Consider the following 55099-nt stretch of genomic DNA (forward strand, 5'->3'; position numbering starts at 1 on the left):
GAGCGCACGGGCATTGCACTCCGCCAGTCGCAAGCGCAACGCGCGTGACACACTGCGCTGTCAATCTCTTCTGATTTCCACTGTCCCATGACCCTCCGCATCGAAGGCCGCGCACGCTGGCCCGCACTCATCCTGCTGTGCCTGGGCGAGCTGATGATCGTGCTCGACACCACCATCGTGAATGTCGCTTTGCCCAGCATCAAAGCCGACCTGGGCTTTACCGAAACCTCGCTGGTGTGGGTGGTCAACGCCTACATGCTCACCTTTGGCGGCTGCCTGCTGCTGGGCGGGCGGCTGGGCGATCTGTATGGCCACCGGCGGTTGTTTCTGGCGGGCATCACGCTGTTCACCATCGCATCGCTGGCCTGCGGGCTGGCCAATACGCAGGGGCTGCTGGTGGCGGCGCGCGCGGTGCAGGGCGTGGGCGGCGCGGTGGTGTCGGCCGTGGCGTTGTCGCTCATCATGAATCTGTTCACCGAGCCCGGCGAGCGTGCGCGCGCCATGGGTGTCTATGGTTTTGTGTGCGCCGGTGGCGGCAGCATTGGGGTGCTGCTGGGCGGGGTGCTCACCAGCGTGTTGAGCTGGCACTGGATCTTTCTGGTCAACATCCCCGTGGGCGTAGCCATCTACCTGGCCTGCCTGGCGCTGCTGCCGGGCGGCAAGGGGCAGGCCCACGGGCAGCGGCTGGATGTGGCGGGCGCCGTCACCATCACCACGTCGCTGATGCTGGCGGTGTACGCCATCGTCAACGGCAACGCGGCGGGGTGGACCTCGTTGCAGTCGCTGGGGCTGCTGGGGGCTGCTGCAGCGCTGCTGGCGGCGTTTTTGTTCATCGAGTCGCATGTGGCTGCGCCACTGGTGCCCCTGTCGCTGCTGCGCCTGCGCAACCTGGCCATCTCCAATGTGGTGGGCGTGCTGTGGGCGGCGTCGATGTTTGCGTGGTTCTTTCTGTCGGCGCTGTACATGCAGCTGGTGCTGGGCTACGACGCCATGCAGGTGGGCCTGGCGTTTTTGCCGTCCAACCTCATCATGGCGGGCTGCTCGCTGGGGCTGTCGGCCTGGGTGGTGATGCGTTTTGGCATTTGCCGCACGCTGGGCTGGGGGTTGCTGCTGGCGGCGGTGGGCCTGGCCTTGTTTGCGCTGGCGCCCACCGAGGGGCGGTTTGTCATCCATGTGCTGCCCGGCATGCTGCTGCTGGGCGTGGGGGCTGGCATTGCGCTCAACCCGCTGCTGCTGGCCGCCATGGGCGACGTGAAGCCCGAAGACTCGGGGCTGGCCTCGGGGGTAGTCAACACGGCGTTCATGATGGGCGGCGCGCTGGGCCTGGCCATTCTGGCCAGCCTGGCCGATGCGCGCACCGACCACCTGCGCCAAGCCGGGTCCAGCGTGCAGCAGGCGCTCAATGCGGGCTACCAGCTGGCGTTCTGGGTGTCGGCTCTGTGTTCGCTGGTGGCCGCCGCGCTGGGCGGCTTCGTTTTGCGGCCGGCATCGCCGCCGTCCGCCGCCGCGCCTTCCCACGCGGGTGCTGCGTGAGGAGATGGTTTGCTATCTAGTTGATAGCTGCTCAGGCATATTGCACTAGAGCATGCGGCTATTTTGGCTTGAAATGATGGCAAGCCTGTGTGCGTACGCTGTGCTGCACTGTCCTGCACGTCGCACCGCACTGTTCCACCCAGCGCACTTCTGAAAGCGGCCTCTGGCCTTATCTTTGGAGGGCGTGCTGCCCGATAGCCGGTGGCGCAAACCCAAGGAGTCCTTGATGTCGTCCTCCCCCACCGTGTCTTCGTCTGCCGCCAGCCTGCCCGTCGTGCAGGCCCAGGCGCTGGGTCCGCTGTGGCCCACGATGGACCCGTTCCTGTTCTGCGCCCACCATGACGACGCCTACCCCGCAGGCAATGGCGCGTTTGCGCCCGCCGTGTCGCTGGAGGGCCGCCAGATCGGCAGCGACTTCAGCCGCAAGGACGGCTGGAGCATGTACCACGGCGACACCGTGCCCGGTTTTCCCGGCCACCCGCACCGAGGCTTTGAAACCGTGACCCTGGTGCGCAAGGGTCTCATCGACCATGCCGACTCGCTGGGCGCCGCCGCGCGTTTTGGAGGGGGCGATGTGCAGTGGGTCACGGCGGGCAAGGGCATCCAGCACTCCGAGATGTTCCCGCTGCTCAACGCCGCCGAGCCCAATCCGCTGGAGCTCTTCCAGATCTGGCTGAACCTGCCCGCGCGCAACAAGATGGTGGCGCCGCACTTCACCATGCTGTGGAACGAGCGCATTCCGCGTCTGGTGCACCACGACGACGCAGGCCGTGCCACCACGGTGACGGTGGTGGCAGGTGCCTTGCCCGGCGCGCCCGCGCCGCTGGCGCCACCGCCCGAGTCCTGGGCCTCCCAGTCCGAGGGCGATGTGGCTATCTGGACGCTGCACATGGACCCCGGTGCGCAGTGGACGTTGCCCGCCGCGCAGGGCCAGGGCACGCGCCGCATGCTGTACTTCTTTGTGGGCGATAGCCTGCGCGTGGGACCGCAGGACGTAGGCCAACACGCCGCGCTGGAGCTGGTGGCCGGCCAGGACTGGCTGCTGACCAACACCGGCGCCACGCCGCTGGAATGCCTGCTGCTGCAAGGCCAGCCCATCGCCGAGCCCGTGGCGCAGTACGGCCCGTTTGTGATGAACACGCAGGCCGAGATCATGCAGGCCATGAACGACTACCGCCGCACCCAGTTCGGCGGCTGGCCCTGGCCCGACCAGGACCCGGTGCATGGCACCGAGGCGCGGCGTTTTGCGCGCTACCCCGGCCAGGCGCAGGAAGAGCGCCCGGCCGAGGCCCCGGCAGGCGCGTAAGTTTGCCCACAAAGCCCCCAGCGAGGCGCCCGGCAGTCATCGGGCGCCTCGTGGACAATCCGGGGTTTTGTTCTGACCCGCGCGGCGGCTGGCGGCCACCCCTGCCAGCCCCGCGCCGATTTTTCACCGCCTGAAAGCGCAAGCACCACCATGGCCACCACCATCATCAAAGACTCCGCCGTCACCATCACCTACAAGGTCACCACCCCCCAGGGAAAACCGCTGGATGCGGGCAACCTGTCGTACCTGCATGGCGGCTACGAGAACATCTTCCCCAAAGTCGAGGCCGCGCTCGAAGGCCAGGCCGTGGGCTTCAGCACCACGCTGCAGCTGGCGGTAGAAGACGCTTTTGGCGCACGCGATGAAAGCCTGGTGCGCACCATCCCCAAAAGCGAGTTCCCGCCCGGCGTGAAGGTCGGCGGCCAGCTGCAGGGCGTGGGCAACGACGGCCAACCCGCCGTGTTCAACGTGGTCAAGATCAAGGGCCCAGAGGTGCACCTGGATGGCAACCACCCGCTGGCAGGCCAGGCGTTGACCTTCAGCTGCAAGGTCACCGAAGTGCGCGCCGCCAGCCCCGAAGAAATTGCGCACCGCCATGTGCATGGTGCGCACGGTCATCACCATTGATGCCCAGGCCCGAGGCCGCTGAGGCCCCGGGTGGCGGGTGTTCCCCCGCCGGTTACAGCGCCTCCAGCACCGTGGCGATGCCCTGGCCACCACCAATACATTGGGTGGCCAGCGCATAGCGGCCCTTCTCGCGCTGCAGCAGCGCCGCAGCCTTGCCCGTGATGCGTGCGCCCGTGGCGCCCAGCGGGTGGCCAATGGCCAGGCCGCCTCCGTCAAGGTTCAGTGCCTCCTCGCGCAGGCCCAGTTCGCGGATACAGGCCAGGGCCTGCGATCCAAACGCTTCGTTGATTTCCACCACATCCAGATCGCTGGCCGACAACCCAGCGCGGGCCAGGGCCTTGCGTGTGGCGGGCACGGGGCCCATGCCCATGTACGCCGGGTCCACGCCCGCAGTGGCCATGGCGCGGATGCGCGCCAGCGGGGCAAGGCCGTGTCGCGCGGCATATGCGTCGGTGGTCACCAGCACGGCCACTGCGCCGTCGGTCAGGGGCGACGAGGTGCCTGCGGTCACCAACCCGTCTTCGCGGAAGGCGGGCCGCAGTGCGGCCAGTGCCTCCAGGGTGGTACCGGGGCGGATGCAGCCGTCCTGAACCACCTGGTCGCCCGACGCCAGGGTGATGGGCACGATCTCGTCCCGCAGCAACCCGGCCTCGCGCGCGGCCGCAGCCTTGTGGTGTGAAGACACGGCCAGGGCTTCCTGGTCCGTGCGGGTCACCCCGTATCGGTGGGCGACGTTCTCGGCCGTCTCACCCATGCTGATGTAGGCATCACTGTGCTCGTACAGCGTGGGGTGGGCCGAGAAGTTGAAACCGCCCTGCGGCACCATGGTCATGGACTCGACGCCGATGCACAGATACGCCTCGCCCAGGCCTGCCTCAATCTGCGCGGCAGCAATGTGGATGGCTGACATGGACGATCCGCAAAAGCGGTTCACCGTCATGCCACCTACTTCGTGTGGCAGACCCGCGAGCAGTGACACGATGCGTGCAATGTTGTTGCCCTGTGCCGCTTCAGGGTAGGCGCAACCGGCAATCACGTCTTCGAGCGTGGCGGGATCGATGCCAGTGCGCTGCAGCAGGCCCGTGACCACCTGTGCGGCCAGGGTGTCGGGCCGTACCTCGGCGAGCGCTCCCTTGCGAGCGAAGTGAAACGGAGATCGGGCGTAGGCAGAAATCAGTGCTTGCATGGTCAAACCTCGGGTGTGCGGTGGAAAGGGTCAGGCGTTGGGGGTGGCCGCGTAGCGCGGGGCCGGTTGACGCAGCGACAGGAAAGGCCCGAGCGCGCGGCGCGCGTCATCCAGCGCATGCCACTCGTGCACGGCTTCGAGCGATGGGATGGTCACGGCTTCGCCACGGTCCAGGCCAACGAGCGCAGCGTCCACCATGGCGTCCACGTCCATCAGCATGTCCTGCGGCAGGTGGCTGATGGGTGTGCCCGCGCGGTCCCAGATCTCGGTGCGTGTCGCACCCGGCATCACGGCCTGCACCCTGACGCCCATCGGGCCCAGCTCCTGCTGCAGCGACCGGGTGAGATTCAGCACATAGGCCTTGGTGCCGCTGTACGTGCCGCTGAACATCTCTGGCAGCAATGCCAAGACCGAGGCGATGTTGATCAGCGTGCCTGCCTTGCGCGCCGCAAAACCCTTGGCTGCCGCCGCAGCGAGCCGGGTGGGCGCCAGCACGTTGAGTGCCACCATGCGCTCTACGGCATCGATATCTGCGTCCAGCAGCGTCCCCGTCACCGCAATGCCCGCATTGTTGAGCAGCAGTGTGATGCTGGCGTCGCTGTGCAGGCGCTGCTCCACGCGGGCCAGGTCGCTGCGGTCGATCAGGTCGGCCTGCAGCACCTCGGTGCGTACCCCGGTCTCTTGCGTCAGGCGGTAGGCGAGTGCAGCCAGGCGCGTCGCGTCGCGGGCCACCAGGATCAAGTCGTAGCCACGCCGTGCCAGCCGATCGGCATACATGGCACCGATGCCAGACGAAGCGCCGGTGATGAGGGCGGTGCCCAGCGAGGGGCGCGAAGAATGGGTGGCTGCTGAGGCGGTCATGGAGTGGTCCCGAAAAGGTTTTTAGATGATGATCGTCACGTTTAAATTATATGACGATCATCATTTAAAATGTCAAGACAGTGTTTCAGGGCGGGCAGCCCTGGGGAGAAATCGGCAATGAAAGTCAGCAAGGAGCAGATGGCGGAAAACCGTGAGCGCATCCTCGATGCGGCTGCGCAGTTGTTCCGCGAAAAGGGTTTTGACGGTATTGGCGTGGCCGACCTCATGAAGAGTGCGGGGCTCACGCATGGCGGGTTTTATGGGCACTTTGCGTCCAAGGACGAGCTCATGGCGCAGGCCAGTGGACGGGCCCTGGAGCGGTTGCAGAGCGCGTGGGCGGCCATTGCGCGCGAGGCCACGGAGCGGGGGCAGGATCCGTTGGCCGCCATCGAGACCGCCTATCTTTCGCCCCGCCACCGTGATGCACCCGGGCAAGGCTGCCTGCTGGCCGCGCTGGGCGGCGATGCCGCGCGCCAGGGTACGGCCGTGCGCCAGGCCGTGACCGAGGGAGTGCGTGCCCAGGTGGAAGGACTGGCTACCCTGGCACCCGTCCGCACCAAGGCCGCGAGGCGCCAGCGCGCGCTGGCCGACTATGCCAGCCTGGTGGGCGCCATGGTGCTGGCGCGCGCGGTGGACGATGAAGCACTGTCGAACGAAATCCTGCACGCAACCGCAGTCTCGCTGCGCTTGCCGGAGCCGGCCTCGCGCTGAGGGCTCACGGCGTTTGCAACCCAGCGCGCGCGCTGCACCTTGCTCTGTTTATCAGCGTATCTCTGGGGTTGCCGCGCGGTGGCGTTACGTGCCATGGAGTGGAAAGTAAAAAAGCCCGCACTGCGGGCTTTTTGTTGTGGTTGTCTGGTGAATTATTTGGCCGCTTCAGGCTTGGCAGCGTCGGCTTTTTTCTCTGCCGTTGCCTTGGTCTTCTTGGCCTTTGCCTTCTTCTCTGCCTTCTTTTCTGCAGGGGCCGACGCGGTGGCGGTTGGCGTTACTGCGGGCTTGGCCTCGGCTTTGGCCGCAGGTGTGGCGGGCGCGGCCGGTGTGGCAGGGGTGGCGGGCATGGCCGATGTGGCAGGGGTCGCAGGCGTCGCGGCCTTCGCGGGAGTTGCTGGCGTTGCGGGGGCCGCAGGGGCTTGGGCAAACGATGCGGTCACAAAGAAACCGGCGAGCAGGGCAGCGAGGAGCTTGTTCATGAGAAATCCTTTCAGATCGGATACCCGCCCGACACAGCGTCGGACTTAGCTATGCAACGGCGCACGGATGCAGTGCGATGACAGCTTACGAAGTCATTGGCAACAAGGCGTTACCGCGCCCCAGTCCTCGGCCGTTCAACACCGGCTCCCTGGCCAGGTGCTCGCGTGCCCATTCCACAAAGGCGCGCACCTTTGCCGGAGCCCGCCGCCCTGCTGGGTACACGATGTGCACGGGCACGGGTGGCAGCTCGTGCTCGGCCAGCACGATGCGCAGCCGCCCGGCGCGCAGGCTGGCAGCTGCCTGGTAGGCGAGGCAACGGGTCAGGCCAATGCCGGCCTCTGCGGCGGCAATGTCTACCTCATTGCTGTTGCTGATCCATGTGAACTGCGGCTGGCCTGTGGCGCCGTCACGAAACTTCCAGGGTGCTGGAGCGCGTGCGTCGAAGGCGAAGCCGATGGCCCGGTGGCTGCTCAGGTCGGCCGGGTGGCGTGGCTTGCCGTGTTGCGTCAGGTACGCGGGTGACGCCACCACCAGGCGGCGCAGCGCGCCCACCTGCACGGCGGTGAGGCCCGAGTCGGGCAGTTGCGCGATGCGGATGGCCACGTCCATGCCTTCGTCCAGCAAGTGCACCAGCCGGTTGACGAACAGCGTGCGCACCTGCACGCGCGGTTGCACCTGCAGAAAGCCCTGCACGATGGGCGCCACATGCTGGATGCCGAACATCTGCGGCGCGGTGATGGACAGCAGGCCCTGCGCCTCGGCCTGTGCCCCGCTGGCGGCCTGCTCGGCCTCGTGCAGGTCGTTCAGGATGGGGCGGCAGTCTTGCAAAAAGCGCTCGCCAGCCTCGGTCAGCCGCACCATGCGCGTGCTGCGCTGGAACAGCAACACACCCAACCTGGCCTCCAGCGCCGCAATGGCGCGCGTGACGGCCGTGGCCGAGCAGCCCAGCCGCCGCCCCGCCACGGCAAAGCCGCCAGCATCGGCCACGGTCACAAAACAGCGCAGGGTGTCGAGATAGTCCATGCGCCAATTATTGCGAATGGCGCAATTATGAAAAGCGGTTGTTGGCTATTCACGGCGCAATTCGCAATAGCTATCGTTGAGCCATCTTTCACCCCCAACCACAGACGAGGTTTCTCGATGCTCCCCTCCACCCCGCTGCAGCTGTACCGCATGCCCATTTCGGGCCATTGCCATCGCGTTGAACTGATGTTGTCCCTGCTCGGTCTGCCCTGTGTGCTGATCGATGTGAACCTGCTGCGCGGCGAACACCAGCGCGCGGAGTTCCTGGCACTCAACCCGCTGGGCCAGGTGCCCGTGCTGGTGGACGCTGGCCAGGTGCTGAGCGACAGCAATGGCATTCTGGTTTACCTGGTGCAGCGCTATGCCCCCGGCAGTGCCTGGCTGCCGCAGGACGCCGTGGGGCAGGCGCAGTTGCAGCGCTGGTTCAGCCTGGCGGCGGGCTTTCTGGCGCCTGGTATCGGGGGGCCGCGCTTTGCGACGTTGACCGGCCGCGCCGTGAACGAGGTGGCGCAGGCCACCGGCAAGCGACTGCTTGCCTTCATGGAGGACGAGCTGCAGGGGCGGGCCTGGCTGCTCGGGGGCTCGGCGCCGAGCCTGGCCGATGTGGCCATGGTCAGCTACACCTCGCAGGCCCACCTGGCGGGGCTGCCGTTGGATGCGTACCCGCGCATTGCCGCCTGGGTGGCCCGCATGCAGGCCTTGCCGGGCTACCCGCTGCTGGCCGACCATCTGCCCACAGACGAGCAGGTGGAGGCGTGACAGCCACGGTACCCACTGCATCGATAACTGCGCCGGTGCCGCCAGAGGCTTTCCACCCCGGTGAGCAGGCCCTGCAGGCGCGCGTGGGCGTGCGCGAGCGGATGGCGGCGGTGGGTGCCATGGTGCTGCGCGACCACATGCCCGACCAGCACCGAGAGCTGTTTGAAAAGCTGCCCACCTTGCTGCTGGGTGCGCTGGATGAACAAGGCCAGCCGTGGGCCACGATGCTCGCGGGACCGCCCGGTTTTGTGCACACCCCCGATGGGCAGCACATGCAGATCGCCACGGCGCCGAGCCCTGCGGACCCGGTGCTGACGCAACTGACTCCCGGTGCGGCCGTGGGCGTGTTGGGGCTGGAACCCCACACGCGGCGGCGCAACCGCATGAACGGGCGGGTGACAGTGTTTGGCGGCCACGGCCTGGGCGTTCAGGTGGTGCAGAGCTTTGGCAACTGTCCCAAGTACATCCAGGCGCGCGAACCGGGCTTGCGCGCCGCGTTGGTCGCTCCAGGCCCGGTGCAGTGGCTGGGTGCCGAACTGGATGCCGCCGCCTTGGCGCGCGTGCAGCGCGCCGACACGCTGTTTATCGCCAGTGCCTCGGCGCCGCAACCCGGCGCCGGGCACAGCGAAGGCGTGGATGTGTCGCACCGGGGCGGAGAGCCGGGCTTTGTGCATGTGGCGCACACGGCTGGGGGTGTGGTGCTGAGCCTGCCGGATTACCCCGGCAACCAGTTCTTCAACACCCTGGGCAACCTCACCTTGCACCCGCTGGCCGGCTTGCTGGTGGTGGACTATGACGAGGGCGGTTTGCTCCACATCGCGGCGCAGGCGGAGGTGTTGTGGGACGACGTAGCGCGTGCGCCCTGGCCCGGTGCGCAGCGGGTGCTGCGCCTCACGGTGTTGCGTGCCCTGTGGCGGCCGCAGGTGCTGCCCTGGCGCTGGACACCGCCGGTGTCGGCCCCTCAGTTCAAGGTGATGCGCGAGGCGCCTTTGTGAGACGGATTTCCAACTTGGGACACTAGGGGCCGCACCACCGATGGGCAGCGAGCGAGGCGGTGGTGCCGCCCGACGCACATGAGGCGTCGTACTTGGCGGCGTCGGTCAGGATGGCGGTTTGGCCTGCAAATTCACCGGGTGAATTTGCAGTTTTTTTTGGGCGCCAGACATCAGCCTGGGCCCAAAAGGCATCCATGAAATGCTTCCAATTTGATAGCTGCTAGCGCATGATTCATATGCGCTAGAGGCCAAAAATGCTAAAAATCCCGACGTCTCGGCTCGAATTTACACAGTTTCCAGCGCCATGACAGCGGTCGCCGTGTTCGAGATCGGGATGTGATAGTTGCTGTGCACCCGACGCACGCCCGCGCTGGCAGTGGCCAAGGCGCCCCGCATGGCCACCCACATCAGCAGCTCCACGCCCTGGGTGCCGGTCTTTTCCACCAGCTCGTGCACGCTGAACTGCGTGATCCACTCAGGGTTGGTGCTCAGGCTCTCGATGAACTGCAGGTCAAACGCTTTGTTGATGAAGCCCGCGCGCTCGCCGTCGAGCTGGTGGCTGAGGCCGCCCGAGGCAATCACCGCCACCTTCTTGTCGCTGTTCCAGCTCTGGATCGCCTGGCCCACGGCCTTGCCCAGCGCATAACAGCGCTTGGCCGATGGCAGCGGAAACTGCACGGTGTTGATGCACACCGGCACCACCGTCACGGGGCAATCGCCCTCGGGCCAGAAGAGCTTGAGCGGCAGCGTGCAGGCGTGGTCCACCAGCATCTCCTGGCAGGTGGTCACGTCAAATTCCTGATCGATCAGCGTGTTGATGAGGTGCCACGACAAGTCCACCTCGCCTGGGAACGGTGGCAGCGTGGGGATGCCCCAGCCTTCATCGGCGTTGTTGTATTGGGCGGCAGCACCCACCGCAAAGGTGGGCATCTTGTCGAGGAAGAAGTTCAGGCCGTGGTCGTTGTAGAACATCACCACCACGTCGGGCTTTTTCTCGCCCAGCCATTGGCGGATGGGCGGAAAGCCGTCGAAGAAGGGCTTCCAGTAAGGCTCGTTCTGCAGGCCCTTGTGGATGGCGTTGCCAATGGCCGGAATGTGCGAAGTGCCGAGGCCGCCGATGAGTTGTGCCATGTGATGTCTCCTTATTTGCCCGCTGCGACCAGCATGGCCTTGAATTCGTCCTTGCTCATGCCCGTCTGCTGCGCGCCGATGTCCTGCATGTCCAGCTTGAAGATGCCCGCGAACTTGGCCAGGTAGTAGGCGTTGCCACCCGCAGCGATGAGCTGCAGCACGTTCTTGGCGCGGATGGCGGCGGCCTGCTGCTCGTTCAGGCCGTACTTGCGCATGTACGCCTCTTCGTCGGCCACAAAGGCCTTGCGGTTGGCCTCGTCGTTGAACGAAAAGCACATCTTGTTCAGGGCATAGCCCTTGCGGGCCTGGTCGCCATCGAACGGCGTGGTGCCGGGGATCGGGGGGTGTTTGGAAGGCATGGAAGTCTCCGGGTCTTGATCTGAGTCAGTCCGCAGTGTCGTGATGCCATTGCCAAAGATGAAGGGGGCAAAGATCATCGAATGCATGAGCAAATTCGATGGATCGGGCCTGGACGGCCACCTGCTGAAGCTGCTGCTGGCCGTGCTGGAGACGGGCAGCATCACGGCGGCGGCCGAGCGCCTGGGCGTCACCCAGTCGGCGGTGAGCCACCTGCTCGACAAGCTGCGCGCCATCACGGGCGACCCGCTGTTTGTGAAGCGCGGGCGCGGCATCGTGCCCACTGCGCGGGCCGAGGCGCTGGCCCAGCCCGCGCGCGACATGCTGCACCAGATGCAGTTGTTTGCCCAAGGGGCGGAGTTTGATCCAGCAGCGTGGCAGACCGAGCTGACCATTGCCGCCAACGACTTCCAGCGCGATTTGCTGCTGCCCGCCCTGGCTGCACGCCTGCGCAGCGCCGCACCGGGTGTCACGCTGCGCATCGTGCCCAGCGGCGCGCCCAGCGCCGAGCTGCTGCGCTCGGACGCCTGCCAGCTCGTCATCAGCCCCCGCCCGCCGGACGGCACCGACATCGTGCAAAAGCGTTTGTTTGAAGACCAGTACCGCGTGTTCTACGACGCCAGCGTGCGCAGCGCCCCCGCCACCGAGGCCGACTACCTGGCTGCCGACCATGCCACCGTGGCGTATGAGGCGCACCGGGGGCTGGACCTGGACCGCCAGCTGCTGGCCCGTGGCGTGCGCCGCCGCTTTGCCGTGCGTGTGCCGGGCTTTGCTGCGCTACCGGCGTTTGTGCGTGGCACGGCGCTGCTTACCACCGCCCCATCGCTACTGGCCCGCACGGCCCTGGCAAGCCTTGCCAGCGCGCCCGTACCGGTGGTGTGCCCGGCCATGCCGATGTACTTGATCTGGCATGCGCGGTATCAGCAGGACGCGGCGCATAGGTGGTTGAGGGGGGAGGTCGAAGGGGTGGTGGGGCCGGTGTTGTTGGAGGCCGCCTAGTGAGACTGGCAGGTGCTGCTTGAACCCGGTACCCAGGCGATTGCAAGTGGCTTGAGTACGATAGCGTCGGCTCCTCCAGAGCCCGTCACATCAAATTGGTCATGTACCTACTCAAATTTCTTTTCACTGCATTGGCGTGCCTGTCATTCACCTTGGCCGCTTATTGCTTTGCCCATATTCCCCTTATTAAAAAATCCACGGAGGGTGCCGTTGAGTTTCTGGAGCAACGTCAAATAGATACAACGCGTTTGGGTGAGCTGGACAAAGAGATGGTGAATGAAGCCTTGCGAACCATTCGGTACAACAGCCGCGTTTTGAGCAACGCTCACGCGAAAATTTGGTGGGCCAGCGTGTGTGGTTTCCTGATGATTGGCTTCATAAGCCTTGCCATGGTGTGGACTGCGGTCAAGAAAGGCCGAGTCGCTGACGCATTGGCGATGGCAGTTCCAGTGCCGCACACACATTCCGATATCCGCGAATGAGCCAACCGGCTGGCGGCGCTGCAGCCACCGCTCTCACTTTTCCTGGGGCCGGTCTCTTAGCAACGCCCCCCGCAACAGTCGCGTCGCCCGGTCCCGCAACCCCACCGGCGTGCCAGGCCGCACCGGGTGCTTGCGTGCTTCCACACAGGCCGCCAAAAAGTCATGGAGGATGGCCGTGTCGTCCAGCGTATTCGAGCCCTGCTTGTGGAACTCCGGGTGCCATTGCGTGGCCGCGATGTAGCCGCGCCCCGGTGCGGGTTTCAGGCGAATCGCCTCGGGCACGCCATCGGGTTCACTCAGTGCCTCGACCTCGAACTCGGGGGCCAGCCGTTTGATGCCCTGGTGGTGAATGCTGTTGACTCGCGCACGTGGCATGCTGGGGTACAGCTTGGCCAGGTGCGAGTCGGGCACGATCTGGATGTCGTGGAAATGCTGGTCGTAGGTGGTGGCGTTGCGGTGCTGCTGGGCACCGGGGTGCTGGGTCTCGATGTCCTGGTACAGCGCACCGCCAAAGGCCACGTTGATGAGTTGCAGGCCCCGGCACACACCAAAGATGGGCTTGCCCACCTGGGCAAAGGCCTTGACCACGGCCAGGTCGTACAGATCACGCACGCGGTCGCCCACCCACTCCTCGCGCAGGGGCTCCTCGCCGTAGTTGCCCGGCCACACGTCGGCGCCGCCGTGCATCACGATGCCGTCCAGCCACTCGGCGTAGTGGTCCAGCGTCACGTCGCCGCGCGCCGTCTCGCCCGTGGGGCACGGCACCATCACCACCATGGCACCGGCCGACATCAGCCAGTGGGCGATGGACTGCTCGACGTACTGCAGCGTCTTGCCGGTGAACAGGGGGCGCGCAGCGTCGGCATGTTGAAAGCAGGCGGACAGGCCGATCTTGAGGCGGGGGGTAGCGGGCATGTGGGAAAGCTCCAGGCAGCGCTTGGTGCGCGTGATCAGTGCAGTCGTGGAATGGAGGACTGACGCAGTTGTAGCACCGCGCCCCCATGGCGTCTGTAGGAAAGGGCCGTGCAGAGCGGCGCAGCACCGCCATGGTTGGCGGGCGCGCGCCATCTGTCACAACGTGCTACGAAATGTGGCTTTCTTCATGAAATGTGTCTGTATGCCCCTGGGGATCGGGCGAATTTTGTGGAGGTGCTCGCCATAATTTCGGCTCACCCGGCGCCAGGGAGGGGCGCCCGGTGGCGCGATGCCCCCTTCCCGGAAAGCAAAAAAATGTCCCATCCAAGATTCCGTTTGTCCGTGCTGGCCGCACTGGTTGCAGCGGCCTGCCCGCTGATGGCCCAGGCCACCGTGCCGGCCGGTGCTGCTGCCGAGATCATCAGCCTGCAAGGCACAGGCGACCAGCGCGCTGCTGCGGCAGCCGACTGGGGGCCTGCCCGCCTGGCCCAGGCCCTGGCCCAGGGCGACTTTGTGCGCACGCGCCAGGCCGCCAAGATGGCGCTGCTGTTTGCGGATGACACCCAGTTGCGCCTGCACCAGAACACGGTGCTGCAGGTCAAGGGCGTGGCCACTCCGGCGCAGCCGGTGACCACCTTGCTGCTCAATGCCGGCCGTGCGTGGACCCAGACCAAGCGCGCCGATGGCAGCCGCCTGAACCTGGAGACACCGGCCGCCACGGCGGCCATCCGGGGCACCGACTGGGACATCAGTGTGGAGGACGATGGCCGCACGCTGATCACCGTGTTGTCGGGCACGGTGGAGTTTTCCAACGCGCAGGGCTCGGTGTCGGTGGGCGCCAACGAAGCGGCGCTGGCCGAAGTGGGCAAGGCCCCGGTCAAGCTGGTGTTGAGCCAGCCGCGCGACCGCATTCAGTGGGTCAATGCATTGCGGGCCGACCCGGTGCATCACCTGTCTGCCGAGCCCGTGCCTGCGGCGCTGGCGCCCGTGCGGGATGCCCTGGCGGCGCGCGACCTGGCGGCGGCCCGCGCTGCGCTGGCGCAAGCGCGTACCACCGCAGCGCCTGCATGGGTGGAGGTGTTCGATGCGGCCGTGGCGCTGCAGGCGGGCGACCTGCTGGCCGCGCGCGGGTCGCTGGCGCGGCAGGTGGCTGGCGCTGACGCCGCGCCGCTGCCCGCGTGGCTCATGCAGTCCGACGTACAGCTCATGGAGGGCGAAGGGGCTGCGGCGGCCACCACGCTGCGCACTGCGCTGCAGCGCTGGCCTGCCCACCCGGCACTGGTGGCACAACTGGCGCGGGTGCAGATATTGAGCGACCGTGTGGACGAAGCCGTCGCCACCCTGGCCCCGGCGCAAGGCACGGCCCATGCCGACCTGGCGCTGGTGCGCGCCGAGCTGGCCCGGCGCCGGGGCGATGCGCCCGGCACGCTGGCCGCCTATGCCGAGGCCCAGACGCTGGCACCTGGCGATGCGCGCGCTTGGCAAGGCCTGGGCAGTGCACACGCCGAACGCGAAGACCCGCGCCCCGCCCGCGAGAACCTGCGACGCGCCCTGCAACTATCGCCGCAGTCGCCTGGCGCCTGGGGCGAGCTGGGCACGTTGGAGACCTTTGTGAACGAGTTCACCGAGGCGGGCCAGGCCTTTGCCACCGCGCTGGGCGACAACCCGGCGGACTATGTCGCACTCACCGGTCAGGGGCTGCTGCACCTCAAGCAGGGGCAGCCGGACGCCGCGCTGGATGCGTTCTTGCGGGCGGGCGTGATGGAGCCGCGTTATGCCCGCGCCAAGACCTGGACCGCCGTGGCCTACTACCAGCTGGGCCGCCACCAGGATGCGCTGACCACTTTGCAACAAGCCATCGTGCTGGACGACAAGGACCCGGTGCCCCACATGCTGCTCGCGCAGATCCACACCGATCTGTTCCAGCCCGGCGAAGCGGTGGAGGCCGCGCGCGCCGCCGTGGCGCGCATGCCTTACCTCAAGTCGCTCAACCAGGTGGCCAATGACCAGAAGGGCAGCGCCAACCTGGGCGCATCGCTGGCGTTCTTTGGCATGGAGGACTGGGCGCTGGAGATGGCGCAGCAGAGCTTCTATCCCTACTGGGGCGGCAGCCACCTGTTCATGGCCGACCGCTATGCGGGCGAGTTCAACAAGAACTCGGCGCTGTTCCAGGGCTTTCTGACCGACCCCATGGCCTTTGGCGCCAGCCAGCGGTATTCGTCACTGCTGCAGCAGCCGGGGGCGCACGGCGCGGTGGGCGTGACGCTGGACCGGGATCTTTACCGCATGCGCGCACCGGCGGTCACGCTCAACGGCATGGACAACACCCACGTGCCCGTGTCGTGGTTCTTCAAGGCGCAGTCGGCCCATGCGGCCGAATTTCCGTTCGACCTGCAAGTCAACAACTCGCCCGCCGTGCGCGGTGGCTATGGTGATGTACGTGCGCACGCTGTGACGGTGGGCGCCGGCATGCAGCCGACCGAACGCATCAACCTGTTTGCCTATGCGAACCACTTCGACATGCGCCTGGGCAGCCAGAACCTGTTCGAGACGGCCATGGACAACCAAAGCACCCAGGGCGCGCTGGGCATGTCCTACCGCTGGGGCCCCACCGAGCAGACCTGGATCAAGATCGGTCGCAGCGTGGAGCGCATCCTGCTGCAGCGCTATCCCACGTTGTACCTGGAGCCCCCGTTCATCAGCCTCATGGGAGTGAGCAGTCTGCCGAAGAAGCAGTTCAACGACCTGCAGCTGCGCCACACGGTAGACACCGCACCGGGAAGCCGCTGGAGCGTGGCGCTGGAGCATGTGCGTGAGCGCCAGAACAACCTGATCGCCGGGCAGGCGGCCGTGGCGGCGGAGATCCCCGGTGTGGGCACCTACCGGGACGATCTCTATGTGGCGGGCTACAACCATGTGGACCGGCGTTATACCGGCCTGACCCTGGCCACCACCCAGCGCCTGGACCCGGCACTGAGCCTGGACGCCACCCTGGGCCTGCAACAGATCCGCCACCGTGTGGACGGCCTGACCCAGAGCTATCTCGTGAACCTGGACCATCTCAGCGAAGTACAGGCACGCCGTGCTGACATGGAGCGGGTAGTCACGCCACGCGTGGGCCTGGTGTGGCAGCCCGCGTCGGGCACGACGGTGCGCATGGCTTACCAGGACTGGTTGCGGCCCTTGAGTGTCTCCACGCTCACCAGCGTGGAGACTGCAGGCATCCCCGTCGAGGACCGGCTTGTCGAAGCGGGCGGGCGCCACAAGCGCACCGTGGCCCAGGTGGGCATGGAAATCGGCGCCAACACCTTCGTGAGCCTGCGCGCCGACCACCTGCGGGTGCGCAACCCGGGCACCGTAGGTGTGGACCTGCGCACGCCCAGCCTGCCGTTCCTGGAGGAAATGCGCAACACCCAGATGGTGAACCTCTCCAACACCGACCTGCTGGAAGACACACCAACTTTTGACACGGGCACGCTCAAGACCCTGGGCGCAGGCGTCAACCACATGTTCAGCCGACGCTGGTCGGGCTATGCCAAATACCTCTACCAGGGCAGTGAAAGTCGCAGCTTCGATGCCGATGTCGCCCTGGGCCGTATCCCCTACATCCCGCGCCACACGGCCGTGCTGGGCGCCACCTGGGCCAGCCCGCACCGTCTGTACCTGAGCGGCCGGGCCGTGTACCGGTCCGAGCGTTTTGAAGACAAGGAAAACCTCACGCGCCTGGCGTCGGGCTGGGGTGTGGACCTGATGGGGTTCTGGGAATCGCAGGACAAGCGCTGGGTGGTCGGCGCAGCCGCGCTGAACCTGTGGGCGCCAAAGTCGGACCGCCGCAAGACCCGCTATGTCCTGGACGCCCGCTACCGGTTCTGACATGGCATCGTCCGCCGCTTGGCGTCGGCAGCAGTTCTATGCGCTGGCAGCCGGTGCGTTGGCGCTGCTGCTGGTTGGGGCCGCCACCTTCAGCCGTACCTGGCATGCCCTGGAGTACAAGACCTTCGATGTACTCACGGCTTGGACTGCGCCGCAGCGCTCTGCACTGCCCGTGGTGATTCTGGCGATTGACGAACCCACGTTCCAGGAGCTGCAACAGACCTGGCCGTTTCCGCGCAGCGTGCATGCGGCCCTGCTGGAGCGGCTGCGCGCAGACGGCGCCCTGGCCGTGGGGCTGGACATTGTTTTTGCCGACCCCACCACCGAGGCCGAAGACGCCGCGCTGGACCGCGCCATTGCCCATGCGGGGCAGGGCTTGCCCGTGGTGCTGGCCTCCACCCGCGAGAAGATCGACAGCGCCAACGCCGCGCTGTGGATGGACATCCAGCCGCTGCAGCGGTTTCTGGACGCTGGTGCCGATGCGGGTGATGCCGGGGTGGAGCCGGACGACGACTTCGTGGTGCGCCGCGCGCCCGTTGCGCGCGAGGGCTTTGCGCTGCGGCTGGCCCAGCGTGCGGCCGAGGCGCGGGGGCTGGCACCGGCGCTGCACCACTTCGACTGGATCGGCTACCGGGGCCCGCGCGGCACGTTGGACACCCGGTCTTACTACCAGGCGCTGGAGCCGGGCCTGCTGCCTGCGGGTTTCTTCAAAGGCAAGATCGTTCTGGTGGGGCGCTCGGCGCGCACCGCCACCGAGCTTTCGCACTCGCAGGCCGACCTGTTCAACTCGCCGTTTGGCACAGCAGGCGGTGAGCGGCTTTTTCCGGGGGTGGAGCTTCAAGCCACGCTGCTGGACAACTATCTCACCGGCGGCGGGCTGCGCAGCGTGTCGGACGCATGGACCCTGGCGATCACCGCGCTGCTGCTGCCGGTGCTGCTGTGGGCCAGCCGACGGCTGCACCCGGCGGGCGCGGCGGCGCTGACAGCGGGGCTGGTGGTGGCCATGGGGGCCGTGTCGTGGGGGTTGTTTGCCAGCCTTCGCCTGTGGTGGCCGCCGCTGTTGCCTGCGGTGGCTGCGGTGGCCATCTATGGGGCGGCCGCGTTGGTGGGCTATGCGGTGGCGCGGCAGCGTGCGCGGCAGACGCGGGCGATGTTTGCGCAGTACGTGCCACCCGCTGTGGTTGCGCGCCTCATTGCACAGCCCGAGCTGATGCGCCTGGGTGGCGAGGCACGCGAGGTCACGCTCATGTTCACCGACCTGGCCAACTTCACCACCTTGTCTGAACAGCTGAGTGCCGAGCAGACCGTGGACGTGCTCACCGGCTACTTCAACGCCATGACGCCCATCGTGCACGCCACGGGCGGCACGGTGGACAAGTTCATCGGCGACGCGGTGATGGCCTTTTGGGGCGCGCCGCTTTCCGACCCGCAACACGCCGAACACGCTGTGGCCGCTGCCATCGCCATGCAGCAGGCCATGCAGGCGCTGGTGGCCGACCTGCGTGCGCGCGGGCTGCCGCCCATCCACATGCGCATTGGTCTGCACACGGGGCGCGTGGTGGTGGGCAACGTGGGCTCGGACCAGCGCTTTTCGTACACCGCCATTGGCGACGCGGTGAACCTGGCTGCGCGGCTGGAGGGTGCCAACAAGGCGTTTGGCACCGGCATCCTGCTGTCGGCTGCCACCGCAGCGCAACTGCCGCCCACGGTGGCGTTGCGCGCGCTGGACGATGTGATCGTCAAAGGCAAGACCGAGCCCGTGCGCGTGTTCACACCCTGCGACGATGCGGTGGTGTGTGATGCCAGCCTGGCAGCGCTGACCGCCTTCCATGCGCGCGACTGGGCTGGGGCCGAGGCGCAGTTGACTACGGTGCTGCAGCTGCTGCCCAGGGACTTGGCTGCCACGCGCCTTCTGGCGCGTGTGATCGAAGCGCGGGCTCTTCCCACCGATGCGCCCTGGCAGCCCGCCGTGGCGCTAGACAAGCTGTGAACATCCTTTGACATGTATTTACCGGGGGTATGGACGCCGGTGCCATGATGGGGGCTTCGCAACTTCATCAGGAAGGACCCTCCCCATGCAAGTACAAGTCAACACAGACGACCACATCCACGGCGGCGAGTCACTGGCCCGCTGGATCACGGACGAGTGCAAGGGCCGGCTGTCCCGCTTTCAGGACCATGTGACGCGGCTGGAGGTGTTTCTCTCCGACCTGGATGCAGGCAAGTCCGGCGCCAATGACAAACGCTGCCGCATCGAGGCACGCGTCACGGGCCGCCAACCCATCACCGTGACTGATGAGGCCGACAAGATGGCCAACGCCTTCATCGGCGCGGCCGACAAGCTGGCCCGCGCCCTCGACGCCGACCTGGGCCGCGCCAAGGACCGCAACGGCCGCGACACCATCCGAGCGGCGGAGGCAGAAGAGTAGTTGGGGTGAAATTGGCTGCTGGCGCCCTATTTATATGCGTTAGTAGCTATTAATTCAGGAGTATTCAGAGGCGCTGCAGCCCAAAGGTTGCAGCGCCTCTTTAGCGCCTCTTGGTTTTGGGGCGTTTACAGATCCAGCACAAGCAGCTTGCTGCGCGCGCGCGAGCAGCAGGGCATGAACTGCTCATTGGCCGCCTTTTCCTCATCGGTCAGATACATGTCGCGGTGGTCCACCTCGCCCTCCAGCACGCGTGTGAGGCAAGTGCCACACACGCCCTGCTCGCACGAGGTCAGGATGTCGATGCCCTCCTTGCGCAGCGCCTCCACCACCGACACATCGGGCGCAATGGTGTAGACCTTGCCCGTGCTGGCAATGCGCACGTCAAAGCCCTGGTCGCCCGAGGTGTCCTGTGCGGGCGCGCCAAAGTATTCGAGGTGGATGTGGTCCTGCGCCCAGCCCAGGGCCTTGGCGGTGGTCACCACATGGTCGATGAAGCCTGCCGGTCCGCACACATACAGGCGCTTGTCGGGGCCAGGGTTGGCCAGCACGGCGGCGGCGTCCAGCTTCTGCTCGGGGGCGCCTGCATCAAAGTGAAAGTGGGCGTGGGGCGCAATGGCCGATGCGGCAATGTCGGCAGCAAACGCCGTGCGTTCGGCAGAGCGGGTGCAGTAGTGCAGTGCAAAGTCAGCGCCCGTGCGCGCCAGCCGGTCGGCCATACACAAGAGCGGCGTCACACCAATGCCGCCCGCCAGCAGCAGCGTGCGCTGTGCGGGGTGCAGCGCAAAGTGGTTGCGCGGGGTGCTGATGGTGATCACATCGCCCTCGTGCACGCTGTCATGCATGGCGACCGAGCCGCCGCGCGATGCCGCGTCGCGCAACACGGCGATGCGATAGCGGTGCGACTCGTGCGAGGCATTGCACAGCGAGTATTGGCGCACCAGGCCGTTGGGAAGGTGCACATCGATGTGCGAGCCAGCGCTGAACGGAGGCAATGCGGCACCGTCCAGCCGCGCCAGCTCATAGCTGGCGATGCCCTCGGCTTCGGTCTGCTTCTTGACGACGCGGACTTGCAGGGTTTCCTGCGCGGTCATGCGCTCACCGCCTGTGCTGCGGCAGGCGCGCGCTCGGCGGCCAGCAGGCGGTCCAGGATCTTGCGCGACTGCACGCCGCCCGCGTCGATGTTGAGCATGAGCAGCTTGCGGTCGGGGTAGCGTGTCAGGTTCTCTTGCTGCAGCTCCAGCATCTGCTGGTCTTCGGCAAAGATCTTGCCCTGGCCGTCACGGATCTGGGTGGTGAGCGACGGGTCCTGCGGCTTGAAGTTGCGCGCCATGCCCCAGAAGTAGTGGATCGACGTTTCCGTCTCGGGCGTGATGAAGTCCACCACGATGCTCGACGCTTTTTTGTCCGCTGGCGCGTCATAGCCGCCGTTGCCCGCCAGCGCCACGCCCACCTCGATCAGCACATGGCTGGGGGGGGCGAAGTGGCAGATCTGCCAGCGGTCCACCACCTGGTCGTCGGGCAGGCCGTTCATGCGCAGCGCCATCTTCCAGAACGGCGGGGCTTCAATGCCTTCCATGAAGCGGCTGGTGATCACCTCGTCGCCCTCCACGCGGGTCTTGCAGGGCACCTCGTCAATTTCCTTCTGGCCGATGCTGGTGGAGTGCACATAGGTCTCGTGCGTCAGGTCCATCAGGTTGTCGATCATCAGGCGGTAGTCACAGGCAATGTGGTACAGCCCGCCGCCGTAAGCCCATTCGGGGTTGTTGGCCCAGGGCAGGTGGTGGATGGTGGCGGGGTCGGCCTGTGCGGCGTCGCCGGGCCACACCCAGATGAAGCCATAGCGCTCCACCACCGGAAAGCTGCGTGCCTTGGGGAAGCCCTGCACGCGCTGGCCCGGCATGGACACCGACTTGCCCGTGCATTCCACGCGCAGGCCGTGGTAGCCGCACTGCAGCTGGCCCTCGCAAACGCTGCCCAGCGACAGCGGTGCGCCCCGGTGGGGGCAGAAGTCGTCCAGCGCGGCGACCTGGTCGGGGGCGGGGCGGTAGAACACGATCTTCTCGCCGCAGATGGTGCGGCCCAGGGGCTTGTCCGCGATCTCGTCGGGGGTGCAGGCTACGTACCAGGCGTTCTTGGGATACATGGTTGTCTCTCTCCGTGGGTGGATGGTGTCGTTGCAGGCTTGGTATACAGCCCGCTCGCAGATCTCAGGTGTGGTGCCGCAATTGTGTGAAAAAGACGGGTTTATGTATACATAAAAAAGGTATAAAACAGATATTTCACTCTGGCATATCTGGTAAGTTGTTGTTTTGTAAGTGGTTGGTATATTTTTGAGTGGATGCTATTTTGATTTGTGTATACATTGCGTTGACTGACTTGCACCCCATCGATTGCCGCACCGACCACCGCCGCCATGAACCCTCCCGAACCCCTGACCATTGCCCTGCCGGCCGAGGCTTTCGAAGCAGGAGCCTCGCAGGCCGTCAAGGCGCAGTTGCGCCTGCGCGAGATGATCCTGGCGGGTGAGTTGCCCGGCGGTGCCCGCATTGCCGAGCTGACCCTCGTCGAGAAGCTGGGGGTGTCGCGCACGCCCATCCGTGCCGCGCTGATGCGGCTGGAGCAGGAGGGCCTGCTGCACCGGCTGCCCGGCGGCGGTTACGCCGTGCGCACGTTTTCTGAAACCGATGTGGCCGATGCCATTGAGCTGCGCGGCACCATGGAAGGGCTGGCCGCCCGGCTGGCTGCCGAGCGTGGCGTGGCCCCTGCCCTGCTGGCCGAGGCCCATGCCTGCCTGGATGCCATCGATGCCACGCTGGCCCCGTCCATGCTGGATGACGAGGGGTTTTCGCGCTATGTGGAACTGAATGCGCGGTTTCACCTGCTGCTCAGTCGCATGGTGGGCAGCGATGTGGTGGCGCGCGAGCTGGACCGCGTCAAGGGCCTGCCGTTTGCGTCGCCCTCGGCGTTTGTGGTGGTGCAGACGCACTCTGCCCAGGCGCGCGACATGCTGGTGGTGGCACAAGACCAGCACCGCCAGGCGCTGGACGCCATCGAGCGGCGCGAAGGCGCGCGGGCCGAAGCCATCCTGCGGGAGCACTCGCGCATCACCCGGCGCAACCTACTGGCGGCTGTGCAGGCGTCGCAGGTGCAGGGCTTGCCCGGTGTACAGCTGATCCGCGAGCGGGCATAACGGCTGGCGCTTGGGCGTCGGTATCCTCGCCAGTTATTTCATTTGGCGATACCTGAATGCTTGAATTTGCGCTTGTGAAATAACCCAGCCCACGCCAAACTCCCGCCAGCATTTTCTGTATACAACGACTTTCCACAGGAGACAACGATGCAAAAACGCCACCTTCTTCGTGCCTCGGCTGCTGCCGCCATCGTGCTGTCCACCGGCCTGGCAGCTGTGCCCGCCGCCGCTCAGGACAACGTGTTCAAGATCGGCCTGATCCTGCCCATGACCGGCCAGCAAGCCACTACGGGCCGCCAGATCGAGGCCGCCGCGCGGCTCTACATGGCCCAGAACGGCGACATGGTGGGTGGCAAGAAGGTGCAGCTCATCATCAAGGACGACACCAGCCTGCCCGACGTGACCCGCCGCCTGGCCCAGGAACTGGTCGTCAACGAAAAGGTCAACGTGCTCGCGGGCATGGGCATCACTCCCTCGGCCATGGCCACCGCCCCGCTGGCCACGCAGTCCAAGACCCCCCTGGTGGTGATGGCCGCCGCCACCTCCAGCATCACCGAGGCATCGCCCTATGTGGTACGCACCAGCTTCACCTTGCCCCAGGTGTCGGTGGCCCTGGCCGATTGGGCGCCCAAGAATGGCATCAAGAAGGTCGTGACCCTGGTGAGCGACTACGGCCCAGGCATCGATGCGGAAAAGTATTTCAACCAGCGCCTCACGTTCAATGGCGGCCAGGTGACCGAAGCCCTGCGCGTGCCCCTGCGCAACCCTGACTTCGCCCCCTTCCTGCAGAAGGTGCGCGACGCCAAGCCCGACGCGCTGTTTGTCTTCGTGCCCTCGGGCGCGGGCGCTGCGGTGATGAAGCAGTTCCTGGAGCGTGGCATGGACAAGGCCGGCATCAAGCTCATCGGCACTGGCGACGTGACGGACGACGATCAACTCAACGACATGGGCGACGGCGCCCTGGGTGTGGTCACCTCGCACCACTACTCTGCCGCACACCCCTCGCCCATGAACAAGAAGTTTGTGGAAGCGTTCGAGAAGGCCAACAAGGGTCTGCGCCCCAACTTCATGGCCGTGGGTGGCTATGACGGCATGCGCGTGATCTACGAAGCGCTCAAGACAACCAAGGGTGCGGGCGGCGGTGACGCCCTGCTGGCCGCCATGAAGGGCCAGATCTTTGAAAGCCCGCGCGGCAAGGTGTTCATCGATGCGCAGACCCGCGACATCGTGCAGGACGTGTACCTGCGCAAGGTGGAGCGTGTGAACGGCCAGCTGTACAACGTGGAGTTCGACGTGATCAAGGACGTCAAGGACCCCGGCAAGACTAAATAAGCCCCCCTGAGCCGCTGCGCGGCGGGGCGGCCCTTGCGCGGCGGCCGCTGGTCTGGGCCGCGCCAGTATTTACGGGCAGGCTCCCTCTCGGTCCGTTCGGGCTGGGCCTGTCGAAACCGGGGGCCGCAGGTTGAACGTCCGGCTTTGGTGATTCGTCGCACTTCCACAGCCCTGAGCAGGGTGGTGCACTTTTGTCTTCAATGAAGTGATTTCATGCTGACCATTCTTTTCGACGGCGTTGCCTACGGCATGCTGCTGTTCATCCTGGCAGTCGGCCTGGCCGTGACCATGGGGCTGATGAACTTCATCAACCTGGCGCACGGGGCCTTTGCCATGGCGGGGGGCTACATCACCGTGCTGCTCATGCAGCGGCTGGATGTGCCCTTCCTCGTTTGCCTGCCCATTGCCTTTGTGGGCACGGCCCTGCTGGGTGGTGCGCTGGAGCGCACGCTGTACCGGCCGCTGTACCACAAGGCCCACCTGGACCAGGTGCTGTTCTCCATCGGCCTGGTGTTCATGGCCGTGGCCAGCGTGGACTATTTCGTGGGCTCCACGCAGCAGATCATGCAGCTGCCTGAATGGCTCAAGGGTCGCACCGAAATCGGCAGCGGTGCCCTCATGCTGGGCATGGGGCACTACCGGTTGTTCATCATCGCGGTGTGCGCTGCGCTCACCGTGGGCCTGCAGTATGTGCTCACCAAAACCCGCTTCGGCAGCCGCCTGCGCGCCAGTGTGGATGACCAGCGCGTGGCCGCTGGCATGGGCATCAACGTGAACATCGTGTTTTTGTCCACCTTCGCTTTCGGGTCCGGCCTCGCTGGCCTGGGCGGTGCGCTGGGCGCGGAGGTGCTGGGTCTCGACCCGAGCTTTCCGCTCAAGTTCATGATCTACTTTTTGATCGTGGTGGCGGTGGGCGGCACCTCGTCCATCACCGGCCCGCTGCTGGCCGCGCTGCTGCTCGGCATTGCCGACGTGGCAGGCAAGTACTACATCCCCAAGCTGGGCGCCTTCATTGTGTACAGCCTCATGATCCTGATCCTCATCTGGCGCCCCCAGGGCCTCTTTGTGCGCAAGGGGGGCAAGTGATGTCAAACCTGCAAAACACCTTGCTGCAGGCCCGGCGCTTTCGCTGGTGGGAGCCCGTGCTGTGGCTGCTGGCCTTTGCCGCGCCGCTGGCGCTGCCGAGCCACGCACTCATCATCAACGAGATCGCCATCGTGGCGCTGTTCGCGATTTCGCTGGACCTCATCCTGGGCTACACCGGCATCGTCTCGCTGGGCCATGCGGCTTTCTTCGGGCTGGGCGGCTATGCCGCCGCGCTGTTTGCCAAGCATGTGATGCCCGACCCGCTGGTGGGCCTGGCGGTGGGCATGGGCGCGGCCACGGTGCTGGGGGCTGTGGCCTCGCTCACCATCATGCGCGGCACCGACCTCACCCGCCTCATGGTCACGCTGGGCGTGGGCCTGGTGATGCTGGAGCTGGCCAACAAGCTCGACTGGCTGACCGGCGGCGCAGACGGCCTGCAGGGCGTAGTGCTGGGCCCCGTGCTCGGCCAGTTTGAATTCGACCTGTATGGCCGCACGGCCGCGTGGTATTCGCTCACGGTGCTGCTGGTGTTGTTTCTGCTGGCGCGCCGCATCGTGCAGTCGCCCTTTGGTGCCACGCTCAAGGCCATCCGCGACAACCGGCTGCGCGCCATGGCCATCGGCATCCCGGTCACGGCCAAGCTCGCGCAGGTGTACACCCTGGCAGCTGCGCTGGCCGGGGCTGCGGGCGCGCTGCTCACGCAGACCACGGGTTTTGCTTCGCTCGACCTGTTCGAGTTCCACCGCTCGGCCGACGTGATGCTGATCCTCGTGATCGGCGGCGTGGGCTGGCTGTACGGCGGCATCCTGGGGGCCATTGGCTTCAAGCTGCTGCAGGACGTGATCTCGTCTATCACGCCGCAGTACTGGACGTTCTGGGTCGGCCTGTTCCTCGTTGTACTGGTGCTGGTGGGGCGCGACCGCCTGTTCCGCCCCTGGAGCTGGTTTGGCACCGGCCGCAAGGCCGGTGCTGCCTCCAACACGGGAGGCCACTGACATGAACACCACCTCCTCCAACACGTCCAACACCGTGCTCTCGGCCCAAGGACTGGTCAAGCGTTTTGGCGGCATCACGGCCACCAACAACGTCACGCTCAACTTGCAAAAGGGCGCACGCCATGCGCTCATCGGCCCCAACGGCGCGGGCAAGACCACGCTCATCAACCTGTTGACCGGTGTGCTGGAGCCCACTGAAGGCTCCATCACGCTCGAAGGCCAGGACATCACGCGCCTGGCGCCGCACCAGCGTGTGCAGCGCGGCATGGTGCGCACGTTCCAGATCAACCAGCTGTTCGACACCCTCACGCCGCTGGAGACACTGGCGCTCACCGTGTCGCAGCAGCAGGGCCTGGGTGGCAAATGGTGGCAGCCGCTGGGTGCACGCAAGGCCGTCAACGAGCGCTGCGAGCAACTGCTGGAGCAGTTCCACCTGACCTCGGTGATGGCCGAGGAAACGCGCGTGCTGGCTTATGGCAAACGCCGCCTGCTGGAGATAGCCATTGCGCTGGCCTGCGAGCCACGCGTGTTGCTGCTCGACGAGCCCGTGGCCGGCGTGCCTGCTGGCGAGCGTGAGGAACTGCTGCAGACCGTGGCAGCCTTGCCCGCCGATGTGTCGGTGCTTTTGATCGAACACGATATGGACCTGGTTTTCAGCTTTGCCAACCGCATGACGGTGCTGGTCAACGGCACCGTGCTCACCGAGGGCGACCCGGACACCATTGCCAACGATGCGCAGGTGAAGGCGGTGTATCTGGGGCATGGGGAGGACGCCCATGTCTAAGACAGAACTCCTGCGCATCGAAGGCCTGAGCGCAGGCTACGGCGAAGCCGTGGTGCTGCAAGGCATCTCACTGGCCCTGCCCGAAGGTGACACGCTGGCCCTGCTGGGCCGCAACGGAACCGGCAAGACCACGCTCATCAACACGCTGGCCGGTGCCACACGCCAGCATGCGGGCACGGTGACCCTGGGTGGCGTGGCGCTGCACAAGCTGCCTCCGCATGAGCGTGCTGCGGCGGGCATCGGCTGGGTGCCGCAAGAGCGCAACATCTTCAAGTCGCTCACCGTGCACGAGAACCTCACGGCCGTGGCGCGCCCGGGCCGTAAAGGCTCGACCGCGCGGCAGTGGACGCCTGAGCGCGTGTATGAGATGTTCCCGCGCCTGGCCGAGCGCAAGACCAACCTGGGCACGCAGCTCTCCGGTGGCGAGCAGCAGATGCTGGCCGTGGGCCGCGCGCTGGTGCTCAATCCGCGCCTGCTGCTGCTCGACGAGCCGCTCGAAGGCCTGGCGCCCATCATTGTGGAAGAGCTGCTGCGCGCCATCCGCCGCATCACCCGCGAAGAGGGCCTCTCGGCCATCATCGTGGAGCAACACCCGCAGGCCATCCTGGCCATCTCGGACCGCGCTGCGGTGCTGGATCGGGGCACGGTGGTGCACACCGGCACCGCTGCCGAGCTGAGCGCGCAGCCCGAGCTGCTGGACCGCCTGCTGGGCGTGGCGCGGTAAACACGGGCGCTACTGCCATGCACACCGTGCACCGCAGAACCCTCCTGGCCTGGCTGGCGGCGCCCCTGGGCGGTGCGGCCAGCGCGCAGGCGGCTTTTCCATCACGCCCGCTGCGCATCGTTGTGCCCAATGCGGCGGGCGGAGCGGCCGACATCACGGCGCGTACGGTGGGCCAGAAGATTGCCGGCCCGCTGGGGCAAAGCGTGGTCATTGAAAACAAGCCCAGCGCCGGCGGTGTGGTGGCGGGTGACCTGGTGGCACGCGCCGAGCCTGACGGCCACACGCTGCTGTTGGTGAGCAGCGGCACGGCGGTGAGCGCGGCGCTGTTCCAGTCGCTGCCGTTCGACACGCTCAAGGACTTTGCGCCCGTCTCGCTGCTGGCCACGTTCGACCTGGCCGTGGTGGTGAAGGAGGGCGGGCGCTTTGCCACCCTGGCCGAGCTGCTGGCTTACGGCCGCGCTCACCCAGGCAAGCTCAACATCGGCACGCCGCAGATCGGCACCACACAGAACTTGGCGGCCGAGCTGTTCAAGGTGACGGCGGGCATCGACGCACAGGTCGTTCCTTTCAACGGCACGCCGCCCGTCATCACGGCGCTGCGGGGCGGCGAGATCGATGTGATGATCGACATCCTCGGAGGCCTCATGCCGCAGATCGGCGCCAAGGCCTTGCGGCCGCTGGCCGTGATGGGCGCGCAGCGGGCACCGCAGCTGCCCGATGTGCCCACGGTGCGCGAAAGCGGGGGCTCGCTGTCGGGCTTTAACGTCACGTCGTGGAACGGCCTGGCCGTGCCCGCCAAGACACCCGCTGCCGTGGTGGAGCGCCTCTCGCGCGAGGTGCAGGCCGCGTTGGCCCAGCCTGATGTGAAAAAGCGCCTGCTGGAGCTGAACCTCAATGCCCAGGGCAGCACCCCCGCCCAGCTGGGCGAGCACCTGGCGGCCGATGTACGCCGCTGGAGCGATGTGATCGCCCGGGCCAAGATCGCGCGGCAGTGACGGGCGCCGCGCGGCGGCTTCTTTGACCGAAAGGCAAACCGAATGAACATCACACACATCGGCCTCGTCGGCTACGGCGAGGTGGGCAAGATCTTCAGTGCGGGCTTGCGGGTTCAACCCGGCGTGGCTTCTGTCGCTGCCTGGGACCTGAAGCTGGCCGACACCGCGCAACGCGACGCCATCCAGAAGCATGCCGCGCAAGCGGGTGTGGTGGCGGTGGATTCGATGCGGGCACTGTGCGCGCGCTGCGATTGCGTCATCTCGGCCGTCACCGCGTCCAACACGCTCGCCGTGGCGCAGGAGGCTGCGCTGCACATCCGTCCCGGCACCGTGTTCCTGGACCTGAACTCCGCATCGCCCGGCACCAAGCAACAGGCCGCTGCGCTCGTCGAGGCGCGCGGCGCGCACTATGTCGAGGCGGGCGTGATGACCTCGGTGCCTCCCTACGGTATCCGCGTGCCCATGCTGCTGGGCGGCGCGCAGGCCACCGCGCTGGCCGCTGTGCTGACCGGCTGGGGCATGGATGCCAAACCCGTGAGCGAGCAACTGGGCGTGGCCAGTGCCATCAAGATGTGCCGCAGCATCATGATCAAGGGCCTGGAGGCTCTGGTGATTGAGAGCTACGCCACCGCCCGCCACTATGGCGTGGAAGACCATGTGCTGCCCACACTGGCCGAGACCTTCCCGTCCATCGACTGGCACGAACAGGGCCGTTACTTCTTCAGCCGTGTGGTGCAACACGGCCAGCGCCGCGCCGAGGAAATGCGCGAGTCGGCCCGCACCGTGAGCGAAGCAGATATGGAGCCTGTGATGACATCGGCCATCGCTGCCAAGCAGCAGTGGGTGGCCGACCTGGCGCGCGAAGGCGCCTTTCAAGGGCTGCCCAAGGACGCACGCTGGCAGGACTATGCGGACCGGCTGCTGGGCAGTTTGCCCTCCCCACCCGCGAAGGACTAAGCCCTGCGAATCGCTGTGAGCCCATGAAACTGGCGCGGCGCAATGCCAGTGGCGCCGAGCAAGGGCCGCCCCGCAGCGAGGGCGCCGTCCCCCTTCGGGGGGATGCCGCGCAGCGGCTCAGGGGGGGGACTTGTAAAGCGCTTGCAGGGTGCTGCGAATCAGCTCCGCCATCGCCTGCTGCGTGAGCGTGGCCGGGCGCTGCGAGCTCACGGCCATGAACAGCTTGCTGCGCAGACGGGTGCTGCCGCCTTCCTCCTCACCATCCCCATCGCTGCCTGCACCGTGGATGGGCCGGGTGCTGAACACCTCGGATTTGCCCGAGGTGGTGACCGCATTCATGGGCAGCACGGCACACCCCGCGCCATCGGCCACCAGGTCCAGGATGGCGGCCACACCGTCGATCTCCAGGCTGATCTGCGGGCGCTTGCCGCGTGCGGCCAGTTCAGACTCCACCAGCATGCGGATCGAGTTGGGGCGCGTGGGGATCACCAGCGGAAAGCGCGGCAGCTCATCCAGCGGCAGGGGCGTGCGGGCCAGGGCATCGGCCTCTGCCTCACTCTGGCCCACGGTGCGGCGCTGCACCAGAAACAGGTCTTCCTCCAGCAGCGCCGTGGTCTCGATGCCCGGCGCGGGCGTGGTGTTGTAGAGCAGCGCAATGTCGAGCAGGCCGGTGGTCAGCGACTCGCGCATGGCCACCGACAGCCCTTCGCTGATGGCCAGCGCCGCGTCAGGCATCTTCACGCGGAAGGCGCGGGTCAGCGGCACCGTCAGCACTTTGGCAATGCTGGGCGGCAGGCCGATGGCCACACGCCCGGCGAGGGCGCCGCGCACGCGGCCCAGCTCCTCACGCGCGCGTTCCACCTGGTGCAGGATGCCGCGCCCGTGCTCCAGCAGCAGCTTGCCCGCCTCGGTGGGCGTGGCGCCCCGGCCATTGCGCACCAGCAGGTTCTGGCGCAGCTCCACCTCCAGCAGGCGCACCTGGCGGCTCAGCGCGGGCTGGGCAATGTCCAGCACCACCGAGGCGCGGGTAAAGCTGCCCAGCTCGGCCACCCGCACAAAGTATTCGATCTGCTTCAGGTCCATGGGCAAGGCTCTCTGCTATAGCTGTGGGTCAACGATCACGGAATGATATATCTGGTAGTGCCGGTGCCGCCTTCATGTTTGGGCCGCCGCTGCCCACAATCGGCGGCATGTATACAACTGCACGCACCGCCTGGGCCATCCGCAGCCCGGCAGGAGACAACGCATGACGGCGCCTGTGATCCGAGGCATTTCTTCCATGGCTACGCGCCAGGTGTTGGCCGACCTAGTGGCCGGTTTTGCGCAGCAGTCGGGCACGCAGGCCGCCATCGAATCGGTGGGCGGTGTGGACGCCGCCAAGCGCGTGGCCACCGGTGAGGCGTTCGACGTGGTCATCCTTGCGTCCGACGCCATCGACAAGCTTTTGGCTGCGGGCCACCTGCTGCCTGGCAGCAAGGTGGACTGGGTGCACTCCGGCGTGGCCGTGGCCGTGCCTGCAAGCGCTCCGCTGCCGGACATCAGCACCGAAGACGCCGTGCGCCAAGCCGTGCTGGCCGCGTCCAGTATCAGCCTGTCCACCGGCCCCAGCGGCGTGGCGCTGGCCAAACTGTTCGAGCGCTGGGGCATTGCCGACCAGATCGCCCCCCGCATGGTGCAGGCGCCCCCCGGCGTGCCCGTGGGCTCGCTGGTGGCCAAGGGCGAGGTGGCGCTGGGCTTTCAGCAATTGAGCGAGCTGCTGCATGTGCAGGGCATCGCCATCGTGGGCCCGCTGCCACCGGCCATCCAGATCACCACCACGTTTTCAGCAGGCATCAGCACGTTGTCGCAGCAGGTGGATGCAGCGCGTGCGCTGCTGGCCTACCTGGCCTCCCCCGCCGCAGAAGACGCCAAACGCAAGCAAGGCATGGAGCCTGCCTGACCGATCACAAGAACACCTTCCAGGAGCACCAACACATGAGCCTCATCATCGACTGCCACGGCCACTACACCACGGCCCCCAAGGCGCTGGAGAACTGGCGCAATGCGCAGATCGCCGGTATCAAAGACCCGGCGGCCATGCCCAAAGTGGCAGACCTGCACATCAGCGACGACGAACTGCGCGAGTCCATCGAGACCAACCAGCTCAAGCTGATGAAAGAGCGCGGCAGCGACATCACGCTGTTCAGCCCGCGCGCGAGTTTCATGGCCCACCACATTGGCGACTTCAACGTGTCCAGCACCTGGGCCGCCATCTGCAACGAGCTGTGCTACCGCGTCTCCACCCTGTTCCCTGACCACTTCGTGCCCGTGGCCATGCTGCCGCAGTCGCCCGGTGTCGATCCCGCCACCTGCATCCCCGAGCTGGAAAAGTGCGTGAAGGAATACGGCGCCGTGGGCATCAACCTCAACCCAGACCCCTCTGGCGGCCACTGGACCAGCCCCCCGCTAACCGACAAACACTGGTACCCCATCTACGAAAAGATGGTGGAGTACGACCTGCCCGCCATGATCCACGTGAGCACCAGCTGCAACGCGTGCTTTCACACCACCGGCGCGCATTACCTGAACGCCGACACCACGGCCTTCATGCAGCTCATCCAGGGCGATCTGTTCAAGGACTTCCCCACGCTCAAGTTCCTGATTCCGCACGGTGGCGGTGCGGTGCCCTACCACTGGGGCCGCTTCCGCGGCCTGGCGCAGGAGATGAAAAAGCCTCTGCTGGACGAGCATGTGATGAACAACGTGTTCTTCGACACCTGCGTGTACCACCAGCCCGGCATCGACCTGCTCAACACCGTGATCCCGGTGAAGAACGTGCTGTTTGCCAGCGAAATGATCGGCGCGGTGCGCGGTATCGACCCCACCACCGGCAACTACTACGACGACACCAAGCGCTACATCGAGGCCTCCACCATCCTGAGTGCGCAAGACAAGCACCAGATCTACGAAGCCAACACGCGCCGTGTGTTTTCTCGACTCGATTCACGCCTGAAGGCAAAGGGGCTCTGACATGTTTGAACTTGGCGTTGTCTACCGCAACATCACCCGCGCCGACCGCGCAGCTGCCGACGGTCTGGCCGCCCTCGGCTCGGCCACTGTGCACGAGGCCATGGGCCGCGTGGGCCTGCTCAAGCCCTATATGCGCCCCATCTACGGCGGCCAGCAGGTCAGTGGCACGGCGGTTACCGTGCTGCTGCAGCCGGGCGACAACTGGATGATGCATGTGGCGGCCGAGCAGATTCAGCCCGGCGACATCGTGGTGGCAGCCGTCACTTCGGAGTGCACCGACGGCTACTTTGGCGACCTGCTGGCCACGTCCTTCCAGGCGCGTGGCGCCCGTGCGCTCATCATCGACGCCGGTGTGCGCGACGTGAAGACGCTGCAGGAGATGAACTTCCCCGTGTGGAGCCGCGCCATCAGCAGCAAGGGCACCATCAAGGCCACGCTGGGCTCGGTCAACATCCCCGTGGTGTGCGCCGGTGCACTCGTCACGCCGGGCGACGTGATCGTGGCCGACGACGACGGTGTGGTGTGCGTGCCCGCCGCCCGCGCGGTGGAGACCCTGGCTGCCGCCCAAAAGCGCGAGAGCTTTGAAGGCGAAAAACGCGCCAAGCTGGCCAGCGGCGTGCTGGGCCTGGATATGTACAACATGCGCCCCGGCCTGGAGAAGGCGGGCCTCAAGTACATCGATTGAACACAAGTTTCAAGTGTTTTTGGCCTCTGGCGCATATCTATAAAGCGCTGGTAGCTATTATTTGCATAGCAAGGTAGTCGCCCATGTCTGAGTTCACTAAAACCCCCGGCTGGCTGGACTGGTACACCGGCCCCAGCAAGCCCCGCTTTCAGGTGCCCGCAGGCGCTGTCGATGCCCACTGTCACGTGTTTGGCCCCGGTGCCGAGTTCCCCTACGCCCCCGAGCGCAAGTACACGCCCTGCGACGCCAGCAAGGCGCAGCTGTACGCGCTGCGCGACCACCTGGGCTTTGCGCGCAATGTGGTGGTGCAGGCCACCTGCCACGGTGCGGACAACCGCGCCATGGTCGATGCGCTGGTGCACTCCGGCGGCAAGGCGCGCGGCGTGGCCACCGTCAAGCGCTCGGTCACCGATGAAGAGCTGCAGGCCATGCACGACGCTGGTGTGCGCGGCGTACGCTTCAACTTCGTCAAGCGCCTGGTGGACTTCACGCCCAAGGACGAGCTGATGGAGATTGCCGCGCGCATCCACAAGCTGGGCTGGCATGTGGTCATCTACTTCGAGGCGGTAGACCTGCCCGAGCTGTGGGACTTCTTCACCGCACTGCCCACCACCGTGGTGGTGGACCACATGGGCCGCCCCGATGTGAACAAGCCCGTGGACGGACCAGAGTTTGAGCTGTTCCTCAAGTTCATGCGCCAGCACCCCAACGTGTGGAGCAAGGTGAGCTGCCCAGAGCGCCTCTCTGTGACCGGCCCCAAGGCGCTGAACGGTGAGCAGAACGCCTACACCGACGTGATCCCGTTCGCCCGCCGGGTGGTGCAAGAGTTCCCCGACCGCGTGCTGTGGGGCACCGACTGGCCGCACCCCAACCTCAAGGACCACATGCCTGACGATGGCCTGCTGGTGGACTTCATCCCGCACATTGCAACGACACCGGAGCTGCAAAAGAAACTGCTGGTGGACAACCCCATGCGCCTGTACTGGCCCGAAGAAGTCACCGTGGAGGACTGACACCATGTCTCTCGATAAACCCTACCTCGACGTGCCCGGCACGACCATCTTCGACGCCGAGCAAAGCCGCAAGGGCTACTGGCTCAACCAGTTCTGCATGAGCCTGATGAAGGCCGAGAACCGCGTCCGCTTCAAGGCCAACGAACGCGCCTATCTGGACGAGTGGGCGATGACCGAAGAGCAGAAACAGGCCGTGCTGGCGCGCGACCTGAACTGGTGCATTCGCCTGGGCGGCAACATCTACTTTCTGGCCAAGATCGGCTCCACCGACGGCAAGAGCTTTCAGCAGATGGCGGGCAGCATGACCGGCATGACCGAAGAGGAATACCGCAACATGATGATCAACGGCGGCCGCTCGGCCAACGGCAATCGCGTGATTGGTGAAGACGGCGACGCGCAGGCGCACCGCCAACCGCAAGGTAGCGCGGGCAAGAAAGGAATTTGACAATGGCCAAAATCACCGCCTCCGTGTTCACCTCGCACGTGCCTGCCATTGGCGCGGCCATGGACTTGGGCAAGACCCACGAAGACTATTGGAAGCCCGTGTTCGCGGGCTACGATTTTGGCAAGCAGTGGATCAAGGACCACAAGCCTGACGTGATCTTCCTGGTCTACAACGACCACGCCACGGCCTTCAGCCTGGACCTGATCCCCACGTTCGCCATCGGCACCGCCGCCGACTACGAAGTGGCCGACGAGGGCTTTGGCCCGCGCCCCGTGCCCAAGGTCATCGGCCACCCCGACCTGGCCGCACACATTGCGCAGTCGGTCATCCAGCAGGACTTTGACCTCACCATCGTCAACAAGATGGCGGTGGACCACGGTCTTACCGTACCCCTGTCGCTGATGTTTGGCGAGCAAGACCCCGTCAAGGGCGCATGGCCCTGCCCGGTGATCCCGTTTGCCGTGAACGTGGTGCAGTACCCCGTGCCCAGTGGCCGCCGCTGCTACAACCTGGGCCAGGCCATCCGCAAGGCGGTAGAGAGCTACGACGAAGACCTGAACGTGCACATCTGGGGCACGGGCGGCATGAGCCACCAGCTGCAGGGCCCGCGCGCTGGCCTTATCAACAAAGAGTTTGACAACGCTTTCCTCGACAAGCTCATCAATGACCCCGAGGCCGCCGCCAGCATCCCGCACATCGACTACGTGCGCGAAGCGGGCAGCGAGGGCATCGAGCTGGTGATGTGGCTCATCGCGCGCGGCGCAATGGCCGATGTGGCCGGAGGCAAGCCGCCGAAACTGGCGCACCGCTTCTACCATGTGCCCGCGTCCAACACCGCCGTGGGCCACCTGATTCTCGAGAACACGTAAAAGGACACACACCATGACCATCAAAGTCGCACTCGCAGGCGCTGGCGCCTTCGGCATCAAGCACCTGGACGGCATCCAAAACATCGACGGCGTCGAGGTCGTCTCCCTCATCAGCCGCGACCTGGCCAAGACCCAGGAAGTGGCCGACAAGTACGGCATCAAGCACGTCACCACCGAGCTGAAGGACAGCCTGGCCATCAAAGAAGTGGACGCTGTCATCCTGTGCACACCCACGCAGATGCACGCCAGCCAGACCATCGCCTGCCTGGAGGCTGGCAAGCATGTGCAGGTCGAGATCCCGCTGTGCGACATCCTGGCCGATGGCGAGAAGGTCGTCGCCCTGCAAAAGCAGACGGGCCTGGTGGCCATGTGTGGCCACACGCGCCGCTTCAACCCCAGCCACCAGTACGTGCACAAGAAAATCACGGCGGGCGAGTTCAACATCCAGCAGATGGATGTGCAGACCTACTTCTTCCGCCGCACCAACATGAACGCGCTGGGCCAGGCCCGTAGCTGGACGGACCACCTGCTGTGGCACCACGCTGCCCACACCGTGGACCTGTTCGCCTACCAGGCGGGCAGCCCCATCGTCAAAGCCAATGCCATCCAGGGCCCCATCCACAAGGACCTGGGCATCGCCATGGACATGAGCATCCAGCTCCAGGCCGCCAATGGTGCGATCTGCACGCTGAGCTTGAGCTTCAACAACGACGGCCCGTTGGGCACCTTCTTCCGCTACATCGGCGACACGGCGACCTACATCGCGCGCTATGACGACCTGTTCAATGGCAAGGAAGAAAAGATCGATGTGAGCAAGGTCGATGTGAGCATGAACGGCATTGAGCTGCAGGACCGCGAGTTCTTCGCCGCCATCCAGGAAGGCCGCGAGCCCAACGCCAGCGTGGCGCAGGTGCTGCCGTGCTACCAGGTGCTGCACGACCTGGAGCAGCAGCTCAACGCGGGCTGATTTCAAGCCAAATTGGCCGGTGGCGCCGATAAATAAAGCGCAGACAGCTATTAATATGATAGCTATCTGCGCTGACGGGCTGGCGCACTACAATGCGCGCCACAGGTGCTGAGGGGCGCCTGCCCGCACAAGAGGCTCTCACCCTCACGTCACTGTCTTGCAGACCCTGACAGACCTTTGCCTTCATCGGCCCTTTGCGGGAAGGGCCGGTTATGCAAACCAGGAACCTGTCATGGAAGCTCCCTCCTCCCGTCCCGAATCGTCCCCCCACGTCCCGCCAGCCTCGCAGGACGGCGCAGCGCCGCTTGTGCCCCGTGGCGAACGCAAGCGCGAGCTGCTGCGCCACTACAAGGACAACCCGCCCGATGCGGGTGTGTACGCCATCCGCTGCACCGCCAGCGGCCACGCCGGGGTGCAGGTGCATGCGTCCATGAATGTCGCTGGCGCCATCAACCGCGCCCGGTTTCAGTTGCGCATGCGCAGCCACACCGACAAGCGCCTGCAGCAGCAGTGGCAGCAGCACGGCGAGGCCGCGTTCAGCTTTGAGGTGCTGGACGTGCTCAAACGCCGCGAAGACGCCACCGAGGCCGAGCGGCGCGACGACCTGGCCGCGCTGCTGGCACTGTGGCGCGAAGAGCTGGGAGTGGATGCTGCATGAGCACCACCTCCACACCGCTCGATGAACTCAAGACCCGCGCGCGCATTGCGCTCAATGCGGCACGGCGCGCTGGCGACCATGACGCCAAACTGCGCCATTGCCTGAACGATGCGGCGCGCCAGGTGGGGTTTGTGCACTGGGACCATGCGCGCACCGTGCTGGGCGGCTTTGCGCGGCCGGGGGACGACTTTGGCACCTTCTGGCACGCCCCGCGCACGGGCATCCTGCTCAACCAGTGGTTTGCCAGCCATGCCGAGGCCCGCGCGGTGCACGCGCAAGACCCCGGCGCCTTCGTGTTGCCCTACCGGCGGCAGTGCATGCTGGTGCAGGCGGAGTTTGTGGCAGAGCTGGGCCTGAACCCGCAGGACCCCGCATGGGCCGCTCTGGGCCGCGACCTGGTGGCCGGGTATGGCTGCCCGGCCTGGGGGCGGCTGGTGGGGCTGCGTCTGGCGCAGATGCGGGCGTGGGCGTAGCGCGCATCCGCTGCCGACTGCTGTGTGGCCTCTGTGTGGCCTTACTGCGGGCGCAACGCGGTCTTGTGCTCAATGATGCGCGACACCAGGCCGTAGTCCACCGCCTCCTCGGCCGACAGCCAGTGGTCGCGCTCAATGTCGGCCAGCACCACGTCCAGCGGCTTGCCGGTCTGCTGGGCGATGGTGTGTGCAATGCGCTCGCGCGCCTTCACGATCTCCCGCGCCTGGATGGCGATGTCGCTGGCCGGGCCCCCGGCGCCCCCGCTGGGCTGGTGGATCAGAAAGCGCGTGTTCGGCAGGCAAAACCGCCGCTCGCGCGGCGCGGCCAGGTACAGGTGCGTGGCCGCGCTGCCCACCCAGCCGGTGCCGATCATGTTCACCGGCGCGGTGATAAAGCGCACCAGGTCGTGCAAGGTGTCGCCCGACTCCAGGTGCCCGCCGGGCGAACTCACCAGCATGTCGATGGGCTCGGCGCTGTCGGCATCCAGCGCAATCAGCCGCCGCGCCACATCGGCGGCCAGGGTGTCGGTGATGGTGCCGAAGACCAGCAGGGTGCGGGCCTTGAAGGCTTTTTCTTCCAGGTAAGACGTGCGCGGCTCGGTGCCGTAGGTGGGGGCAGAAGGGGGTGCGGTGGTGTCCAGCGTGTCTAGCGTATCCATAGGGCCAAGTCCTTGAAAAGAGTGAGAGGACTGCCTTGACGAACGAGACGCGCCGGGCGTGACACTCCTTAGACCGCAGCCACGCGCTGACCCGCCGCAATGGTGGGCGGCGCCGCATTCAGCGTTTCGATCGCAAACCCAGCCGCCGCCTTGTACCGGGCCATGAAGCCCTCGCGTTCCTCGCGCGGCAGCACATCGTCAATGTGGTCGAACACACCGCCGCAGCGCTCGTCCACCATCCCCAGCAGGCCAAAGGGGCCAGAGCCCCGGTTGCGCAGCACCAGCGCCGAGATGTCCTTGCACAGCTTGTCGTCGTAGGCGCACAGCGCCTGCGGGCCCACGCCATGCGCAATCAACTGCGCCCCCAGCACGCGCGCATCCACGATGGCCTGGCTGGCACCGTTGGAGCCCACGGGGTACATCACATGCGCCGCATCGCCCAGCAGCGCCACGCGGCCGTCTACCCAGGTGGGCACGGGGTCGCGGTCGATCATGGGGTACTCAAAAATGTCCTTGGCGCCGCGCAACATGGCGGGCACGTCCAGCCAGCTGTAGTTCCAGCCTTCAAAGTGGTGAGCGAATTCCTCCAGCGCCACACGCCGGTTCCAGTCGCCCTGCTGCCAGCCGCCCTGGTTGTCCACCGTGATCTCGGCGATCCAGTTGATGGTGGCCAGGCCCGTGACCGGGTCTGGCGGCGTGATGGGGTAGCACACCACGCGGTGCCGCAGCGAGCCCACGCCCACAAACGAAGCACCCGTGCGCACCGGCACCCCCGGCGTGGTGCCTCGCCACATGATGGCGCCGCCCCACTGGATGGGCGGCTGCGTGGGGTGCATTTGCGCCCGCACGGCAGAGTGCAGGCCATCGGCGGCAATCAGCAGCGAGCCTGCCACCTCCCGCCGCTCTCCGTCGCGGGTCTCGATGAGTGCGGTCACGCCCTCCGCATCCTGCCGGTAGCCCACCACACGCTGCCCCAGCTGCACGGCATCGTCGCCCAGGCGCTCTTTCACGGCGTTGAACAGCATCATCTGCAACTGCCCCCGGTGCACCGAATACTGCGGCCAGTGGTAGCCCGCCTGCAGGCCACGTGGCTCGGCGTACACCTCGTTCCCGTTGCGCCCCACCAGCGCCCATTCGCGCGCCTGCAGGCCAATGGTGTCCAGCACCTCGTTGCCAAACCCCAGGTCGTGCAGCTCACGCACGGCGTTGGGCTGCAGGTTGATGCCCACGCCCAGCGGCTGCAGCTCTGGCACCGATTCAAAGACGATGCAGGGCACACCGATCTGGTGCAGGGTGAGGGCAGTGGCCATGCCACCGATGCCGCCACCGGCGATCAGCACAGGGCGGGGCGAAGAGGGGTGTGAAGGAGTAGGTGCGCCAGACATGCGGAGATTGTCCATGCAATGGTCTGCGGGACTTGTCACGGATGGCGCTGCTGTGGATGGCGGGTGGCTTTTGCTGCGGGCTGTGCCGGTTCAGCCAGCTCTGTCAGGCGTAGGTATCGACGTTGCTTCCCAGGCCAGAGGTTCGGTCTTCAGCGGATGCAGCCTTTTGCTTGTGCGCAGCCCCGGCTGCGCCCTCAGCTTTCGCCACCTGGGCCTTCTGCTGCTCTTGCTGCTGCGCACGCTGTATTGCCGCAATCTGGGCTTGCACCATCTGGATCTTGGCCTGCAGCAACTTGGACTTCTCCTGCTTCGCCTTCGCGTCCAGGTTGGAGCTGGCTACGCCCTTGAGCTCATCCGTCAGCTCGCGCAACTGTTTTTGCAGCTTGGCGATGTCGCCGCCGCTGGATGAGGAAACCCTGCTGGTTGACGCGGATGTGCTGGAGACTTGCATCTCTGATTATCGGCAAGTCGTCGAGAAAATTGACTGGGGCCAGCCACTGCGGATGACGAGAGATCATTCACGCAACCGGCCACCATCGTCTGCTGCCGTGTTGTTCCCACCAGCCTGTGGCACCATGCGCCGATGCAAGACGAACACACCCTGGCGCTCGTGGGCGCTAGCCGCAGCGCCCTGGTGCGCGCCGCCACGCGCCTGCTGGGCCCCGCCGATGCCGAAGACGCCGTGCAGGACGCCTATGTGCGCGCGCTGGAGGCCAACGCCCCTGCGCTCAATGCTGCCCAGGCCTGGCTGCTGACGGTGGTGCGCAACCTGGCCATCGACCGCTTGCGGCGGCGGCAGTGGATGGCGCAGTGGCTGGCCGAAGCGGTGCAGACGGCGCAGGGCGATGCCGTTGGCACGGTCGCGCCCTCGGCGGAGGCCGATGCCGCCCTGGCGCAGCAGGCCACGCTGGCGCTGCGCAGGCTGGCGGCGTGCGTGACGCCCACCGAGGGCGCTGCAGTGCTGTTGCACGCTGTGTTTGAGGCCAGCCATGCCGAGCTGGCGCAGGCCAGCGGCCGGTCTGAAGCGGCCTGTCGCCAGCAACTGCGCCGCGCGTTGCAGCGCCTGCGGCAGGCCCAGGAGGGCGACGAAGCCCGCCGTGGCGATGGGCGAGACGAATCCAAGGACAACGCCCCCGCTGTGCTGCGCTTGTACCTGCAGTCGCTGCAATCGCGGGATCCGCAGACCCTGTGGGCCCTGCTGCGCCAGCCGCCTGTCAGTGCGCTGGCGATGCAGGGTGTTGCGCAGGCCGTGCAGCCGGTGCAGCCTAGTGCCCAGCGCACACCGGCCACGGTGGGTGGCGTGGTGCAGGTGGGCGGGCAGCTGGGGCTGGTGCTTACGCTCGATGGGGTGACGCTGTGCGTGGTGCCACTGGGGCCCCATGCCGAGCAGGCGCAAGAAGCCATGGTGGTCTAACCCGCGCATCCGCAGTTGCAGCGTCAGGAAGAAGGCAAGACGGAAGGACGTTCGCAGCACCATGGCTCAGCAGTCCACCCCCACATTCTTTGCCACGCCGCAGGCGTTTCGCCAGTGGCTGGAACGGCATGCCTCCAGCGCGCCGGAGTTGCTGGTGGGGTTTCACAAAGTGGGCTCGGGCCGCCCCAGCATGGGCTGGTCCGAGTCGGTGGACGAAGCCCTGTGTTTTGGCTGGATTGATGGGGTGCGCAGGCGCATTGACGAGCACATGTATTCGATCCGCTTCACCCCGCGCAAGCCGTCGTCGATCTGGAGCGCCGTCAACATCGCCAAGGTGGAACAGTTGCAGGCGGCCGGCCGCATGACGCAGGCCGGGCTGGCGGCCTTTGCCCACCGCAAGGCCGACAAGTCGGCCATCTACTCGCACGAGCAGGCGGGGGTGGCCGAGCTGCCCGCTGCGCTGCAGCGCGCGTTCCAGCGCAACAAGGCCGCGTGGCGGTACTTTCAGGAATCCACACCGCCCAGCTACCGCAAGGTGATGTTGCATTGGGTCACGTCTGCCAAGCGCGATGCCACCCGGGAGGCGCGGTTTGCGCAGCTGGTGGCCGCCTGTGCTGTGGGCGAGCGGATCGAGCTGTGGGCCAAGCGGCCACCCGTTGCAAAGACCTAGGCCTGCCCTCAAGTCCGAGCCCCCCGGTGGGTTGCCGTGCTTGCCGTAAGCTCGCGGCATGCAACAAAGAACCTTGGGACCTTTCTCCGTCTCGGCCATCGGCCTGGGCTGCATGAACCTCTCGCACGCCTATGGCGCGCCGGTGTCTGCCGAGCAGGGCGAGCGCGTGCTGCTGTCCGCACTCGACGCGGGCGTGACGTTGTTTGACACCGCCACGCTCTATGGATTTGGCGCCAACGAAACGCTGGTGGGCCGTGTGATGAAGCCGCACCGCCACCGCTTTACCCTGGCCAGCAAGTGCGGCATGCAGGGCGTGGATGTGAATAGCGACGGCAAATTGGTGCGCGTGATCGACGGCCGCCCCGCCACGCTGCGCCAGACCTGCGAAGACAGCCTGCGCCGCTTGCAGACCGATGTGATCGACCTGTACTACCTGCACCGCTGGGACAAGAAGGTGCCTATTGAAGACAGCGTGGGCGCGCTGGCCGACCTGGTGCGTGCGGGCAAGATCCGCAGCATTGGTCTGTCGGAGGTGTCTGCCACCACGCTGCGCAAGGCGCACGCCGTGCATCCCATCGCGGCGGTGCAGACCGAGTATTCGCTGTGGACGCGCAACCCCGAGATTGCCGTGCTGGACGCCTGCCGCGAACTGGGCGCGGCCTTTGTTGCGTTCAGCCCCGTGGCGCGCGGATTCTTGTGTGGGGACTTGCGCGATGTGAGCACGCTGGACGCCAAGGACATCCGCCGTGCCATGCCGCGTTTTGCGCCCGATGCGTATGCCGCCAACCTGAAGCTGCTCGATGGCTACCAGGCCATTGCGCGCGATGTGGGGTGCACGCCCGCGCAGTTGGCGCTGGCGTGGCTGCTGCATAAGGCAGAGCACATCATCCCCATCCCGGGCACCACCAGCGTGGAGCATCTGCACGACGACCTGGGCGCTGCCAACGTGCGCCTGGATGCGGCCACCATGGCGCAACTGGACGCGCTGATCAACGAGCGCACGGTGGTGGGCAACCGCTACAACGCGCAGGCCGTGAGCGAAGTGGATACCGAAACGTTTGAAGACCGCGCGGCGTAAGCGGCGCGGCCTTTGTTGGCTTCCGTACAGTTTTTGTACGGGCTGTATTGCGGGTTTCAACGGTCTCGCAAGTCGCCCTTGTTCGTTGTGGGAGGTCATGTCTGACGAACACGTTGCAAACGTGTTCGGGCCCTCTGCGCAGCCGCTGGTGTCTGGTCGCGTTGGGGAACTCTCACCTGCGCAAGGTCTCGATCAAGGGCAACACGCGCACCCAGCGTGTTGCTGCGGGTAGTTAGCCCCCCCCCACCGCCGAGGCGCACGCCCTGGCCCCTGTGTGGGCCCCGCGCACACCCACACCATCATCACTGCTGCACAACGAAGAGGAGAGTCACTGCATGCCGCCATCCACCTTTTTCACCTGGGTCCAGGGGACTACCTTTGCGGGCGTGCCGCTGTGGAGCCTGTGCGTAGCCCTGGCGGCCGCCACGGCCGCCTACACGGGCATCCTTGTCGTGCTGCACTTGTTGACCCGCCGTGCCAAGGTGTGGGCGACGCAGTCGCACAGCGGTATGGCGCTGACCATGGTGGACGTGCTGGAGGGCACCAGCCGCACGCTGATGTTGGTGGTGGCGCTGCTGGTGGGGGCGAGCCTGCTGGACCTGCCCGGCCGCTGGGAGAGCCGCCTGAGCCAGCTGTGGTTTGTGGCCGTGGCCTTGCAGATGGGCTTGTGGGGCATGCGCGCAATTGGCATTGGCGTGCGCCGCTATGTGGAGCGGCACTCGTCCCGTGGCATGACGCAGGTCAGTGCATCGGCCACGCTGATGTCCTGGGGGCTGCGCACGCTGCTGTGGAGCGTGGTGTTGCTGGCCATTTTGTCGAACGTGGGGGTGAACATCACCGCCTTTATCGCCAGCTTGGGTGTAGGCGGTATTGCGGTGGCGCTGGCGGTGCAGAACATTCTGGGCGACCTGTTCGCCTCGCTGGCCATCGCGGTGGACAAGCCGTTTGAAGTGGGCGACTTCATCGTGGTGGGCAATGTGTCGGGCACGGTGCAGGTGATCGGTCTCAAGACCACGCGCATCCGCAGCCTGCAGGGCGAGCAGATCGTGATGTCCAACACCGACCTGCTCAAGCAGACCATCAGCAACTTCCGCACGCTGGAGCGGCGGCGCATTGTGTTCACGTTTGGCGTGGCCTATGACACCACCCCCGAGCAGGCCGAGGCCATTCCGGGCGTCGTGCGCAAGCTCATCGAAGCCCATCCGCAGCTGCGCTTTGACCGCGCGCATTTCAAGGCGCTGGGGGCAAGCTCGCTCGACTACGAGGTGGTCTACATCGTCGAAGACCCGGCCTACAACCTCTACATGGATCTGCAGCAGTCCATCAACCTGGGGCTGCTGCGCGAGTTCAAGGCCATGGGGGTGGAGTTTGCCTTCCCCACCCGCACGGTGCACATTGCCAGCGCACCGCCACAAGCGCCTGCCGTTGCCGTGCCCTGAGGCGGGGCGAGGCAGCACCAACACGCAGACGAAAAAAAAGCCGGTGGCCTTTGCAGGCGACCGGCTTGAACAGGGTAGTTGCTTTTGGGGATCCTTTGCACGCATCACCGCGTCGTGTGCATCTGCGGTCTCGGGCGGTCTGCTGCGCTTTGTGCCTGACAGTCCATCCCGATCCGCAGCGCACACTTTCCGCTCGATTCGTGCAGAGGATCCCTCGCGCTTTTTCAACTTCCAAACAGCTTACTTGGCGACCACGCGCACCATTTCCAGGCACTTGTTCGAGTAGCCCCATTCGTTGTCGTACCAGCTCACGACCTTCACGAACGTGCCGTCCAGGGCGATGCCTGCGTCAGCGTCAAAGATGGAGGTGCGGGTGTCGCCACGGAAGTCGGTGGCCACCACCTTGTCTTCGGTGTAGCCCAGCACGCCCTTCAGGGCGCCTTCGGACTGGGCCTTCATCTCGGCCTTGATTTCTTCGTAGGTGGCAGCCTTGTCCAGCTCCACCGTCAGGTCCACCACCGACACGTCGGAGGTGGGCACGCGGAAGGACATGCCGGTCAGCTTCTTGTTCAGCGCAGGAATCACCACGCCCACAGCCTTGGCGGCGCCGGTGCTGGAGGGAATGATGTTTTCCAGAATGCCACGGCCGCCGCGCCAGTCCTTGTTGGACGGGCCGTCCACGGTCTTTTGCGTAGCAGTTGCAGCGTGCACGGTGGTCATCAGGCCGCGCTTGATGCCCCACTTGTCGTTCAGCACCTTGGCCACGGGGGCCAGGCAGTTGGTGGTGCACGAGGCGTTGGACACGATGGCCTGGCCGGCGTAGGTGTCATGGTTCACACCAAACACAAACATGGGGGTGTCGTCCTTGGAGGGGGCCGACAGGATGACCTTCTTGGCGCCAGCGTCGATGTGCTTTTGCGCCGAGACCTTGTCCAGGAACAGACCGGTGGATTCGATCACGATGTCGGCACCGACTTCGTTCCACTTGAGGTTGGCGGGGTCGCGCTCTTGCGTCAGGCGAATCTTTTTGCCGTTGACGACCAGGGTGTTGCCTTCCACCGACACTTCGCCCTTGAAGCGGCCGTGCACCGAGTCGTACTGCAGCATGTACGCGAGGTACTCAGGCTCCAGCAGGTCGTTGATGCCCACGACTTCGATGTCGCTGAAGTTCTGGATGGCCGAGCGCAGCACGTTGCGGCCGATGCGGCCAAAGCCGTTGATACCAATCTTGATCGTCATAGGGAGCCTCTTCAAAGTTGCAAAGTCGAAATCAGGAATCTGCCAGTGCGCGCCCGCTGCAGCAGTGGGCGCGCAGCGGGAGGGAGGAGTCTCAGTGGGCCTTGGCCTTGCTGGCCTTCTTGGCGGGCTTCAGGCGCGCCGCGCCGATGGCCACCAGCACGGCGTCGGCCACGTTTTCTTCGGTGAAGCCGAAGTGCTTGAACAACACAGGCGCAGGGGCCGATTCACCATAGGTGTCGATGCCCACCACGGCAGCGCAGCCGTATTTCCACCAGCCATCGGTCACGCCCATTTCCACGGCTACGCGGGGCACACCGGCGGGCAGCACGCTGCTCTTGTACTTGGCGTCTTCGCGGTCGAAGGTGGTGGTGCTGGGCATGGAGACCACACGCACGGGGATCTTCTTGTCGGCCAGCAGGCGTTGGGCCTTGAGGGCCAGCTGCACTTCAGAGCCCGTGGCGATGATGACGGCTACGGCCTTCTTCTTGATGCCTACGTCGGCAGGCTCGGACAGCACGTAGGCGCCGCGCGAGATGTCACCCAGGTCACGCTTGGGCGCGTAGGGCAGGTTTTGGCGCGACAGGGCCAGCACGGTGGGCTTGTTGCGGTTGGACAGTGCCACGCTCCAGGCCACGGCGGTTTCGGCCGTGTCACCGGGGCGCCACACGTCCAGGTTGGGGATCAGGCGCAGGCTGGCAACGTGTTCGATAGATTGGTGCGTGGGGCCGTCTTCGCCCAGGCCGATAGAGTCGTGCGTGAACACGTGGATCACGCGCTGCTTCATCAGCGCGGCCATGCGGATGGCGTTGCGGCTGTAGTCGCTGAACGTGAGGAAGGTGCCACCGTAGGGGATGAAGCCGCCATGCAGTGCTACGCCGTTCATGATGGCCGCCATGCCGAACTCGCGCACACCGTAGTTGATGTGGCGGCCACCCACGCCAGCCTCGTTCTTCACAACGTTGCCCTGCATGTCAAAGCGCAGGTTGGGCGTGCTCTTGGTGTTGGTGAGGTTGGAGCCGGTCAGGTCGGCGCTACCGCCCAGCAGCTCGGGCAGGGCTGCGGTGAAGGCTTCGAGCGCCAGTTGGCTGGCCTTGCGGCTGGCCACGGTCTCGCCCTTGGTGTGCGCGGCCACCACGGTGTCGACGGCCACCTGGGCAAAGTTGGCGGGCAGGTCGCCGTTCATGCGGCGGGTGAGCTCGGTGGCCAGCTCGGGGAAGGCCTTGCTGTAGGCGGCAAAACGCTCGTTCCAGGCGGCTTCTGCGCTTTGGCCGTTGGCCTTGCCGTCCCAGCCGGCGTACACGTCTTCGGGGATCACAAAAGGCTCGCTGGCCCAGCCCAGCGCTTCGCGGGTCAGCTTGATTTCTTCAGCGCCCAGGGGCTCGCCGTGGGCCTTGGCGGTGTTGGCGCGGTTGGGGCTACCCTTGCCGATGTGTGTCTTGCACACGATCAGGGTGGGGCGCTCGGTCTGCTTCTTGGCTTCGGCGATGGCGGCGGCCACCTTGTCGGCGTCATGGCCATCGATGGGGCCAATCACGTTCCAGCCGCTGGCCACAAAACGCAGGGGGGTGTTGTCGGCAAACCAGGGTGCGACCTGGCCGTCGATGCTGATGCCGTTGTCGTCGTACAGCGCGATCAGCTTGTTGAGCTTCCAGGCGCCCGCCAGCGACACGGCTTCGTGGCTGATGCCTTCCATCAGGCAGCCGTCGCCCAGGAAGGCGTAGGTGTGGTGGTCCACCACGGCATGGCCTTCGCGGTTGAACTCGGCGGCCAGCAGCTTTTCAGCCAGCGCAAAGCCCACGGCGTTGGTGATGCCCTGGCCCAGCGGGCCGGTGGTGGTCTCGACGCCAGCGGTGTAGCCCACTTCGGGGTGGCCGGGCGTCTTGCTGTGCAGCTGGCGGAAGTTCTTCAGTTCGCCAATGGGCAGGTCGTAGCCGGTGAGGTGCAGCAGCGCGTACAGCAGCATCGAGCCGTGGCCGTTGGACAGCACAAACCGGTCGCGGTCAAACCACTGGGGGTTGGTGGGGTTGTGCTTGAGGTGGCGGCTCCACAGTGCCACGGCCATGTCGGCCATGCCCATGGGGGCGCCGGGGTGGCCTGAGTTGGCTTGTTGAACGGCGTCCATGGCCAATGCGCGGATCGCATTTGCCATCTGTTGGGATTGCTGGGTGTTGGCCATGGGGGGAGGGTTCAGGGTGGGAGGTTCAGGGGAAACCCGGCATTTTACCGGGGTGTCTTTCTCCCCCCTGAATTCGCAGGGCTGCAAGCCTGAAGCCCGGTGGCAATGCACTACAGTGCGGGCCATGCAAGGACTGCATCTCACCGCCGATCTCCATGGCTGCCGCTGCGCCCCCGCCTGGCTGCTGGACGCCCCCGCCCTGGGCCGCGCCTGTACCGATGCGGTGCGCGCCGCCGGGCTGCAGCCCGTGGGGCAGTTGTTCCACGAATTCCCGGCCACCGCGCAGGGTCCGGGCGGGGTGACTGCCACGGTGTTACTGGCCGAATCGCACCTGTGCGTGCACACCTGGCCCGAGCAACGCGGCGTGACGCTGGATGTGTATGTGTGCAATTTCGGCGCCGACCATTCGGCCAAGGCGCGCGCCTTGATGGACGCCCTGCTGGCCCTGTTCGACCCCACCACCGTGGAGCGCCATGCGCTGCAGCGGGGTGCTGTGAGCGGGGGCGCGGCATGAGTCCCGCCCACCACCAGGTTCCAGCATTGCTGCTCGCCGCAGGCCGTGGCGAGCGCATGCGCCCTCTGACCGATGTGACCCCCAAACCCCTGCTGCAGGTGCAGGGCCAGCCACTGCTGCAGTGGCATTTGGCGGCGCTGCAGGAGGCAGGTGTGGAGCAGGTGGTGATCAACACGGCGTGGCTGGGGGCGCAGATCAGCGACCATTTTTCAAGTGTTTTTGGCCTCCAGCGCTTGATGGATAAGCGCGAGAAGCTATCAATTTCATACTCGCATGAAGGTGTGGACTTTGGCTGTGCACTGGAAACCGCTGGCGGTATCGCCCGTGCGTTGCCCCAGCTTGGCCCCGTGTTCTGGCTGGCGGCGGGCGATGTGTTTGCGCCCGACTTCGTGTTCGACAGCGCCGCCGTGTCGGCCTTTGAAGCCAGCCACCACCTGGCCCACCTGTGGCTGGTGCCTAACCCGGCCCACAACCCGCGCGGCGACTTTGGCCTGTCGGCCGACGGCCTGGCTCTGAACCTGCCCGCCGACGACCCCGCGCCGCGCTACACCTACAGCACCATCGCCCTGCTGCGCGCCGAGCTGTTTGCAGCGCCCTGGTGCGACATTCCGCCAGGCAACCCCGGTGGCATCAAAGCCCCGCTGGCGCCGCTGCTTCGCCGAGCGATGGACAATGGCCGCGTCAGCGCGCAGCTTTACACCGGCCGCTGGACCGATGTGGGCACGCCCGAACGGCTGGCTGAACTCAACTCCCTTTCTTCCGACGCGCCATGAACACCACAGTGCCTGCCTCCGTCTACGCTCAGCGCCGCGCGCATCTGGCTGCCCAGTTGGGCCCTGGGGGCATCGCCATCATTCCCACGGCGCTGGAGCGTCCGCGCAACCGGGACAGCGACTTTCTGTTTCGCCACGACAGCTACTTCTATTACCTGACCGGCTTCACCGAGCCCGGCGCTTGCCTGGTGTTGGCCCACGATGGCCGCAGCACGCTGTTTTGTCAGCCCAAGGACCTGGAGCGCGAGATCTGGGATGGCTACCGACTTGGCCCGGCTGCCGCTCCCGCTGCATTGGGCGTGGATGCTGCGCATTCGATGGCCGAACTGGACAGCAAGCTGCCGCGCCTGCTCGAAAACACGGGCTGCGTCTGGTACCCGTTTGCCACACACAGCGGGCTGGCGGCGCGCGTGGAGGGCTGGCTGAACGTGGTGCGCGGCCGCGTGCGTTATGGCGCGCTGTGCCCCGCCGAGCAGAATGACTTGTGCACGCTGCTCGACGAGATGCGCCTTTTCAAGGACGCGCACGAGCAGGACATCATGCGTCGCGCCAGCGCCATCAGCGCGCAGGCCCACATCCGCGCCATGCAGCGTTCGGCTCGCATGCTGCGCGCAGGCCAGGATGTGCGCGAATACCACCTCGATGCCGAGCTGCTGCACGCGTTTCGCGAAGCGGGCTCGCAGTACCCGGCCTACAGCTCCATCGTGGCGGCGGGGGGCAATGCCTGCGTGCTGCACTACCGCGCCGATATAGCTCCCGTGCGTGATGGCGAGCTGGTGCTGATCGACGCGGGTTGCGAACTGGACAGCTATGCCAGCGACATCACGCGGACCTTCCCTGCCAACGGAAAATTCACGGGCCCCCAGCGTGCGCTCTACGACCTGGTGCTGGCCAGCCAGGATGCGGCCGTGGCCGCCACCAAGGCAGGCGCCCGCTTCAACGACCCGCACGACGCTACGGTGGCTGTGCTGGCACAGGGCATGCTGGACCTGGGCCTGCTTGACAAGAACAAGGTGGGCTCGGTGCAGGACGTGATCGACAAGCGCGCCTACTTCCAGTTCTACATGCACCGCACCAGCCACTGGCTGGGCATGGACGTGCACGACTGCGGCAGCTACGTGGAGCCCGATGAGGTCGGGGCTGTGAGCGAGCGGAAGGACCCGCTTTCGGGCGAGACCATCACCAACCGCCCCAGCCGCGTATTGCGCCCCGGCATGGTGCTGACCATCGAGCCCGGCATTTATGTGCGGCCCGCCGAGGGCGTGCCCGAGCAGTTCCACAACATCGGTATCCGCATCGAAGACGATGCCATCGTCACGGACACGGGTTGTGAACTGATCACGCGCGGTGTGCCGGTGAAGGCCGACGAGATCGAAGCCTTGATGCGCGTCTGAACGCGGACACATTCATGGCCGTGGACAACGCTGTGTTGGTGGAATCGGCAGAGGCCCCGGTGCAACCCGCGAGGTGGCGACTGGCCGGTGCGCTGTGGTTGCTGGGGTTGCCGGGCGTGGTGGCGGTGGTCTGGGCATTGCTGCCCACCTTGAAGGCCAACGAGGCCCTGCTGCCGCTGCCGCTTGGGGCGGTGGTGCTGCTCAGCGGTTTGCAAACGGCCGTGCTGTTGGCGCTGGCCGTGGCGCTGGGCGTGTGGCTGGCGCCCCGCGTGGGCCTGCGGGTGCCCGCTGTGTCTTCCTGGCTGGTCGGCCAACCCATCGGCCCCGCGCTGCGTGCCCAGGTCGTGCCCGGCGTGTGGGGCGGCGTGGCGGGGGCTGCGTGGCTGTGGGCGCTGGCCCAGGCGGCGCCCACAGCGCTCCAGCCGTCAGACCCTGCCAGCGCCATGCCGTTGGTGGCCAAGCTGCTGTATGGCGGCGTCACCGAAGAGCTGCTGGTGCGCTGGGGTGTGATGACCCTGGTGCTGTGGCTGGGCTGGCGCGTGCTGCAGCGTGGGCGGGGCCAGCCGGGCAAGGGGCTGGTGGCTGTGGCAGTGCTACTCAGCGCCCTGCTGTTTGCGCTGGGGCATCTGCCTGCCGCACAGGCGCTGGCGGGCGCGTTGACGGCGCCCGTCGTGGTGTTCGTGCTGGTGGGCAACACGGCCTTTGGCCTGGTGGCGGGCTGGCTCTATGCGCGCCACGGTCTGGAGGCGGCGATCATTGCGCATGTGCTGGCACATCTGCTGTCTTACCCGTTGCTCTGATGGGCCCCAGGCCACAGGGCAGATGCAAGGGGTAACTCGCATGTAACCGCTTCGTGTGAGAATTGAAACTCGATTACATCTCCAACGACCTAGAGAAAAGAGACAAACCCATGCCTACCCGCCGCGCCACCAAGATTGTTGCCACCCTGGGCCCCGCATCCAGCGACCCGGCACTGTTGGAGGCAATGATCCGAGCGGGAGTGAACGTGGTGCGGCTGAACTTCAGCCATGGCAAGGCGCAGGACCACATCGACCGCGCCGCCACCGTGCGTGCCGCAGCCCAGCGCGCGGGCCGCGAAGTGGCCATCATGGCCGACCTGCAGGGCCCCAAGATCCGCGTGGGCAAGTTCGCCGAGGGCAAGGTGCAGCTAGAGCCGGGCGCCAAGTTCGTGCTCGACGCCTCGCGCACGGAGCTGGGCGACATCGACGGCGTGGGCCTGGACTACAAGGAACTGCCGCGTGACGTGAAGGCGGGCGACCTGCTGCTGCTCAACGACGGGCTGATCGTGCTCACCGTGGATGCGGTGCGCGGCGAAGAGGTGCACACCACCGTCAAGGTGGGTGGCGAGCTGTCCAACAACAAGGGCATCAACAAGAAGGGTGGCGGCCTGACGGCACCGGCGCTCACGGCCAAGGACATGGAAGACATCCGCACGGCGATGAGCTTTCAGGCTGACTACGTGGCGGTGAGCTTTCCCAAGAATGCGACCGACATGGAAATGGCGCGCCAGCTGTGCAACGTGGCGGCCTCCGAGTACCGCCACAAGCCGGGCCTGATCGCCAAGATCGAACGCGCCGAGGCCATCCCGCATCTGGAAGCCATCCTGCGTGTCTCCGACGGCATCATGGTGGCGCGCGGCGACCTAGCGGTGGAAGTGGGCAACGCGGCCGTGCCCGCGCTGCAAAAGAAGATGATCCGCATGGCGCGCGAGTTGGACAAGGTCGTCATCACTGCCACGCAGATGATGGAAAGCATGATCACCAACCCCGTGCCCACACGCGCCGAGGTGAGTGACGTGGCCAATGCCGTGCTGGACGGCACCGATGCCGTGATGCTGAGTGCCGAGACAGCCGCTGGCCGCTACCCGCTCGAAACCGTGGAAGAAATGGCCACCATCTGCGCTGCTGCCGAGGCGGCGGAAGACCATCAGCTGGACGCCGACTTCACCGGCCAGACCTTTGGCCGCATCGACCAGTCCATCGCCATGGGTGCGCTGTTCACCGCCCACCACCTGGGCGCCAAGGCCATCGTGGCCATGACCGACAGCGGCGCCACGGCCCTGTGGATGAGCCGCCACAGCATCCGCATCCCGATCTATGCCCTCACGCCCAAGGTAGCCACTCAGCGCAAGATGGCCATGTACCGCAATGTGCGCCCTCTGCTCATGGACACCAGCGCCGACCGCGACACCGCGCTGGACCAGGCCGAGCGCCACCTCAAGAGCCGCAACATTGTGCAAAAGGGCGACGTGTACGCCATCACCTGCGGTGAGCCCATGGGTGCACCAGGCGGCACGAACATGCTGAAGATCTGCGTGGCCAACTGACCTGCGGGGCAGCAGCGCCCCGGAGCTGGGCCAAGGTGGGGCCGGTCGGCGCTCAGTGCACGTTGCCTTGCGGCGATTTGTGCAGCAGGGTTTGCCAGCGCGGCGCCCGCGTGGCCAGTGCATGGACGGCCGCCGCCGCCAGACCACCGGTGACCAGGCCCGCCAGCACGTCGGACGGAAAGTGCACTCCCAGGCACACGCGGCTCCACACCATGGCCGCTGTCACTGCGGCGGCCAGCCAGGTCAGCCCCGTGACCGGCCGCAGGGCGAGGCTGGCCGCCAGCGCGGCGGCTCCCGCCACATGCATGCTGGGAAAGCCCGCCCGCGCGGCGTGCTCAATCCACTGCACACCAATGCCCAGTTGCGCCGGGCGCGGCGCCGGGACCGCCAGCCGCAACAGCTGCACCCCTACCCACGCCAGCGCCATGGACGCGAGCGCCAGCGCCAATGCGCGCCGCTGCGCCGCATTGCCCAGCACCAAGCTGCCGAGCAGCAGCCCGCCCATGGCGGTGGGCAGTTGCTGCGATACCCATCGTGCCACCGCCACCACGGCGGGCAAGGTGGCGGCGTCTGCATTGAGGGCCTGAAACAAGGCCAGATCGAGTTCAAGCATGGGAGCCGTTCGGTGGCGTGGTGGTGCTGGCGAAATGCGGGAAGCGTGGACGCAGCGCCGTGGCCGCCAGGTCGCACAGCCAGCCCGTGGTCCAGCACAGCCAGCCCGTCCACAGGGTGTGGCTCATGAAATGCGCGCCACGCACCTGCTGTGCAGCACCCAATACAAATCCGGCCAGCAACGAGCCTGCCAGCCACCAGCGGGCTGCGGTGGGCGCCTTGTGGCGCAGGGCAAAGTAACCCCCCAGAAACGCAAACCCGGCTGACGCGTGGCCCGCCGGGAAGCAGCGGCCACTGCCGCCGTCGAGTACGCCCAGCGCCCAATGCGACACGTGGCGCGCCACGCCGCCAAACTGCGCAAGGTCCCAGGGGCAACTGGTGGCGCTGAGGTTTTTGGTGATGCTGACCACGGCCAGCGAGAGTAGGGCGCTCACGGCCATCTGCAGGCGCTCGCTGGCGTCCAGTTGCCGCAGAAAGCTGCGTGGCCACCACACGCCCAGGGCCAGCAGCAACACCAAAAGCCATCCCAGGCGGCGGGCCCCTTCGTGCAGCACCTGCACAAAAAACCACTGGTCCCGCATCGGAAACCCGTTGGACGACCCAAACACTTGGGCAAATGCCAGGTCTTGTCCTGCGGCGTCCCAGGCCACTACACAGGCCAGTGCGCCCAGAGTCCAGAAAAGCAGCGTATGGCGGTGAGAGGGGGCGTGGGGTGGGGTGGACGGCGTGACGGGCGAAGGCTGCATGTGCCGGAAGATAGGCGGGCGTACTTAACGCCGTCTTAAAGCCGGTGCTGCCCTTGTCTCGCCCGGCCCGATGGGCTGCGACAATGCCTGCATGCGAATACTCGTGGTCGAAGACGATGCGGGCATAGCCAGTGGCCTGCGCAGCAATCTGCAGCAACGCGGCTATGCGGTGGATGTCAGTGACGGCGTCGCCAGCGCCTGGAGGGCCCTGCGCGCAGAGCGGTTCGACGCCGTGCTGCTGGACCTGGGGCTGGTGGACGGTGACGGCAGTGAACTGCTGCGACGCCTGCGTCTGAGCCCGCCCGCCACCGGGGCCGCGTCGGCCGCCTTGCCAGACCCCTCTACCCCAGTGCTGATCGTCACCGCACGTGACCAGGTGCACCAGCGCATCGCGGGGCTGGACCAGGGCGCCGACGACTACCTGACCAAGCCGTTTGATGTGGACGAGCTGGACGCTCGCCTGCGGGCGCTGCTGCGGCGTGCGGCGGGCCGGGCGTCGCCCACCATCCGCCTGGGTGATATCGAGCTGGACCCCGCAACCCGCACGGTGCGCCAGCAGGGCAAACTCGTGGAGATGTCTCCGCGCGAGTTTTCGGTGCTGCTGGTGCTGCTGGAGGCGCGGGGCCGAGTGCTGTCGCGCCAGCAGATCGAGGAACGCCTGTACAGCTGGGATGCCGCTGTGGAGAGCAATGCGGTCGAGGTCCACATCCACCACCTGCGCCGCAAGCTGGGCAGCGCCTGTATCCAGACCATGCGCGGGGTGGGTTATTTCATGCCGCAGGAGACGCCCGCGTGAACGCACCC

At 66.2% G+C, this 55099-nt stretch carries 56 protein-coding genes (1 of these 56 cut by a window edge); 39 read left to right on the top strand and 17 right to left on the bottom strand.

Annotated elements, in window-relative coordinates; translation table 11 throughout:
• The first annotated feature begins 87 nt into the window (after positions 1–87).
• From OIN59_RS02945 to OIN59_RS02955, 3 genes are all read left to right on the top strand, one after another.
• Complete coding sequence (locus tag OIN59_RS02945; protein WP_274106963.1) at positions 88–1533, top strand: MFS transporter; 1446 nt, start codon at positions 88–90, stop codon at positions 1531–1533.
• Positions 1534–1759: 226 nt separating this feature from the next.
• On the top strand, positions 1760–2839 hold the full coding sequence (locus OIN59_RS02950; RefSeq protein WP_274106964.1) for a pirin family protein: 1080 nt from the start codon (positions 1760–1762) through the stop codon (positions 2837–2839).
• A gap of 150 nt (positions 2840–2989) precedes the next feature.
• Positions 2990–3466 carry an FKBP-type peptidyl-prolyl cis-trans isomerase gene (locus OIN59_RS02955; RefSeq protein WP_274106965.1) on the top strand — a complete coding sequence of 159 codons (477 nt, stop codon included), beginning with the start codon at positions 2990–2992 and terminating at the stop codon, positions 3464–3466.
• 52 nt (positions 3467–3518) lie between these two features.
• Here the strand turns inward: OIN59_RS02955 and OIN59_RS02960 are convergent, their stop codons facing one another.
• A complete protein-coding gene (locus tag OIN59_RS02960; RefSeq protein ID WP_274106966.1) occupies positions 3519–4652 on the bottom strand; it encodes a thiolase family protein in 1134 nt (377 codons plus the stop codon).
• 30 nt (positions 4653–4682) lie between these two features.
• A complete protein-coding gene (locus OIN59_RS02965) occupies positions 4683–5513 on the bottom strand; it encodes an SDR family NAD(P)-dependent oxidoreductase (protein WP_274106967.1) in 831 nt (276 codons plus the stop codon).
• A 117-nt stretch (positions 5514–5630) separates the two neighbouring features.
• Here OIN59_RS02965 and OIN59_RS02970 point away from each other — a divergent pair, with 117 nt between their 5' ends.
• The gene (locus tag OIN59_RS02970; RefSeq protein WP_274106968.1) at positions 5631–6224 is read left to right on the top strand and encodes a TetR/AcrR family transcriptional regulator; all 594 of its coding nucleotides are present in this window, start codon (positions 5631–5633) and stop codon (positions 6222–6224) included.
• Positions 6225–6376: 152 nt separating this feature from the next.
• Here the strand turns inward: OIN59_RS02970 and OIN59_RS02975 are convergent, their stop codons facing one another.
• Positions 6377–6703, bottom strand: coding sequence for a hypothetical protein (locus OIN59_RS02975; protein WP_274106969.1), 327 nt, complete (start codon positions 6701–6703; stop codon positions 6377–6379).
• A gap of 85 nt (positions 6704–6788) precedes the next feature.
• Entirely contained in the window at positions 6789–7727 is a 939-nt protein-coding gene (locus tag OIN59_RS02980) for a LysR family transcriptional regulator (RefSeq protein ID WP_274106970.1), read from the bottom strand.
• Positions 7728–7844: 117 nt separating this feature from the next.
• On the opposite strand from OIN59_RS02980, the gene OIN59_RS02985 reads away from it, so the two are divergent.
• Both OIN59_RS02985 and OIN59_RS02990 read left to right on the top strand, forming a co-directional pair.
• Positions 7845–8486 (top strand): glutathione S-transferase family protein, encoded by a 642-nt coding sequence (locus OIN59_RS02985; protein WP_274106971.1) that lies wholly within the window; start codon positions 7845–7847, stop codon positions 8484–8486.
• Positions 8483–9481, top strand: a complete 999-nt coding sequence (locus OIN59_RS02990; protein WP_274106972.1) for a pyridoxamine 5'-phosphate oxidase family protein — start codon at positions 8483–8485, stop codon at positions 9479–9481. Before OIN59_RS02985 ends, OIN59_RS02990 begins: the two co-directional genes overlap by 4 nt.
• 285 nt (positions 9482–9766) lie before the next feature.
• Here the strand turns inward: OIN59_RS02990 and OIN59_RS02995 are convergent, their stop codons facing one another.
• Positions 9767–10612, bottom strand: coding sequence for a class III extradiol dioxygenase family protein (locus tag OIN59_RS02995; protein ID WP_274106973.1), 846 nt, complete (start codon positions 10610–10612; stop codon positions 9767–9769).
• An 11-nt stretch (positions 10613–10623) separates the two neighbouring features.
• Complete coding sequence (locus tag OIN59_RS03000; RefSeq protein ID WP_274106974.1) at positions 10624–10971, bottom strand: protocatechuate 4,5-dioxygenase subunit alpha; 348 nt, start codon at positions 10969–10971, stop codon at positions 10624–10626.
• Positions 10972–11047: 76 nt separating this feature from the next.
• Between OIN59_RS03000 and OIN59_RS03005 the strand changes: the two genes are divergently transcribed.
• A complete protein-coding gene (locus OIN59_RS03005; RefSeq protein ID WP_274107167.1) occupies positions 11048–11968 on the top strand; it encodes a LysR family transcriptional regulator in 921 nt (306 codons plus the stop codon).
• Between the two features lie 101 nt (positions 11969–12069).
• Complete coding sequence (locus OIN59_RS03010) at positions 12070–12450, top strand: hypothetical protein (RefSeq protein ID WP_274106975.1); 381 nt, start codon at positions 12070–12072, stop codon at positions 12448–12450.
• 33 nt (positions 12451–12483) lie between these two features.
• Here OIN59_RS03010 and OIN59_RS03015 read toward each other — a convergent pair whose 3' ends face one another.
• Positions 12484–13365: a gamma-glutamyl-gamma-aminobutyrate hydrolase family protein gene (locus OIN59_RS03015; protein WP_274106976.1), complete on the bottom strand. Its 882-nt coding sequence runs from the start codon at positions 13363–13365 to the stop codon at positions 12484–12486.
• Positions 13366–13680: 315 nt separating this feature from the next.
• Between OIN59_RS03015 and OIN59_RS03020 the strand changes: the two genes are divergently transcribed.
• The 3 genes from OIN59_RS03020 (at position 13681) to OIN59_RS03030 (ending at position 19667) form a co-directional block, all read left to right on the top strand.
• Positions 13681–17238 carry a tetratricopeptide repeat protein gene (locus OIN59_RS03020; RefSeq protein ID WP_274106977.1) on the top strand — a complete coding sequence of 1186 codons (3558 nt, stop codon included), beginning with the start codon at positions 13681–13683 and terminating at the stop codon, positions 17236–17238.
• 1 nt (position 17239) lies between these two features.
• Complete coding sequence (locus tag OIN59_RS03025; protein ID WP_274106978.1) at positions 17240–19228, top strand: CHASE2 domain-containing protein; 1989 nt, start codon at positions 17240–17242, stop codon at positions 19226–19228.
• Positions 19229–19313: 85 nt separating this feature from the next.
• Positions 19314–19667 carry an HPF/RaiA family ribosome-associated protein gene (locus tag OIN59_RS03030; protein WP_274106979.1) on the top strand — a complete coding sequence of 118 codons (354 nt, stop codon included), beginning with the start codon at positions 19314–19316 and terminating at the stop codon, positions 19665–19667.
• Positions 19668–19792: 125 nt separating this feature from the next.
• Here the strand turns inward: OIN59_RS03030 and OIN59_RS03035 are convergent, their stop codons facing one another.
• Together OIN59_RS03035 and OIN59_RS03040 are read right to left on the bottom strand one after the other, a co-directional pair.
• The gene (locus OIN59_RS03035) at positions 19793–20758 is read right to left on the bottom strand and encodes a PDR/VanB family oxidoreductase (RefSeq protein WP_274106980.1); all 966 of its coding nucleotides are present in this window, start codon (positions 20756–20758) and stop codon (positions 19793–19795) included.
• Positions 20755–21810 (bottom strand): aromatic ring-hydroxylating dioxygenase subunit alpha, encoded by a 1056-nt coding sequence (locus OIN59_RS03040; RefSeq protein WP_274106982.1) that lies wholly within the window; start codon positions 21808–21810, stop codon positions 20755–20757. The genes OIN59_RS03035 and OIN59_RS03040 overlap by 4 nt, the downstream gene beginning before the upstream one ends.
• Positions 21811–22080: 270 nt before the next feature.
• On the opposite strand from OIN59_RS03040, the gene OIN59_RS03045 reads away from it, so the two are divergent.
• The 8 genes from OIN59_RS03045 to OIN59_RS03080 all read left to right on the top strand — a co-directional run bounded on the left by OIN59_RS03045 (position 22081) and on the right by OIN59_RS03080 (position 29730).
• On the top strand, positions 22081–22857 hold the full coding sequence (locus tag OIN59_RS03045; protein ID WP_274106984.1) for a GntR family transcriptional regulator: 777 nt from the start codon (positions 22081–22083) through the stop codon (positions 22855–22857).
• Between the two features lie 147 nt (positions 22858–23004).
• A complete protein-coding gene (locus OIN59_RS03050) occupies positions 23005–24189 on the top strand; it encodes an ABC transporter substrate-binding protein (RefSeq protein ID WP_274106986.1) in 1185 nt (394 codons plus the stop codon).
• Between the two features lie 213 nt (positions 24190–24402).
• Entirely contained in the window at positions 24403–25275 is an 873-nt protein-coding gene (locus OIN59_RS03055; RefSeq protein ID WP_274106988.1) for a branched-chain amino acid ABC transporter permease, read from the top strand.
• The gene (locus OIN59_RS03060; RefSeq protein ID WP_274106990.1) at positions 25275–26270 is read left to right on the top strand and encodes a branched-chain amino acid ABC transporter permease; all 996 of its coding nucleotides are present in this window, start codon (positions 25275–25277) and stop codon (positions 26268–26270) included. The genes OIN59_RS03055 and OIN59_RS03060 overlap by 1 nt, the downstream gene beginning before the upstream one ends.
• A gap of 1 nt (position 26271) precedes the next feature.
• On the top strand, positions 26272–27054 hold the full coding sequence (locus tag OIN59_RS03065) for an ABC transporter ATP-binding protein (RefSeq protein WP_274106992.1): 783 nt from the start codon (positions 26272–26274) through the stop codon (positions 27052–27054).
• Positions 27047–27778 (top strand): ABC transporter ATP-binding protein, encoded by a 732-nt coding sequence (locus tag OIN59_RS03070; RefSeq protein ID WP_274106994.1) that lies wholly within the window; start codon positions 27047–27049, stop codon positions 27776–27778. The genes OIN59_RS03065 and OIN59_RS03070 overlap by 8 nt, the downstream gene beginning before the upstream one ends.
• 17 nt (positions 27779–27795) lie before the next feature.
• Entirely contained in the window at positions 27796–28773 is a 978-nt protein-coding gene (locus tag OIN59_RS03075; protein ID WP_274106996.1) for a Bug family tripartite tricarboxylate transporter substrate binding protein, read from the top strand.
• 42 nt (positions 28774–28815) lie between these two features.
• Entirely contained in the window at positions 28816–29730 is a 915-nt protein-coding gene (locus tag OIN59_RS03080; RefSeq protein WP_274106998.1) for an NAD(P)-dependent oxidoreductase, read from the top strand.
• A gap of 117 nt (positions 29731–29847) precedes the next feature.
• Here the strand turns inward: OIN59_RS03080 and OIN59_RS03085 are convergent, their stop codons facing one another.
• Complete coding sequence (locus OIN59_RS03085; RefSeq protein WP_274107000.1) at positions 29848–30813, bottom strand: LysR substrate-binding domain-containing protein; 966 nt, start codon at positions 30811–30813, stop codon at positions 29848–29850.
• Positions 30814–30976: 163 nt separating this feature from the next.
• Between OIN59_RS03085 and OIN59_RS03090 the strand changes: the two genes are divergently transcribed.
• From OIN59_RS03090 to OIN59_RS03130, 9 genes are all read left to right on the top strand, one after another.
• Positions 30977–31669, top strand: a complete 693-nt coding sequence (locus OIN59_RS03090) for a substrate-binding domain-containing protein (RefSeq protein WP_274107002.1) — start codon at positions 30977–30979, stop codon at positions 31667–31669.
• Between the two features lie 35 nt (positions 31670–31704).
• Entirely contained in the window at positions 31705–32739 is a 1035-nt protein-coding gene (locus OIN59_RS03095) for an amidohydrolase family protein (protein WP_274107004.1), read from the top strand.
• Between the two features lies 1 nt (position 32740).
• Entirely contained in the window at positions 32741–33424 is a 684-nt protein-coding gene (gene ligK / locus OIN59_RS03100) for a 4-carboxy-4-hydroxy-2-oxoadipate aldolase/oxaloacetate decarboxylase (RefSeq protein ID WP_274107006.1), read from the top strand.
• 83 nt (positions 33425–33507) lie between these two features.
• On the top strand, positions 33508–34437 hold the full coding sequence (locus tag OIN59_RS03105) for an amidohydrolase family protein (protein WP_274107008.1): 930 nt from the start codon (positions 33508–33510) through the stop codon (positions 34435–34437).
• Positions 34438–34441: 4 nt separating this feature from the next.
• Positions 34442–34882 (top strand): protocatechuate 4,5-dioxygenase subunit alpha, encoded by a 441-nt coding sequence (gene ligA / locus OIN59_RS03110; RefSeq protein WP_010464344.1) that lies wholly within the window; start codon positions 34442–34444, stop codon positions 34880–34882.
• 2 nt (positions 34883–34884) lie between these two features.
• Positions 34885–35751 carry a class III extradiol dioxygenase subunit beta gene (locus OIN59_RS03115; protein WP_274107012.1) on the top strand — a complete coding sequence of 289 codons (867 nt, stop codon included), beginning with the start codon at positions 34885–34887 and terminating at the stop codon, positions 35749–35751.
• Positions 35752–35764: 13 nt separating this feature from the next.
• A complete protein-coding gene (locus tag OIN59_RS03120; RefSeq protein ID WP_274107014.1) occupies positions 35765–36718 on the top strand; it encodes a Gfo/Idh/MocA family oxidoreductase in 954 nt (317 codons plus the stop codon).
• A gap of 232 nt (positions 36719–36950) precedes the next feature.
• Complete coding sequence (locus OIN59_RS03125) at positions 36951–37376, top strand: GIY-YIG nuclease family protein (protein ID WP_274107016.1); 426 nt, start codon at positions 36951–36953, stop codon at positions 37374–37376.
• On the top strand, positions 37373–37849 hold the full coding sequence (locus OIN59_RS03130; RefSeq protein ID WP_274107018.1) for a hypothetical protein: 477 nt from the start codon (positions 37373–37375) through the stop codon (positions 37847–37849). Before OIN59_RS03125 ends, OIN59_RS03130 begins: the two co-directional genes overlap by 4 nt.
• Positions 37850–37890: 41 nt before the next feature.
• Here OIN59_RS03130 and OIN59_RS03135 read toward each other — a convergent pair whose 3' ends face one another.
• The 3 genes from OIN59_RS03135 to OIN59_RS03145 all read right to left on the bottom strand — a co-directional run bounded on the left by OIN59_RS03135 (position 37891) and on the right by OIN59_RS03145 (position 40344).
• Positions 37891–38508, bottom strand: coding sequence for an ATP-dependent Clp protease proteolytic subunit (locus tag OIN59_RS03135; protein WP_274107020.1), 618 nt, complete (start codon positions 38506–38508; stop codon positions 37891–37893).
• Between the two features lie 68 nt (positions 38509–38576).
• Positions 38577–39893, bottom strand: a complete 1317-nt coding sequence (locus OIN59_RS03140; protein ID WP_274107022.1) for a flavin-dependent oxidoreductase — start codon at positions 39891–39893, stop codon at positions 38577–38579.
• A 103-nt stretch (positions 39894–39996) separates the two neighbouring features.
• Positions 39997–40344 (bottom strand): FlxA-like family protein, encoded by a 348-nt coding sequence (locus tag OIN59_RS03145; RefSeq protein WP_274107024.1) that lies wholly within the window; start codon positions 40342–40344, stop codon positions 39997–39999.
• A gap of 132 nt (positions 40345–40476) precedes the next feature.
• Between OIN59_RS03145 and OIN59_RS03150 the strand changes: the two genes are divergently transcribed.
• The 4 genes from OIN59_RS03150 (at position 40477) to OIN59_RS03165 (ending at position 44494) form a co-directional block, all read left to right on the top strand.
• Positions 40477–41307 carry a sigma-70 family RNA polymerase sigma factor gene (locus tag OIN59_RS03150; RefSeq protein WP_274107026.1) on the top strand — a complete coding sequence of 277 codons (831 nt, stop codon included), beginning with the start codon at positions 40477–40479 and terminating at the stop codon, positions 41305–41307.
• A gap of 61 nt (positions 41308–41368) precedes the next feature.
• Positions 41369–41977 (top strand): YdeI/OmpD-associated family protein, encoded by a 609-nt coding sequence (locus OIN59_RS03155; protein ID WP_274107027.1) that lies wholly within the window; start codon positions 41369–41371, stop codon positions 41975–41977.
• A gap of 58 nt (positions 41978–42035) precedes the next feature.
• Positions 42036–43055: an aldo/keto reductase gene (locus OIN59_RS03160; protein ID WP_274107028.1), complete on the top strand. Its 1020-nt coding sequence runs from the start codon at positions 42036–42038 to the stop codon at positions 43053–43055.
• A 335-nt stretch (positions 43056–43390) separates the two neighbouring features.
• The gene (locus OIN59_RS03165; protein WP_274107029.1) at positions 43391–44494 is read left to right on the top strand and encodes a mechanosensitive ion channel family protein; all 1104 of its coding nucleotides are present in this window, start codon (positions 43391–43393) and stop codon (positions 44492–44494) included.
• A 240-nt stretch (positions 44495–44734) separates the two neighbouring features.
• On the opposite strand, the gene gap is transcribed toward OIN59_RS03165, so the two are convergent.
• Together gap and tkt are read right to left on the bottom strand one after the other, a co-directional pair.
• Complete coding sequence (gene gap, locus OIN59_RS03170) at positions 44735–45733, bottom strand: type I glyceraldehyde-3-phosphate dehydrogenase (protein WP_274107030.1); 999 nt, start codon at positions 45731–45733, stop codon at positions 44735–44737.
• A 91-nt stretch (positions 45734–45824) separates the two neighbouring features.
• The gene (gene tkt / locus OIN59_RS03175) at positions 45825–47909 is read right to left on the bottom strand and encodes a transketolase (RefSeq protein WP_274107031.1); all 2085 of its coding nucleotides are present in this window, start codon (positions 47907–47909) and stop codon (positions 45825–45827) included.
• A gap of 124 nt (positions 47910–48033) precedes the next feature.
• Here tkt and OIN59_RS03180 point away from each other — a divergent pair, with 124 nt between their 5' ends.
• The 5 genes from OIN59_RS03180 to pyk all read left to right on the top strand — a co-directional run bounded on the left by OIN59_RS03180 (position 48034) and on the right by pyk (position 52937).
• Positions 48034–48423, top strand: a complete 390-nt coding sequence (locus OIN59_RS03180; RefSeq protein WP_274107033.1) for an S-adenosylmethionine decarboxylase family protein — start codon at positions 48034–48036, stop codon at positions 48421–48423.
• The gene (locus OIN59_RS03185; RefSeq protein WP_274107035.1) at positions 48420–49196 is read left to right on the top strand and encodes a nucleotidyltransferase family protein; all 777 of its coding nucleotides are present in this window, start codon (positions 48420–48422) and stop codon (positions 49194–49196) included. Before OIN59_RS03180 ends, OIN59_RS03185 begins: the two co-directional genes overlap by 4 nt.
• Positions 49193–50590: an aminopeptidase P N-terminal domain-containing protein gene (locus OIN59_RS03190; RefSeq protein WP_274107037.1), complete on the top strand. Its 1398-nt coding sequence runs from the start codon at positions 49193–49195 to the stop codon at positions 50588–50590. Before OIN59_RS03185 ends, OIN59_RS03190 begins: the two co-directional genes overlap by 4 nt.
• 14 nt (positions 50591–50604) lie before the next feature.
• Positions 50605–51390, top strand: a complete 786-nt coding sequence (locus OIN59_RS03195; protein ID WP_274107039.1) for a CPBP family intramembrane glutamic endopeptidase — start codon at positions 50605–50607, stop codon at positions 51388–51390.
• Between the two features lie 110 nt (positions 51391–51500).
• Positions 51501–52937, top strand: a complete 1437-nt coding sequence (gene pyk, locus OIN59_RS03200; RefSeq protein ID WP_274107041.1) for a pyruvate kinase — start codon at positions 51501–51503, stop codon at positions 52935–52937.
• 52 nt (positions 52938–52989) lie between these two features.
• Here the strand turns inward: pyk and OIN59_RS03205 are convergent, their stop codons facing one another.
• Complete coding sequence (locus tag OIN59_RS03205) at positions 52990–53550, bottom strand: phosphatase PAP2 family protein (protein WP_274107043.1); 561 nt, start codon at positions 53548–53550, stop codon at positions 52990–52992.
• Positions 53543–54295, bottom strand: coding sequence for a phosphatase PAP2 family protein (locus OIN59_RS03210; protein WP_274107045.1), 753 nt, complete (start codon positions 54293–54295; stop codon positions 53543–53545). The genes OIN59_RS03205 and OIN59_RS03210 overlap by 8 nt, the downstream gene beginning before the upstream one ends.
• Before the next feature lie 91 nt (positions 54296–54386).
• On the opposite strand from OIN59_RS03210, the gene OIN59_RS03215 reads away from it, so the two are divergent.
• Complete coding sequence (locus OIN59_RS03215) at positions 54387–55091, top strand: response regulator transcription factor (protein ID WP_274107047.1); 705 nt, start codon at positions 54387–54389, stop codon at positions 55089–55091.
• On the top strand, positions 55088–55099 hold the 5' portion of the coding sequence (locus OIN59_RS03220; protein WP_274107049.1) for a histidine kinase dimerization/phospho-acceptor domain-containing protein. It continues 1374 nt past the right edge of the window; 12 of the gene's 1386 nt are visible here — the first part of the coding sequence; it begins with the start codon at positions 55088–55090; its stop codon lies off the right edge, out of view. Before OIN59_RS03215 ends, OIN59_RS03220 begins: the two co-directional genes overlap by 4 nt.

The sequence above is a fragment of the Acidovorax benzenivorans genome (assembly GCF_028680575.1).
Taxonomy (GTDB): Bacteria; Pseudomonadota; Gammaproteobacteria; order Burkholderiales; family Burkholderiaceae_C; genus Acidovorax; species Acidovorax benzenivorans.

Excerpts from the sequence above, each read along its gene's own strand:
- OIN59_RS02945 (WP_274106963.1), top strand. The coding sequence starts at position 88 with ATGACCCTCCGCATCGAAGGCCGCGCACGCTGGCCCGCACTCATCCTG.
- OIN59_RS02950 (WP_274106964.1), top strand. The coding sequence starts at position 1,760 with ATGTCGTCCTCCCCCACCGTGTCTTCGTCTGCCGCCAGCCTGCCCGTC.
- OIN59_RS02955 (WP_274106965.1), top strand. The coding sequence starts at position 2,990 with ATGGCCACCACCATCATCAAAGACTCCGCCGTCACCATCACCTACAAG.
- OIN59_RS02960 (WP_274106966.1), bottom strand. The coding sequence starts at position 4,652 with ATGCAAGCACTGATTTCTGCCTACGCCCGATCTCCGTTTCACTTCGCT.
- OIN59_RS02965 (WP_274106967.1), bottom strand. The coding sequence starts at position 5,513 with ATGACCGCCTCAGCAGCCACCCATTCTTCGCGCCCCTCGCTGGGCACC.
- OIN59_RS02970 (WP_274106968.1), top strand. The coding sequence starts at position 5,631 with ATGAAAGTCAGCAAGGAGCAGATGGCGGAAAACCGTGAGCGCATCCTC.
- OIN59_RS02975 (WP_274106969.1), bottom strand. The coding sequence starts at position 6,703 with ATGAACAAGCTCCTCGCTGCCCTGCTCGCCGGTTTCTTTGTGACCGCA.
- OIN59_RS02980 (WP_274106970.1), bottom strand. The coding sequence starts at position 7,727 with ATGGACTATCTCGACACCCTGCGCTGTTTTGTGACCGTGGCCGATGCT.
- OIN59_RS02985 (WP_274106971.1), top strand. The coding sequence starts at position 7,845 with ATGCTCCCCTCCACCCCGCTGCAGCTGTACCGCATGCCCATTTCGGGC.
- OIN59_RS02995 (WP_274106973.1), bottom strand. The coding sequence starts at position 10,612 with ATGGCACAACTCATCGGCGGCCTCGGCACTTCGCACATTCCGGCCATT.
- OIN59_RS03000 (WP_274106974.1), bottom strand. The coding sequence starts at position 10,971 with ATGCCTTCCAAACACCCCCCGATCCCCGGCACCACGCCGTTCGATGGC.
- OIN59_RS03010 (WP_274106975.1), top strand. The coding sequence starts at position 12,070 with ATGTACCTACTCAAATTTCTTTTCACTGCATTGGCGTGCCTGTCATTC.
- OIN59_RS03015 (WP_274106976.1), bottom strand. The coding sequence starts at position 13,365 with ATGCCCGCTACCCCCCGCCTCAAGATCGGCCTGTCCGCCTGCTTTCAA.
- OIN59_RS03020 (WP_274106977.1), top strand. The coding sequence starts at position 13,681 with ATGTCCCATCCAAGATTCCGTTTGTCCGTGCTGGCCGCACTGGTTGCA.
- OIN59_RS03025 (WP_274106978.1), top strand. The coding sequence starts at position 17,240 with ATGGCATCGTCCGCCGCTTGGCGTCGGCAGCAGTTCTATGCGCTGGCA.
- OIN59_RS03030 (WP_274106979.1), top strand. The coding sequence starts at position 19,314 with ATGCAAGTACAAGTCAACACAGACGACCACATCCACGGCGGCGAGTCA.
- OIN59_RS03035 (WP_274106980.1), bottom strand. The coding sequence starts at position 20,758 with ATGACCGCGCAGGAAACCCTGCAAGTCCGCGTCGTCAAGAAGCAGACC.
- OIN59_RS03040 (WP_274106982.1), bottom strand. The coding sequence starts at position 21,810 with ATGTATCCCAAGAACGCCTGGTACGTAGCCTGCACCCCCGACGAGATC.
- OIN59_RS03045 (WP_274106984.1), top strand. The coding sequence starts at position 22,081 with ATGAACCCTCCCGAACCCCTGACCATTGCCCTGCCGGCCGAGGCTTTC.
- OIN59_RS03050 (WP_274106986.1), top strand. The coding sequence starts at position 23,005 with ATGCAAAAACGCCACCTTCTTCGTGCCTCGGCTGCTGCCGCCATCGTG.
- OIN59_RS03055 (WP_274106988.1), top strand. The coding sequence starts at position 24,403 with ATGCTGACCATTCTTTTCGACGGCGTTGCCTACGGCATGCTGCTGTTC.
- OIN59_RS03060 (WP_274106990.1), top strand. The coding sequence starts at position 25,275 with ATGTCAAACCTGCAAAACACCTTGCTGCAGGCCCGGCGCTTTCGCTGG.
- OIN59_RS03065 (WP_274106992.1), top strand. The coding sequence starts at position 26,272 with ATGAACACCACCTCCTCCAACACGTCCAACACCGTGCTCTCGGCCCAA.
- OIN59_RS03070 (WP_274106994.1), top strand. The coding sequence starts at position 27,047 with ATGTCTAAGACAGAACTCCTGCGCATCGAAGGCCTGAGCGCAGGCTAC.
- OIN59_RS03075 (WP_274106996.1), top strand. The coding sequence starts at position 27,796 with ATGCACACCGTGCACCGCAGAACCCTCCTGGCCTGGCTGGCGGCGCCC.
- OIN59_RS03080 (WP_274106998.1), top strand. The coding sequence starts at position 28,816 with ATGAACATCACACACATCGGCCTCGTCGGCTACGGCGAGGTGGGCAAG.
- OIN59_RS03085 (WP_274107000.1), bottom strand. The coding sequence starts at position 30,813 with ATGGACCTGAAGCAGATCGAATACTTTGTGCGGGTGGCCGAGCTGGGC.
- OIN59_RS03090 (WP_274107002.1), top strand. The coding sequence starts at position 30,977 with ATGACGGCGCCTGTGATCCGAGGCATTTCTTCCATGGCTACGCGCCAG.
- OIN59_RS03095 (WP_274107004.1), top strand. The coding sequence starts at position 31,705 with ATGAGCCTCATCATCGACTGCCACGGCCACTACACCACGGCCCCCAAG.
- ligK (WP_274107006.1), top strand. The coding sequence starts at position 32,741 with ATGTTTGAACTTGGCGTTGTCTACCGCAACATCACCCGCGCCGACCGC.
- OIN59_RS03105 (WP_274107008.1), top strand. The coding sequence starts at position 33,508 with ATGTCTGAGTTCACTAAAACCCCCGGCTGGCTGGACTGGTACACCGGC.
- ligA (WP_010464344.1), top strand. The coding sequence starts at position 34,442 with ATGTCTCTCGATAAACCCTACCTCGACGTGCCCGGCACGACCATCTTC.
- OIN59_RS03115 (WP_274107012.1), top strand. The coding sequence starts at position 34,885 with ATGGCCAAAATCACCGCCTCCGTGTTCACCTCGCACGTGCCTGCCATT.
- OIN59_RS03120 (WP_274107014.1), top strand. The coding sequence starts at position 35,765 with ATGACCATCAAAGTCGCACTCGCAGGCGCTGGCGCCTTCGGCATCAAG.
- OIN59_RS03125 (WP_274107016.1), top strand. The coding sequence starts at position 36,951 with ATGGAAGCTCCCTCCTCCCGTCCCGAATCGTCCCCCCACGTCCCGCCA.
- OIN59_RS03130 (WP_274107018.1), top strand. The coding sequence starts at position 37,373 with ATGAGCACCACCTCCACACCGCTCGATGAACTCAAGACCCGCGCGCGC.
- OIN59_RS03135 (WP_274107020.1), bottom strand. The coding sequence starts at position 38,508 with ATGGATACGCTAGACACGCTGGACACCACCGCACCCCCTTCTGCCCCC.
- OIN59_RS03140 (WP_274107022.1), bottom strand. The coding sequence starts at position 39,893 with ATGTCTGGCGCACCTACTCCTTCACACCCCTCTTCGCCCCGCCCTGTG.
- OIN59_RS03145 (WP_274107024.1), bottom strand. The coding sequence starts at position 40,344 with ATGCAAGTCTCCAGCACATCCGCGTCAACCAGCAGGGTTTCCTCATCC.
- OIN59_RS03150 (WP_274107026.1), top strand. The coding sequence starts at position 40,477 with ATGCAAGACGAACACACCCTGGCGCTCGTGGGCGCTAGCCGCAGCGCC.
- OIN59_RS03155 (WP_274107027.1), top strand. The coding sequence starts at position 41,369 with ATGGCTCAGCAGTCCACCCCCACATTCTTTGCCACGCCGCAGGCGTTT.
- OIN59_RS03160 (WP_274107028.1), top strand. The coding sequence starts at position 42,036 with ATGCAACAAAGAACCTTGGGACCTTTCTCCGTCTCGGCCATCGGCCTG.
- OIN59_RS03165 (WP_274107029.1), top strand. The coding sequence starts at position 43,391 with ATGCCGCCATCCACCTTTTTCACCTGGGTCCAGGGGACTACCTTTGCG.
- gap (WP_274107030.1), bottom strand. The coding sequence starts at position 45,733 with ATGACGATCAAGATTGGTATCAACGGCTTTGGCCGCATCGGCCGCAAC.
- tkt (WP_274107031.1), bottom strand. The coding sequence starts at position 47,909 with ATGGCCAACACCCAGCAATCCCAACAGATGGCAAATGCGATCCGCGCA.
- OIN59_RS03180 (WP_274107033.1), top strand. The coding sequence starts at position 48,034 with ATGCAAGGACTGCATCTCACCGCCGATCTCCATGGCTGCCGCTGCGCC.
- OIN59_RS03185 (WP_274107035.1), top strand. The coding sequence starts at position 48,420 with ATGAGTCCCGCCCACCACCAGGTTCCAGCATTGCTGCTCGCCGCAGGC.
- OIN59_RS03190 (WP_274107037.1), top strand. The coding sequence starts at position 49,193 with ATGAACACCACAGTGCCTGCCTCCGTCTACGCTCAGCGCCGCGCGCAT.
- OIN59_RS03195 (WP_274107039.1), top strand. The coding sequence starts at position 50,605 with ATGGCCGTGGACAACGCTGTGTTGGTGGAATCGGCAGAGGCCCCGGTG.
- pyk (WP_274107041.1), top strand. The coding sequence starts at position 51,501 with ATGCCTACCCGCCGCGCCACCAAGATTGTTGCCACCCTGGGCCCCGCA.
- OIN59_RS03205 (WP_274107043.1), bottom strand. The coding sequence starts at position 53,550 with ATGCTTGAACTCGATCTGGCCTTGTTTCAGGCCCTCAATGCAGACGCC.
- OIN59_RS03210 (WP_274107045.1), bottom strand. The coding sequence starts at position 54,295 with ATGCAGCCTTCGCCCGTCACGCCGTCCACCCCACCCCACGCCCCCTCT.
- OIN59_RS03215 (WP_274107047.1), top strand. The coding sequence starts at position 54,387 with ATGCGAATACTCGTGGTCGAAGACGATGCGGGCATAGCCAGTGGCCTG.